55 protein-coding genes, 1 tRNA gene and 2 pseudogenes (1 of these 58 cut by a window edge) are annotated in these 55,821 nt (G+C 60.3%); 27 read left to right on the top strand and 31 right to left on the bottom strand.

Going from position 1 to position 55,821, the window contains the following annotated elements; genetic code table 11:
- Positions 1-59, top strand: partial view of a class D beta-lactamase gene (blaOXA, locus tag QD461_RS22850; RefSeq protein WP_414089791.1) — the 3' portion only. It extends 745 nt beyond the left edge of the window; the window shows 59 of its 804 coding nt (coding positions 746-804); its start codon lies off the left edge, out of view; its stop codon occupies positions 57-59.
- Positions 60-173: 114 nt separating this feature from the next.
- Here blaOXA and QD461_RS22845 read toward each other — a convergent pair whose 3' ends face one another.
- The 9 genes from QD461_RS22845 to QD461_RS22805 all read right to left on the bottom strand — a co-directional run bounded on the left by QD461_RS22845 (position 174) and on the right by QD461_RS22805 (position 11,454).
- On the bottom strand, positions 174-446 hold the full coding sequence (locus QD461_RS22845; RefSeq protein WP_414089790.1) for a hypothetical protein: 273 nt from the start codon (positions 444-446) through the stop codon (positions 174-176).
- A complete protein-coding gene (locus QD461_RS22840) occupies positions 443-3,571 on the bottom strand; it encodes an efflux RND transporter permease subunit (RefSeq protein WP_414089789.1) in 3,129 nt (1,042 codons plus the stop codon). The genes QD461_RS22845 and QD461_RS22840 overlap by 4 nt, the downstream gene beginning before the upstream one ends.
- 9 nt (positions 3,572-3,580) lie before the next feature.
- Positions 3,581-4,708 (bottom strand): efflux RND transporter periplasmic adaptor subunit, encoded by a 1,128-nt coding sequence (locus QD461_RS22835; protein WP_414089788.1) that lies wholly within the window; start codon positions 4,706-4,708, stop codon positions 3,581-3,583.
- A gap of 252 nt (positions 4,709-4,960) precedes the next feature.
- Entirely contained in the window at positions 4,961-5,587 is a 627-nt protein-coding gene (locus QD461_RS22830; protein WP_414089787.1) for an outer membrane protein, read from the bottom strand.
- A 265-nt stretch (positions 5,588-5,852) separates the two neighbouring features.
- The gene (locus QD461_RS22825) at positions 5,853-7,190 is read right to left on the bottom strand and encodes a sensor histidine kinase (RefSeq protein WP_414089786.1); all 1,338 of its coding nucleotides are present in this window, start codon (positions 7,188-7,190) and stop codon (positions 5,853-5,855) included.
- Entirely contained in the window at positions 7,187-7,861 is a 675-nt protein-coding gene (locus QD461_RS22820) for a response regulator transcription factor (protein ID WP_414089785.1), read from the bottom strand. Before QD461_RS22820 ends, QD461_RS22825 begins: the two co-directional genes overlap by 4 nt.
- A gap of 117 nt (positions 7,862-7,978) precedes the next feature.
- Complete coding sequence (locus QD461_RS22815; protein WP_414089784.1) at positions 7,979-9,181, bottom strand: hypothetical protein; 1,203 nt, start codon at positions 9,179-9,181, stop codon at positions 7,979-7,981.
- A gap of 222 nt (positions 9,182-9,403) precedes the next feature.
- Positions 9,404-10,783 (bottom strand): sensor histidine kinase, encoded by a 1,380-nt coding sequence (locus QD461_RS22810; protein WP_414089783.1) that lies wholly within the window; start codon positions 10,781-10,783, stop codon positions 9,404-9,406.
- Positions 10,780-11,454: a response regulator transcription factor gene (locus QD461_RS22805; RefSeq protein WP_414089782.1), complete on the bottom strand. Its 675-nt coding sequence runs from the start codon at positions 11,452-11,454 to the stop codon at positions 10,780-10,782. Before QD461_RS22805 ends, QD461_RS22810 begins: the two co-directional genes overlap by 4 nt.
- A gap of 145 nt (positions 11,455-11,599) precedes the next feature.
- On the opposite strand from QD461_RS22805, the gene QD461_RS22800 reads away from it, so the two are divergent.
- Positions 11,600-12,238, top strand: a complete 639-nt coding sequence (locus QD461_RS22800) for a class I SAM-dependent methyltransferase (RefSeq protein WP_414089781.1) — start codon at positions 11,600-11,602, stop codon at positions 12,236-12,238.
- Positions 12,239-12,265: 27 nt separating this feature from the next.
- On the opposite strand, the gene QD461_RS22795 is transcribed toward QD461_RS22800, so the two are convergent.
- From QD461_RS22795 to QD461_RS22770, 6 genes are all read right to left on the bottom strand, one after another.
- Positions 12,266-13,330, bottom strand: coding sequence for an ABC transporter ATP-binding protein (locus QD461_RS22795; RefSeq protein ID WP_414089780.1), 1,065 nt, complete (start codon positions 13,328-13,330; stop codon positions 12,266-12,268).
- Positions 13,330-14,256: a PfkB family carbohydrate kinase gene (locus QD461_RS22790; protein ID WP_414089779.1), complete on the bottom strand. Its 927-nt coding sequence runs from the start codon at positions 14,254-14,256 to the stop codon at positions 13,330-13,332. Before QD461_RS22790 ends, QD461_RS22795 begins: the two co-directional genes overlap by 1 nt.
- Positions 14,257-15,279 carry an SIS domain-containing protein gene (locus tag QD461_RS22785; protein ID WP_414089778.1) on the bottom strand — a complete coding sequence of 341 codons (1,023 nt, stop codon included), beginning with the start codon at positions 15,277-15,279 and terminating at the stop codon, positions 14,257-14,259. It lies immediately after the preceding gene.
- The gene (locus QD461_RS22780; RefSeq protein WP_414089777.1) at positions 15,276-16,121 is read right to left on the bottom strand and encodes a carbohydrate ABC transporter permease; all 846 of its coding nucleotides are present in this window, start codon (positions 16,119-16,121) and stop codon (positions 15,276-15,278) included. The genes QD461_RS22785 and QD461_RS22780 overlap by 4 nt, the downstream gene beginning before the upstream one ends.
- On the bottom strand, positions 16,121-17,005 hold the full coding sequence (locus QD461_RS22775; RefSeq protein ID WP_414089776.1) for a carbohydrate ABC transporter permease: 885 nt from the start codon (positions 17,003-17,005) through the stop codon (positions 16,121-16,123). Before QD461_RS22775 ends, QD461_RS22780 begins: the two co-directional genes overlap by 1 nt.
- 132 nt (positions 17,006-17,137) lie before the next feature.
- On the bottom strand, positions 17,138-18,376 hold the full coding sequence (locus QD461_RS22770; RefSeq protein ID WP_414089775.1) for an extracellular solute-binding protein: 1,239 nt from the start codon (positions 18,374-18,376) through the stop codon (positions 17,138-17,140).
- 226 nt (positions 18,377-18,602) lie between these two features.
- Between QD461_RS22770 and QD461_RS22765 the strand changes: the two genes are divergently transcribed.
- The gene (locus QD461_RS22765) at positions 18,603-19,802 is read left to right on the top strand and encodes an ROK family transcriptional regulator (RefSeq protein ID WP_414089774.1); all 1,200 of its coding nucleotides are present in this window, start codon (positions 18,603-18,605) and stop codon (positions 19,800-19,802) included.
- Positions 19,803-19,818: 16 nt separating this feature from the next.
- Here QD461_RS22765 and QD461_RS22760 read toward each other — a convergent pair whose 3' ends face one another.
- Entirely contained in the window at positions 19,819-20,154 is a 336-nt protein-coding gene (locus QD461_RS22760) for a DUF6665 family protein (RefSeq protein WP_414089773.1), read from the bottom strand.
- Positions 20,155-20,404: 250 nt separating this feature from the next.
- Between QD461_RS22760 and QD461_RS22755 the strand changes: the two genes are divergently transcribed.
- Positions 20,405-20,938: a methylated-DNA--[protein]-cysteine S-methyltransferase gene (locus QD461_RS22755; RefSeq protein WP_414089772.1), complete on the top strand. Its 534-nt coding sequence runs from the start codon at positions 20,405-20,407 to the stop codon at positions 20,936-20,938.
- A 106-nt stretch (positions 20,939-21,044) separates the two neighbouring features.
- Here the strand turns inward: QD461_RS22755 and QD461_RS22750 are convergent, their stop codons facing one another.
- The 5 genes from QD461_RS22750 to QD461_RS22730 form a co-directional block, all read right to left on the bottom strand.
- Positions 21,045-23,048 carry an aldo/keto reductase gene (locus tag QD461_RS22750; RefSeq protein ID WP_414089771.1) on the bottom strand — a complete coding sequence of 668 codons (2,004 nt, stop codon included), beginning with the start codon at positions 23,046-23,048 and terminating at the stop codon, positions 21,045-21,047.
- Between the two features lie 169 nt (positions 23,049-23,217).
- Positions 23,218-24,306 carry an ABC transporter ATP-binding protein gene (locus QD461_RS22745; RefSeq protein WP_414089770.1) on the bottom strand — a complete coding sequence of 363 codons (1,089 nt, stop codon included), beginning with the start codon at positions 24,304-24,306 and terminating at the stop codon, positions 23,218-23,220.
- A 14-nt stretch (positions 24,307-24,320) separates the two neighbouring features.
- A complete protein-coding gene (locus QD461_RS22740) occupies positions 24,321-25,157 on the bottom strand; it encodes a carbohydrate ABC transporter permease (protein ID WP_400677387.1) in 837 nt (278 codons plus the stop codon).
- Complete coding sequence (locus QD461_RS22735; RefSeq protein ID WP_184709640.1) at positions 25,154-26,014, bottom strand: carbohydrate ABC transporter permease; 861 nt, start codon at positions 26,012-26,014, stop codon at positions 25,154-25,156. Before QD461_RS22735 ends, QD461_RS22740 begins: the two co-directional genes overlap by 4 nt.
- Before the next feature lie 112 nt (positions 26,015-26,126).
- Complete coding sequence (locus tag QD461_RS22730; RefSeq protein ID WP_414089769.1) at positions 26,127-27,401, bottom strand: ABC transporter substrate-binding protein; 1,275 nt, start codon at positions 27,399-27,401, stop codon at positions 26,127-26,129.
- A gap of 86 nt (positions 27,402-27,487) precedes the next feature.
- On the opposite strand from QD461_RS22730, the gene QD461_RS22725 reads away from it, so the two are divergent.
- Both QD461_RS22725 and QD461_RS22720 read left to right on the top strand, forming a co-directional pair.
- Positions 27,488-28,435, top strand: coding sequence for a helix-turn-helix domain-containing protein (locus QD461_RS22725; protein ID WP_414089798.1), 948 nt, complete (start codon positions 27,488-27,490; stop codon positions 28,433-28,435).
- A 61-nt stretch (positions 28,436-28,496) separates the two neighbouring features.
- Positions 28,497-29,267 carry a TIM barrel protein gene (locus QD461_RS22720; RefSeq protein ID WP_414089768.1) on the top strand — a complete coding sequence of 257 codons (771 nt, stop codon included), beginning with the start codon at positions 28,497-28,499 and terminating at the stop codon, positions 29,265-29,267.
- Positions 29,268-29,289: 22 nt separating this feature from the next.
- On the opposite strand, the gene copD is transcribed toward QD461_RS22720, so the two are convergent.
- Positions 29,290-30,174 carry a copper homeostasis membrane protein CopD gene (gene copD / locus QD461_RS22715; protein WP_414089767.1) on the bottom strand — a complete coding sequence of 295 codons (885 nt, stop codon included), beginning with the start codon at positions 30,172-30,174 and terminating at the stop codon, positions 29,290-29,292.
- Between the two features lie 392 nt (positions 30,175-30,566).
- Between copD and QD461_RS22710 the strand changes: the two genes are divergently transcribed.
- Positions 30,567-31,340, top strand: coding sequence for a metallophosphoesterase (locus QD461_RS22710; RefSeq protein ID WP_414089766.1), 774 nt, complete (start codon positions 30,567-30,569; stop codon positions 31,338-31,340).
- Positions 31,341-31,448: 108 nt separating this feature from the next.
- Here the strand turns inward: QD461_RS22710 and QD461_RS22705 are convergent, their stop codons facing one another.
- Positions 31,449-32,930 carry an NAD-dependent succinate-semialdehyde dehydrogenase gene (locus tag QD461_RS22705; RefSeq protein ID WP_414089765.1) on the bottom strand — a complete coding sequence of 494 codons (1,482 nt, stop codon included), beginning with the start codon at positions 32,928-32,930 and terminating at the stop codon, positions 31,449-31,451.
- Between the two features lie 76 nt (positions 32,931-33,006).
- Complete coding sequence (locus tag QD461_RS22700; RefSeq protein ID WP_414089764.1) at positions 33,007-34,278, bottom strand: 4-aminobutyrate--2-oxoglutarate transaminase; 1,272 nt, start codon at positions 34,276-34,278, stop codon at positions 33,007-33,009.
- A 389-nt stretch (positions 34,279-34,667) separates the two neighbouring features.
- Between QD461_RS22700 and QD461_RS22695 the strand changes: the two genes are divergently transcribed.
- From QD461_RS22695 to QD461_RS22685, 3 genes are all read left to right on the top strand, one after another.
- Positions 34,668-35,498 carry a MerR family transcriptional regulator gene (locus QD461_RS22695; protein WP_414089763.1) on the top strand — a complete coding sequence of 277 codons (831 nt, stop codon included), beginning with the start codon at positions 34,668-34,670 and terminating at the stop codon, positions 35,496-35,498.
- Between the two features lie 147 nt (positions 35,499-35,645).
- Positions 35,646-36,272, top strand: a complete 627-nt coding sequence (locus tag QD461_RS22690; RefSeq protein WP_414089762.1) for a ribonuclease D — start codon at positions 35,646-35,648, stop codon at positions 36,270-36,272.
- Positions 36,273-36,508: 236 nt separating this feature from the next.
- Positions 36,509-38,161, top strand: a complete 1,653-nt coding sequence (locus QD461_RS22685) for a hypothetical protein (RefSeq protein ID WP_414089761.1) — start codon at positions 36,509-36,511, stop codon at positions 38,159-38,161.
- A 108-nt stretch (positions 38,162-38,269) separates the two neighbouring features.
- Here QD461_RS22685 and rpsA read toward each other — a convergent pair whose 3' ends face one another.
- From rpsA to QD461_RS22670, 3 genes are all read right to left on the bottom strand, one after another.
- Entirely contained in the window at positions 38,270-39,973 is a 1,704-nt protein-coding gene (gene rpsA / locus QD461_RS22680; protein WP_092854221.1) for a 30S ribosomal protein S1, read from the bottom strand.
- A gap of 183 nt (positions 39,974-40,156) precedes the next feature.
- A complete protein-coding gene (cmk, locus tag QD461_RS22675; protein WP_414089760.1) occupies positions 40,157-40,789 on the bottom strand; it encodes a (d)CMP kinase in 633 nt (210 codons plus the stop codon).
- A gap of 29 nt (positions 40,790-40,818) precedes the next feature.
- The gene (locus QD461_RS22670) at positions 40,819-41,454 is read right to left on the bottom strand and encodes an FMN-binding negative transcriptional regulator (RefSeq protein WP_414089759.1); all 636 of its coding nucleotides are present in this window, start codon (positions 41,452-41,454) and stop codon (positions 40,819-40,821) included.
- A 403-nt stretch (positions 41,455-41,857) separates the two neighbouring features.
- Here QD461_RS22670 and QD461_RS22665 point away from each other — a divergent pair, with 403 nt between their 5' ends.
- The 7 genes and pseudogenes from QD461_RS22665 to QD461_RS22635 all read left to right on the top strand — a co-directional run.
- Positions 41,858-42,238: a TIGR02300 family protein gene (locus QD461_RS22665; RefSeq protein WP_414089758.1), complete on the top strand. Its 381-nt coding sequence runs from the start codon at positions 41,858-41,860 to the stop codon at positions 42,236-42,238.
- Positions 42,239-42,389: 151 nt separating this feature from the next.
- A tRNA-Ala gene (locus QD461_RS22660) sits at positions 42,390-42,465 on the top strand.
- Positions 42,466-42,746: 281 nt separating this feature from the next.
- Entirely contained in the window at positions 42,747-42,881 is a 135-nt protein-coding gene (locus QD461_RS22655) for a hypothetical protein (protein ID WP_414089797.1), read from the top strand.
- Entirely contained in the window at positions 42,865-42,969 is a 105-nt protein-coding gene (locus tag QD461_RS22650; RefSeq protein WP_414089757.1) for a recombinase family protein, read from the top strand. The genes QD461_RS22655 and QD461_RS22650 overlap by 17 nt, the downstream gene beginning before the upstream one ends.
- A gap of 308 nt (positions 42,970-43,277) precedes the next feature.
- Positions 43,278-43,553 carry a DUF1778 domain-containing protein gene (locus tag QD461_RS22645; RefSeq protein WP_414089756.1) on the top strand — a complete coding sequence of 92 codons (276 nt, stop codon included), beginning with the start codon at positions 43,278-43,280 and terminating at the stop codon, positions 43,551-43,553.
- 75 nt (positions 43,554-43,628) lie between these two features.
- Positions 43,629-44,069, top strand: a complete 441-nt coding sequence (locus QD461_RS22640) for a GNAT family N-acetyltransferase (RefSeq protein ID WP_414089755.1) — start codon at positions 43,629-43,631, stop codon at positions 44,067-44,069.
- Between the two features lie 296 nt (positions 44,070-44,365).
- Positions 44,366-44,536 (top strand): annotated as a pseudogene (locus QD461_RS22635) (helix-turn-helix domain-containing protein); the annotation flags it as partial.
- 1,073 nt (positions 44,537-45,609) lie between these two features.
- Here QD461_RS22635 and QD461_RS22630 read toward each other — a convergent pair.
- Positions 45,610-45,849, bottom strand: coding sequence for a hypothetical protein (locus tag QD461_RS22630; protein WP_414089754.1), 240 nt, complete (start codon positions 45,847-45,849; stop codon positions 45,610-45,612).
- A gap of 579 nt (positions 45,850-46,428) precedes the next feature.
- Here QD461_RS22630 and QD461_RS22625 point away from each other — a divergent pair.
- The 4 genes and pseudogenes from QD461_RS22625 to QD461_RS22610 all read left to right on the top strand — a co-directional run bounded on the left by QD461_RS22625 (position 46,429) and on the right by QD461_RS22610 (position 49,130).
- Positions 46,429-46,992 carry a recombinase family protein gene (locus tag QD461_RS22625; RefSeq protein WP_414089753.1) on the top strand — a complete coding sequence of 188 codons (564 nt, stop codon included), beginning with the start codon at positions 46,429-46,431 and terminating at the stop codon, positions 46,990-46,992.
- Between the two features lie 299 nt (positions 46,993-47,291).
- A pseudogene (locus tag QD461_RS22620) lies at positions 47,292-47,441 on the top strand (GIY-YIG nuclease family protein); the annotation flags it as partial.
- Positions 47,442-47,542: 101 nt separating this feature from the next.
- Positions 47,543-48,265, top strand: a complete 723-nt coding sequence (locus QD461_RS22615; RefSeq protein ID WP_414089752.1) for a YoaK family protein — start codon at positions 47,543-47,545, stop codon at positions 48,263-48,265.
- Between the two features lie 73 nt (positions 48,266-48,338).
- Entirely contained in the window at positions 48,339-49,130 is a 792-nt protein-coding gene (locus tag QD461_RS22610) for a YdcF family protein (RefSeq protein ID WP_414089751.1), read from the top strand.
- Between the two features lie 81 nt (positions 49,131-49,211).
- On the opposite strand, the gene QD461_RS22605 is transcribed toward QD461_RS22610, so the two are convergent.
- Positions 49,212-49,691, bottom strand: a complete 480-nt coding sequence (locus QD461_RS22605; protein WP_414089750.1) for a hypothetical protein — start codon at positions 49,689-49,691, stop codon at positions 49,212-49,214.
- 174 nt (positions 49,692-49,865) lie between these two features.
- On the opposite strand from QD461_RS22605, the gene QD461_RS22600 reads away from it, so the two are divergent.
- Entirely contained in the window at positions 49,866-50,501 is a 636-nt protein-coding gene (locus tag QD461_RS22600) for a trimeric intracellular cation channel family protein (RefSeq protein ID WP_184709606.1), read from the top strand.
- A 38-nt stretch (positions 50,502-50,539) separates the two neighbouring features.
- Here the strand turns inward: QD461_RS22600 and irrA are convergent, their stop codons facing one another.
- Positions 50,540-50,962, bottom strand: a complete 423-nt coding sequence (gene irrA / locus QD461_RS22595; protein WP_414089749.1) for an iron response transcriptional regulator IrrA — start codon at positions 50,960-50,962, stop codon at positions 50,540-50,542.
- Positions 50,963-51,258: 296 nt separating this feature from the next.
- On the opposite strand from irrA, the gene fabA reads away from it, so the two are divergent.
- From fabA to QD461_RS22570, 5 genes are read left to right on the top strand one after another with little or no spacing between them, the layout of a single operon-like run.
- Positions 51,259-51,774 carry a 3-hydroxyacyl-[acyl-carrier-protein] dehydratase FabA gene (gene fabA, locus QD461_RS22590; protein ID WP_004127724.1) on the top strand — a complete coding sequence of 172 codons (516 nt, stop codon included), beginning with the start codon at positions 51,259-51,261 and terminating at the stop codon, positions 51,772-51,774.
- Between the two features lie 55 nt (positions 51,775-51,829).
- Positions 51,830-53,053, top strand: coding sequence for a beta-ketoacyl-ACP synthase I (fabB, locus tag QD461_RS22585; protein ID WP_414089748.1), 1,224 nt, complete (start codon positions 51,830-51,832; stop codon positions 53,051-53,053).
- Between the two features lie 4 nt (positions 53,054-53,057).
- Positions 53,058-53,864, top strand: a complete 807-nt coding sequence (gene fabI / locus QD461_RS22580) for an enoyl-ACP reductase FabI (RefSeq protein WP_184709600.1) — start codon at positions 53,058-53,060, stop codon at positions 53,862-53,864.
- 54 nt (positions 53,865-53,918) lie between these two features.
- Complete coding sequence (locus QD461_RS22575) at positions 53,919-54,416, top strand: HIT family protein (protein WP_414089747.1); 498 nt, start codon at positions 53,919-53,921, stop codon at positions 54,414-54,416.
- Between the two features lie 33 nt (positions 54,417-54,449).
- Positions 54,450-55,028 (top strand): GNAT family N-acetyltransferase, encoded by a 579-nt coding sequence (locus tag QD461_RS22570; protein WP_414089746.1) that lies wholly within the window; start codon positions 54,450-54,452, stop codon positions 55,026-55,028.
- Between the two features lie 54 nt (positions 55,029-55,082).
- Here the strand turns inward: QD461_RS22570 and QD461_RS22565 are convergent, their stop codons facing one another.
- Positions 55,083-55,709, bottom strand: coding sequence for a DUF1287 domain-containing protein (locus tag QD461_RS22565; protein ID WP_414089745.1), 627 nt, complete (start codon positions 55,707-55,709; stop codon positions 55,083-55,085).
- Positions 55,710-55,821: the final 112 nt, after the last annotated feature.

Below are 55,821 nucleotides of genomic sequence, written 5' to 3'. Positions count from 1 at the left end.
GAAAACGGGCGCGCGATGCGATCCTGGCGGACCTCTTCTCAAAGCCCGACGGTATATAGGTGCTTCTCTTTAATCATTGTGATTCCAAGCATCCGGGCAGGAAACGACCCGATGCTTTTTTGTAGGCGTTCGAGACGACACGGGCGGTTGCCCGCGAGCCTAAGGCGTTGGCCTCAACGATTGCCATCGTCTTTGGCTTCACCCCAGCGCCACCGCCATGGGGCATCGCTCTTCCACCAACTTATCAGCAGCACCAGCGCCGTCGGAATGAAGATTGCGACTGCATAGTGGATCGGATGGCTAACCGAATAAGGCCCCGCGAAAACGGCCACCATGACGATGGCCACGAGATAGATCGCGAGCACCGCCCAGCCCTGCCAGCGGCAAGGCAGGCCAGCACCGAAACCATAGGCTTTGACGCGGAACCAGGGGTCGTTTCTCGTCATGTTGTTGCATCCTTCAACCGTTCGGTTTCCGGACGTTCACGTTTCTTCAGCAGCATTGTCCTGCAGCTTTCGATCAAGGACAAGGCGACCGGCACGAATACGAGCGTCAGTGCCGTTGAGGAGACCAGGCCGCCGATGACCGCATGAGCCATCGATGCACGCTCCTGTCCGCCCTCGCCGAAACCCAACGCCAGCGGCATCATGCCGATGATCATGGCCGAGGTGGTCATGACGATCGGACGGAACCGGACCGTGCCGGCCTCGATCAGACTTTGCCGCCTGCTGGCGCCCTCCAGCCGGCGCTTATTGGCATGATCTACCAGCAGGATGGCGTTCTTCGTCACCAGACCCATCAGCATGATGAAGCCGATCACCGAGAAGATGTTGATGGTCGAGCCGGTTACAAGAAGACCGAGCAGTACGCCGCTGATCGAAAGAGGCAGGCTCGTCATGATCGCGATGGGTTGGATGAAGGAGCCGAATTGCGAGGCAAGGATGAGGTAGATGAAGACGATGGCCAGGACCAGCGCTTGCACCGCATAGCCGAAGCTCTCCATCATGTCGTCGGCCTCGCCGCCGATAGTGATGCGGTAGCCCGCCGGCAGGCTCGTCGAGGCGATGACCATCTGGATATTGCTGACGACGGTACCGAGCGGCTGCCCGCTCAGATTTGCGGAGAGACGAACCTCGCGGTCGCCGTCGCGGCGGACGATCGTTTGTGGTGCCATGGTTTCCGTGACATCCGCGACCTGGGACAATGGCACGGTTGTCGCCGGGCCGGTCGCGCCCGCCCGTTCTACAGGGATGGGAATCTGTTTGAGATCGTCAATGGTTCGGCGACCGGCTTCCGGCAGCCGAATCGCGACATAGCGGGATTCGGCGCCGCCATGCGCCCAGCTCGTCAGCTTTTCCCCTGCCACTAGCGGCCGGAGGTTGCGCTCGATGGTCGCCGTGGAAATTGCGAGATCGGCCGCCTCAACCGTGCGAAGCCGGATCATGAGCATCGGGCGCTTCTTATCAGCGGAGGATTCAAGGTCTATCAACCCTTTGATCTTGGCAAGCTTGGCCTTCATATCCCGCGACAGGCGCTCAAGTACGTCGAGGTCGCCGCCCTGGACGGATATTTGGATCGTTTTTGACCCCGAGCCGGTGCCATCTCCCGGCTGCCCGACCTCAATGGTGACACCAGCAACGGGGCTCAACGCATCGCGCAGCTTCGGTGCGATGGTGACTGACGTCATCGTTCTTTTGTCCGAGGGCACCAGCGAAGCGGCAATTCTCGCCTCATTGGTATTGGCGCCATCGCCGCTATTCACCGTGGAATAGAGATCCTGAATGTCCGGAAACGTCCGCAGGATGGCTTCGGTTTGCCTGATCTTCGCGGCGGTATATTCGACCGACGAACCCTCAGGCAAGGTAAGGCCGACCGTAACCATGCCCTGATCCGATTTCGGCACGAATTCCGTACCGATCTTCATGACGAGGCAGAGCCCTCCAACGAACAATGCCGCGACGCAGATCGAGGTTATGCCACGATGCCCGAGGCACCAGCCGACAACCCTGCCGTAACGCTGCGCAACGCGTTCGAAGCCATGGTCGAAGCGGTCGAGGATCGCCTGAAGGCGCCCTCTCTTTCCCGATGAGGAATTGTCGACCCAGACGCTGGACAGCATGGGATCGAGCGTGAAGGACACGAAGAGCGAGATCAGAACCGCGACGGAAACGGTGATGCCGAACTGGAGGAAGAACCGGCCGATAATGCCGCCCATAAAGGCGACGGGAAGAAAAACGGCAACGATGGAGAGTGTCGTGGCGAGCACCGCAAGGCCAATCTCCGATGTGCCGTCCAGCGCTGCCCGCTTGCTATCCTTGCCCATGGCCGCATGACGGCTGATATTCTCTCGCACGACGATGGCGTCGTCTATCAGGATGCCGATGCAGATCGACAGAGCCAGCATGGTCATCAGGTTGAGGCTGAAGCCCATAACGGCCATAGCGGCGAAGGTGCCGATGACCGCAACAGGCAAGGTGAGCGCGGTGATGATGGTCGAGCGCCAGGAATTGAGAAACAGCAAGACGATGACGATCGTCAGCGCGCCACCCTCGATGATCGTTCTCTGCACATCGCCGATTTGCCCGACGATCGTTCGGGAGCTGTCCTGCGACACGACGATGCCGATATCCCGCAGAGCGTCATCTTTTCTCAGGCGGGCCAGTTCCCGCTCGATACCCTGCGCGACCTCGACGGTGTTTGCACCTTCCAGCTTGTTGATATCGAGGCCGAGCGCCGGCTTGCCGTTGAACCAGGCGCGGCTCTTCGGATCGGCGCCGGCCTCCATCACGTCGGCGACTTCCGAGAGGCGGATGGCACGGCCGGCGCTGTCCTGCGTGACGACGATGTCGGCGAAGTCCCTGACGCTGCCCGGTTGAACGCTGACGGTGATGCTGCGCTCGCGCGTCGAGGAGACGATGGAGCCAATGGCGCTGTCGCGTGTTGCGCGCTGTACAGCTTCAATGACGGTCGGGATCGGAATGCCGAAAGACTGCAGCTTTGCCGGATCGGGCTGGATGCGCACTTGATCTTCACTGCCGCCGACAATGGTCACCTGGCCGACGCCCGGTACGCGACGCAAGCGCGGCACGATCGTCGTGTCGGCGATCTTCGTCATTCGGCTGAGCGACGTTTCCGACGAAAAGGCTGCGAGCGACATGATCGGCGCATCCTGCGGATTGAAGCGCGTCACGATCGGCCGATCCGCGCCGTCGGGAAGCGCGTCCTGCAGGCGCGATATGCGATCTCGCACCTCGTCTGCTGCTGCTCGCGACGGCGTCTCGAGCGTAAATTCCGCAATGACTAGCGAATTGCCGGTCGAGGAGCGTGACGTGACCTTCTTGACGCCGGCGATGGCGCCGATGCTCTCTTCGATAGGCCGGCTGACCTGCTGCTCGATAGCCAGCGCCGATGCCCCATCGAAATTGGTGGAGACCACCACGGTCGGCAGGTCGATCGAAGGCAGCAGGTCCACGGGTAGGCGCGACCAGGCTGTCACGCCAAGCACGACGATGGCAACCATGACCATCGTCGCGAAAACGGGCTGCTGAATGGAAATACGGGCTAGAAGCATTGATGGCCCTCAGCGTTCCGCGATTTTCACGGAGGTGCCGTTGGAGGCGTCTTTGAGCGGGACGGCTATGATGACATCGCCTTCACTCAATCCCGAGCGAATCTCGACCAGATCCTCACCAACCTTGGTCGAGCCGAGAGTGACGGCTTGCCGGCGTATCGCGCCGTCGACGATGGTTCGGATGAAGGCTTCTCCGCCGTCCTTGATGACCGCGGCGACAGGGACTGCGAGAATATTCGTGTGTTTCTCAATCTGCAGCATGCCGTGGCCGAACATACCACCGCGAAGGCCGGGCATGGCGTGATCGAGCCTGAGATAGGCCTGTAGCGAGCGCGAATTGTCTATCGTTGCTGGGCTTATCCTGTCGAGCCGGGCCGATAGCAACTTTTCTGGCAGCCCTTCGATCTCGATGGATGCCGTTTGCCCGATGGAAAGCTCGGCGCTCTCCTGCGGTGGAATGAGCGCCACCAGATCCAGTTGCGCGATATCGACGATCTCGAACAGCTCGGTATTGACCGACACGGCTTGGCCCGGATTGACCTTGCGGGCGTTGACGATGCCATCGAAAGGTGCGGCGACAACCGCGTCGTCCAGCGCCCGCCGTGCCTCGGCCTCTTCGGCCTGAAGGGCGCGCAGTTCGGCTCTCAGCACCGCGAGATTGGTCTCGACTTCGGTCAATTTCGCCTGTGCGACACCGCCGGTGGCGGCAAGGCTGCGAGTGCGTTCGAGATCCTTCTGCGCGCGCAGGATCGTCGCCGCCTTGGCTTCCGTGGTTGCGACCAGCTTGTTCAGCGAAAGCGTCAGCGTTTCGGTATCGAAGCGCGCTATGACGTCGCCTGCATGAACAGCCGTCCCGACGTCGGCATCGACTGAGGCCAGAGTGCCGGACAATCTCGCGGTCAGCGTCACGCGGCGGGCAGGCTGGATGAAACCGTTGATACGAATATCCTGCGTATAGCTTTGCCGGCGAACTTTCGTCACCTCCATCGGAGCGAGTTCGATCGTCTTCGCCGGAGGCGTCAGTTCTGCCTGGGCCGAGCCGCGAACGTCACGGCTCGCCGGTGCAATCACGGCACTCGTGATCCCCAACGCTATGAACGTGAGGGTGATCGTTATTTTCGCGACACGGCTCGTCATGGAACCCAACATTGTACAGGCGTCTCGAAAGCGAGAGCGGCGAGTCGGCCGACTCGGGGTTTGATCGGTCGACTGTCGCCGCTCTCCGTCAGGCGCGCCCCGCGTGAAAGGTGCACCGACCTCTACGGACCTTGTCCGGTTAGAGCATGGTGCCGAAAAGTGTGTACGGCTTTCGGACGACATCATGCTCTACTTCTTTGATTCTAGAGCGGATTCAGATTTTAGATCTAGCGGACCTAAAATCATCCGGCTCTAGAAGCGGTAGTTCAGGCCGGCCTTGATGACATGGTCATGCAGATCGGTCTTTGATTTGCCGCTGGCCGAATAAGTCGTCACATCGTTGGTCGTGACATAGTTGTATTCGAGCTTGGCGGAGAGGCCGCCGGCGAAGCCCTGTTCGACGCCGGCGCCGAGCAGGTAACCCTGCTTCCAGCCGCTCGGGCCGGAAATGCCCTTGCCGCCTTCGTATTTGGTCATCGTCAGGCCCGCCGTCCCGTAAACGAAGGTGCGGTCGAAGGTCAGACCGGCCTTGGCCTTGGCGGCGCCGCGGAAACGTTCTTCCAGACGGCCGTTCGGCACACGCACCTCGGCATTTCCGAGATAGGAGCCTTCCAGTTCCGCACCGATGATGCCGGGGCCGACCTGGAAATTGTAGCCGGCCTGCACGCCGGCGGCGAAGCCCTTGCCACCGGAGAACGGGTTGAGCTTCGGTGAGGCGATACCCCCATGCGCGCCGAAGTAGGCGCCGCTCCATTGGAAGGACGGCGGGCGTTCGTAGCTGTTATCCGGTGCCGGATAATTGTAATCGGCGGCGGATGCATTGGTCGCTGCCGTAATGGTCAGAGCTGCGAACAGAATCGATTTTGCGCTGAGCGACATTGGTAAACTCCATACGAAACCCATTTGCCATCCCTTGGCGCTCGAAGGGTCTCAGTTTGTGTTGGAGAACCGGAAACCGGTCCCTGCTGCTCTCCGGTGCCATCCGTCTTGGGAACGGACTGGTCCAAGGAGATGCATGTCATTTTGCTCACGAGAATTGCGGCTACATTGCAGGATTTGAAAATATTGAAAAATTATTTAGTATTTTTATGGAGTTGGACGGAAATATTTAACTTATTTTTAAGGAAGGCTCGAGCGTTCGGCCCTAGAGTGGAAAGGTAAGATGAAAGCATGCACCGCCGCGCGGATTGTCCGAGGCGACAACCTGGCCACCGTGACGCTGCATGATTTCCCGCACCAGATTGAGCCCGAGACCGGCCCCGTGCTCATGCGCATGCAGACGATGGAAGGGTTCGAAGATCCGCTCCCGTTCGCCTGCCGGTATGCCCGGACCTTCGTCCGTGATTTCGATGTTCGCGGGTTGCACGATCCTGATCGTGATGGTTCCCTTGCCGCCGCCATGCTCGATGGCATTCTGGACGATATTGAAGACGACACGCTGCAGCGCGCCGGCGTCCCCCTGGATGACCAGATGCTCGAGTCTCGTTTCCAGCGAAAGGTCATAGCCCTGGGCGATGGCCAGGGGCGCCATGTCGGCGGCAACGTTGCGGCATATGTCCACCAGATCGACGGGCGTGAATCGTTCGCGCATGACATCGAGACGTTGCAGGTCGAGCAACTGCTCGGCAAGCGCCGCGATGCGGCTTGCATCCGACAGAAGCCGGTTGCGGATCGGCCCTTCTGCTATCGTCTCCACCCGCGTCTGCAGAATGGCGACCGGCGTGCGCAGCTCATGCGCCGCATCGAGAATGAACCGCTGATGACGCTCATGGCCCTCATCGAGCCGCTGCAGGGCACCGTTGATGGCGTTGACGAGCGGTACGACCTCATTGGGAATTCCAGTCTCCGGCAGCCTGTAGCCGCGCCGGTCGATATCGATAGCTTCCGCTTCCTTCGCGATGGTGGAAAGCCGCGAGAAGGCCCGGCTCACGATCCATGGAATGGCGATGACCGTGATGATGACCAGGAGGACAAGGATTGGCACCATCAGCAGGTTGGAGAGAAGGAGGATGGCATAGGTCATGCTCAGCACATCGCCTTTGCCAAGCACGATGAAATCGCCGGCAGGCCCAGAAGAGCGGCGAATGACCGCAAGATACGTGAATGGCGCCTGAGTATCCCTGATGTCGGCAAAGGTGATGCTGTCCAGATGCTGCGCCATGACGGCATAGACCGGCGGCACATCGCCCGTCTGGATGATCTCGCCCTTCTCGCTGCGGGCGACGAACCAGAAGTTGGTGGAATGCTGCCGGAGCTTGGTGAGCTCCTCCGTTTCGTTGAGAACGAGATGGCCGTCGGCCTTGCGTTCGATGGCGTTTGCAGCGGCATCGGCAAATGCGGGATCGGAAAGAACGATACCCTCACCGACCTGCAGCAGGTAGGCGACAAAGGCGACGCTGAACAGAAAGAGAATGCCGACCTGGAAAAGCAGAAGCTGAGCGATCAGACGGCGCTTCAGCGATTTCGACGTGAGAAGCTTCATATAACCGGCCTCAAGAGGTAACCGACCCCTCGAATGCCGTGAATTTCGACACCGGCCTGCGCGTCCGCCAGCTTCTTGCGAAGCCTCGATACATGCGAATCAAGCGCGTTCGACTGGATCTCGTCGTCGAAGGCATAGACTGCCTCTTCAAGGGCGGCCCGTAGAACCGTCCTACCTTGCCGACGGATCAATGTTTCCAGAACGAGAAGCTCGCGCCTCGGCAGGTCGAGCACCTTGCCGGCGATTCTGGCCTCCCTGTTGTCGAGGCTGAATTCCAGCCGGCCGAGCCTGGCGACCATCGGCGCGACATTTGCAGGCCGGCGCATCAGGGCGCGGATGCGTGCGAGCAGCTCTTCCAGAGCGAAAGGCTTGGCAAGATAGTCGTCGGCTCCAAGATCCAGCCCGTTCACTCGGTCCGCAAGCGAGCCGCGCGCGGTCAACACGATAACCGGCACCGTTGCGCCGATCGATCGCAGATGCTGGATCAGTTCCAGGCCATCGCCATCGGGCAGCTGCCTGTCGAGCACGATCATGTCATGCACATGTTCGGCGACGGCGCTTCTGGCGAAATCCAAGGTCAGCGCATGGTCGACGATGATGTCATATTGATGCAAGGCAGTTGCGAGCGCATCCGCCATTTGCGGCTCATCTTCCACGAGCAAGAGGCGCATTCTTTCCCTCATCCAAACCGACCAATGTCGTTCAAGACATAGCGATGAACATTACGATATCATTGCGCGCAATGGGATTTTATTGCCTCGCACGACTCAACGCTGAATGTTTCCCGGCTAATCGTTTTCCATGGATTCCAGCCAGGCAGCGCTGACCGCCGCCGCCATTGTCAGCAGGAGCACCAGAAGAGTGCAGGTCGTGCGAAACGAGGTGAGGCCGATTGCCGTGCCCGTCAGCAGATATTCGAGCGGCAGAAATAGCAGGACCACCGAATAGGAAAACCCCATCACATAGGGCCGGCGACCGCGTGGCGCCTTGACCTGCAGGATCGTGACGAATGCGGGCGAGAGCCAGCCGTTCGCCAGTCCGGCAACCAAGCCCGCCAGCATCATCGTCAAGGGAGAAATCTCGACCCACATCAGGCCCGCCGCGAATGCCAGCCCGAGGAGCGCTCGCGAAACGATGGATGCCGCCGGGGGCGCGCTTTGACGGGAAGCCAGATGCAGGTTCATCATGATCGTACCGGTTGCCGATGCTGCGATGAAGATGCCGAGCCAGGCGATCGAAGCACCCTGCAGGCGCAAGGCGGCCGGCACGAGGAAGATCTGCAGCGTCATGAAGAAGCCGAGCGCCGCGCTTGCGCACAAGGCAAGCGGCAGCGAGACGGCGAGGCCGCGAAACTGCCGCCCCGCCGCGATGATATCCCGCAGACGTGGGGCTGGCCGCAACCGAAAATTCGGCAGGCTGAGGGACAGCAGTGCCATGGCGGCGAAGTTGCAGATCGCGATCCACCAGGCGGCGTCCTTGGCACCGATGACGGCGATGATGAAGGCGCTTGCAGCCGAAGCGGTGAGGAGCACCAGGCCATCGATCATGTCGTCGATGGAATTGGCATTGGTCGGCGAAAGGCCCGAAAGCCGCGCAATTTCAGGCACCTTCGCTTCCGTGGCGACCGTTGCCGGACCGTCGAGGATCGCGCTCAGAAGGCCGAGGAGAATGAGCACGCCAGGGCTCAGAAGGTCGGCCGTGTAGAGAGCGGCGACCAGCAGCGACGTCAACGCGCCGATCTTGGCGGAGATGAGCGCGGTATAGCGTATGCCGAGCCACTCGGCCACGTAGCCGCCGAAAGCCATCCCCACCAGAAGCACGACCCCGTTCATGCACACCATCAGGGCCATGTAGACGACGCTGCCAGTCAGGTCGTACATGATCCAGGGGTAGAGGACGGTCGCAAAAGCGTGGCTGAAATTCAGGGCCACATTGCTGAGCTGCAGCCCGATGAAGGGCCATCGCGCATTGCGCTGAAGTCGTTGAAGCACGGTATCACCCCGATGATCTCTAAAATATTTCCAGCGGAACAACGCATCGGTTCTCGAGCTGGAATGCGAAAAGCAGCAAGATTACGCATGTCCGCGATTCAAACAGGGGCGGAAATGCTTGAGGTCTTCAGGTTGGGGGCGCTGCCTTGCGGTAACATTACGGGCGTCTAAGTTTCTTTGGAGAGCTCGGTCGTGGTCAATTTAGGCCCGGAATAGGCCTGACTAGCCCATTTTCACCGAAGAGATCGTTCGCTCGGACGAAGTTAAATTGATCGTCAATCGCGCGCCGCCGGTCCTGCTGGCCCCGGCCTTGACGCTGCCGCCGTGCAGCTCGGCGATCTGCCGGACGAGATGAAGTCCGAGGCCGGTCCCGCGCGAGCGTGGCTTCAACCGATAAAATGGTTCGAAGATGCGATCACGTTCGGCAGGCGGGATACCGGGACCGTCGTCGCACACCTCCATGATGCCGGGGGCGATGTGGACGTTGATCGTTCCGCGCCCGCCGCCATGATCGATGGCATTCTGAATGAGGCTTGCCAACGCTCGTCCGAGCGCCGCTTCGTCGCCCTGGATTGGATGGTCGGAGCCGTGGTGGATCAGATCGAGCTCGTAGCCTGCTGGAAAGGCAAGCGGCGCCATGTCGCTCACCACCCGTTTGCCGAGATCCAGCAGCGACACGGGCTTGAACTCGGCAATATCCCGTCCGAGCCGCTCGATATCCAGCAGCTGTTCGGTCAGCGTCGTCAGCCGCGCCACGTCAGCAACCAGCTGCAGGCGCTCAGGCGTCGGCGGCAGCGCGGTGATCCGGATGCCGAGAATAGCGATGGGCGTCCTCAGTTCGTGCGCGGCGTCGGCAAGGAAGCGCTGATGCCGCTCATAGCCTTCGTCCAGCCGACTGAGGGCGTCGTTGACGGCGCGAATGAGTGATGCGATCTCGGGAGGCGTGCCTGCCGTCTCCAGCCGCACGCCACGCTGGCTGATATCGATGAGGGCGGCCTGTTCTTCGGCTTTCGCAATGCCGGCCACCGCGCTGCGCACGACAAGCGGCGTCGCCAGCAGAATGCCGAGGACGATGACGATCATGATCGGCAACCCGATCTTGATAAACACGAGCACGAGCCCAAGCGCAACGATCAACGGCGGAGCCTTACCCTCGGTTCCCGTCAGGATTTGTATCTCGCCGGCCGGGGAATAAACCGTTCGCATGCGCGCCTCCGGCCGGTTCATGGCGGCACCGTCGGTCGTAGACCCGAAGCGGGCTTGGCCGATGCCGGGCAGCACGGTGCTGATGCGCTTGAAGATCGGGGGGACGGGGCCCTCCGAGATTTCCGCTCCCTGGGTGTCGGTGATGATGAGCCATAGGGCCGGCTCGGCTGCTCTCAAAGTGGTCAGCTCCGGCGTGTCGCGGAGCTGCAACGCGCCGGCTGCATCGCGCTGAACGGAATGGCGAACTGCCTCTATCGTTCCATCCATCGAACGGAATGCGAAGAGATCGCCTCTGAAGAACATGATGCCGAGAACGAGAAAGAGGATCAGACTCTGGAGGATAAGCAGTCGCCGGATAAGTTGCCACTTGAGGGAGCGGCTGGTAGTCCCCTTCATATCTGCTCCATCAGCATGTAACCGACGCCGCGCACGCCGTTGATGGTGACGCCGGCATCGGCGTCCGTAAGCTTGCGCCGGAGCCGCGATATATGGCTGTCGAGCGTGTTGGACTGTACCTCGTCGCTCATGCCGAAGACCGCTTCCATGAGGATCTCGCGCGGCACCATCCGGCCCGCGCGCCGCATCAGCGCCTCAAGCACAAGAAGCTCGCGCCGCGGCAGGTCGAAGCGCATGTCTTCCACCCTCGCTTCGCGATGGTCGAGGTCGAGCGTGAGGCGGCCGAGCTTGACGGCCATGGGCCTGAGGTGATCGGGCCGGCGCATCACGGCGCGCAGCCGCGCTAGCAGTTCCTCGAAGGCGAAGGGCTTGGCCAGATAGTCGTCGGCGCCGCTGTCGAGACCGGTGACGCGCTCGGCAAGACGTCCACGCGCCGTCAACACGATCACCGGAATGCTCGCCCTGTGTTGCCTTATCTTCGGGATCAGCGACAGGCCGTCGCCATCGGGAAGCCCGCGGTCGAGGATGATCGCATCGTAAGACCCGGCGAGGATCATCTCCATGGCAACCGCCAGCCCGTCGGCATGGTCGGCGATCATATCGTGCCTGCGCAAAGCCGACTGCAGGGCAGTCGCCATCTCCGGCTCGTCTTCGACCACAAGGAGCCGCATCGGTCTATCCCTTCGCCATTTTTCAAACGCGCTTCCTGCCTGCGCCACATTGCGACAACATGACGTTTCGAAGCAATGCACGCATCAGGTGTTCCGTCCAAACCCTTGTGGGAAACAATCAGCAGACAAGGGATGAACCGAGACTATGAAGGACAGCCTGTTTTTCTTGCGCCAATGGGCCATGGCTCCACTTCGCACGGCGGCCGTCGCGCCGTCCGGCCGCGCGCTCGCAAGGCTCATGACGAGTGAGATCACGCCGGCGACAGGCCGCGTGATCGAGCTCGGCCCCGGCACCGGCGTTTTTACCAACGCATTGCGCAATCGCGGTGTGGCCGAGCATGACATCACCCTGGTCGAGCTCAATCCGGATTTTGCGGCGTTGTTGAAGCAGCGGTTTCCGACAGCACGCGTATTGCAGATGAACGCCGCCGATGTCTCCGATTCCGCCGAGATGGTGGAGGACAGCGCCGGAGCTGTATTGAGCGGCCTCGGCGTGCTGTCCATGCCGACAGGCGTCGTCGTCAGGATCATGCAAGGCGCATTTCGCTGCCTGGGGCCAACGGGCGCTTTCTACCAATTTACCTACGGCCCCCGCTGTCCCGTGTCGAACGGGGTTCTGAACTTTCTTGGCCTGCGGTCGGAGAGAATAGGGGGAACTTTCTTCAATCTGCCGCCGGCTTCGGTCTATCGGATCACGCGCGCACCGAGCTGGCCTAGCGGGACGCTCTATCGCCGCGTGGCAAATGGCGCACCGCGCCCGGAACTCGGTGCTCCTAGCAACTGACGGCGCGAGGCGCGAAGGCTGGCGCGCTCATTCGCAGCGCCGGCCGGTAGCGCGATCGAAGAGATGCAGGGCGCTGGCATCGAAGCCGAGCTTCAATTGCTGTCCTTCGGCAATGGCGGCGCGCGGTGGCAGGCAGGCCATCAGCCGCTGTGAGCCGGCCTGCGCCGTCACGATCAGTTCCGGTCCTGTCAGCTCCGCCACCTCACAAACCGCCTCGAGCGGACCCTCTTCGTCAAGGTGCAGCGTTTCAGGCCTGATACCGATCACCAGCCCCTGCCCTTGTTTGATCTCAGCCTTCGTTGTCGGCATGGGCAGGGTGATCGAGGTTCCGTCGATGCGGAGTGAACCTCGATCGGCGGTCGCGTTCAGGAGGTTCATCGGCGGCGCCCCAACGAAGGTCGCGACATAGAGCGTTGCCGGGTGATTGTAGATCTCGTCCGGCGTGCCGAGTTGCTCGATGCGACCGTCCCGCATCACGGCGATGCGGGTTGCAAGCGTCATCGCCTCGATCTGATCGTGCGTCACGTAGACGACGGTGGTCTTCAGCATCTGGTGGAGGCGCTTCAGCTCGGTGCGCATCTCCATGCGCAGCTTGGCATCGAGGTTGGAGAGCGGCTCGTCGAACAGGAAGACTTCCGGCTTGCGCACCAAGGCACGGCCGATTGCGACGCGCTGGCGCTGGCCGCCTGAAAGCTGGCTCGGCCTGCGCTCCAGCAAAGCCTCGATCTGCAAGAGCTTTGCCGCCTCTTGCACCGCCTTGTCGCGCTCGGCGGCTGGCACTTTGCGCATTTCCAGGCCGAAACCGATGTTGCGATGGACCGAAAGGTTCGGATAGAGCGCGTAGGATTGGAACACCATGGCGATATCCCGGTCCTTTGGATGGACGCCGAGTACGGAGCGATCGCCGATGCGGATATCGCCGCTGGTCGCCTCGGCAAGCCCGGCGATGATGTTCAAAAGCGTGGATTTGCCGCAGCCCGAGGAGCCGAGCAGCACCAGGAACTCGCCGCTCTCAAGCGAAATATCGATGCCCTTCAACGTCTCAAGCGCGCCATAGCTCTTGCGGATATTCTGGATTTCGAGCGCGCTCATCAAACGTCCTCCTCGGATGCGTTGGCCGGGCTGTAGCTGCGCGGCAGTGTGGAAATGGCGCGGGAAGCGACCGCGGTCCCCGCCGAAAGGCAGGCTGCAATCGGCGCGCTGCGGGCAAGGGCCGCCAGGAAGCCGGCATTGAAGACATCGCCTGCGCCGATCGTGTCGACGACCGTGACCTGCGGCGCTGAAGCCGAAACGAGATCACCGCCGGCATCGATGGCAAGCGCGCCGTCCGGACCGCGCTTGACGACGAAGGCGGCGCCTTCCGGCATCAGCGCGTGAAGCGCCCGTGCCGCTTCGGACGGGTCATTCATGCCGGCAAGCGTTGTCGTTTCGACCTCGTTCAGGAGCGCGATGCCGCAACGCGATAGCCAGCGGCGGGTGGCATCGCAATTTGCCGGGGTCCAGCCATCGAGCGGCCAGCCTGTGTCGAGCGCTATCGTGATCCGGTGCTCGTCGGCCCAATCGAACAGGGCGTCGTAGTCGCGTGCGAGGTCGTCCGTGAGGAAGGCGCCGCAGACAAGCGCATAGCCGTCGGAGAGCCTGTCGCCATCGAGAGCGGCCAGGACATCGGCAAAGCTCAATCGCGGCAGGTGGCCGCGCGTGGTGAAAAAGGTGCGCTCGCCATCGGGGTGAGTGATGCCGACGGAGAGCGTCGTGCCCTCCGGCCTGACAGGCCATTTGCTGCTGCGTGCGCCGAAGGCCTCGCTGAGCCAGCGCCCGAACTGGTCGCTGCCGACATTGGCCGAGATCTCGTAGTCGACGCCGAGGCCTTCCCAGGCAAGCGCTGTGTTGCCCGCCTGGCCGCCGACGCGCAGCTCGTCATGATCGACGATGATCTCGGTGCCGGCCTTCGGCCAGGGCGCGGCCGGTCCGAGGATCAGGTCGATATTGACGTTGCCGATGACTGCAAGCGGCTTCATTCACTCGCTCCGGGTGATCTTGGTGGAGCGCACCGGCGTGCCGGCATTCTCCACCCGCTCGTCGGCAAAGGCGATCATCAGCAGCTGGGCGACGGGCAGCATCTGGAAGATCGCGGCAATACCCGTTTCCGGCTTGAAGCGCAGGGTGACGCAGCCGGGCACGGGCTCGTCCTCAGAACTGTCAAAGACAATGACGGGCGCACCCGCTTCGACAGCGGAGACGGCCATGGCCGTCACGAGGCTCGCCGTCGCATCATTGCCGCGAAACAGCACGACGCCAACCGAGGGGCCGAGCATTTCCATCGGACCGTGGCGCAGCTGGCCGCCTTCGAGCGAGAAGCAGGGACGGCGGGATAATTCGGTTAAACCAAGCGCCAGAGCCTCTGCAACACCCTGTAGACGTCGACCGGAGGTGACGACCGTCACGACATTGGCGAGAGCGGAAAGTGCCGGCTTGATGTCGGTCGCTTCAGGCGCTTGAAGCACGGCGAGCGCAGGCGCCGGATCCAGCCCGAGAGCTGCGAAGATCGCCAGATGCAGCGCGAAGCTCACGGTGAGGCTGCGGGTTGCAGCGAAGGCAAGTTCGGTGCCGCCGGCGCCGACGAGAGAAGGCGCGGTTTTCGCGAGGAAGGAGCTGCCCTCCAGTGTCAGCCCGAAGGTCTCGGCAGTGCCGCCCGTTTCGTTGAACCAACGCCCGACCTCGGCGCTCTCGCCGGATTGGGAGGTCATGAAGATCGTTCGGCCATCCAGCGACAGCGGCTGACCGAGTTGCTCGGAGAGCGGCAGCGCGATCGCATCGATGTCGGCGGCGCGATAGAGCGGTTCGACGGCGCGGTTGACGGCATGCGAGCCACCCATGCCGAGCAGCAGCAGCTTGCCGGTGCGCTTCAGCGAGGCGGCGGCCCTGGCTGCCATATTGGCGGATGCTTCGAAGGAGGCAAGCGCATCGGCATGCTGGCGGGCCATTTCGCGGTCGATGGCGGCTAGGCCGGCGGGGCGTGTTTTCTCTTGATTCATGGTCATCCCTTGACGCCGCCATTGGTCAGGCCCGAGATCAGGGCGCGTTGCATCACAAGGCCGATCAGCACCGGGGGCAGGGCGGCGAGCACGCCGGCAGTGGCGATCAGTCCGTAATCTGAGACACGGCCGCCGGCGAGATCCGCTATGGCGACGGTGAGGGTTTTTGCGCGTTGGTCCGACGTGAACAGCAGCGCATAGAAGAATTCATCCCAGGCAAGAAGGAAGGCGAAGAGCGCCGAGGTCGCCATCACGGGCATGGCTAGCGGCAGCGTGATGATCCTCAGCGTCTGGAACAGACCGGCGCCGTCGATCATCGCTGCCGCCTCGATCTCCTTCGGAATGGAATCGAAGCCGGATTTCATCAGCCAGGTCGTGAATGGCGCGAGGATCGTCAGATAGACGAGCGCCAGCCCGAAGACATTGTTCAGCATGCCGAGATGGGCAAGGCCCATATAAAGCGGTACGGCAAGCGCCACCGGCGGCAGCATGTAGGTGGCGATGACCATCGAAAGCGACCATCCCACGGATGGCGTTCGCGATACAGCCCAGCCGGCGGGAATGGCGAGCGCTATTGCCGCTATGGTCGCCATGCCGGCGACTTCAATGCTGTTGCGCAGCGACGAGGTGAAGGCCGCGCCCTCGCTGTTTGCAAGTGTGGACAGCAGTACCTTGTAGCGCGAGAAATCAGCCGCCTGCGGCCACCAGTGCAGCGGCTTGGCAGCAAGATCGGCAGCCGGCGAAATGCTCATGATGAAGAGCCAGGCGATCGGCGCCAGGATGACAACGGCAAGCAGCACGGCGCAGATATAGATGAAGCAGGTGAAGAGCGGGCTCTGGCGTTCCATCAGGTGGCACTCCCTGCGGTTTTGCGGACGAGCGCGGCATAGGCGGCGGCAAGCACCGTGACCAGCAGCGTGACGATGAGGGCTAGCGACGCGCCGGACCCCGCTCGCTGGAAGGAAAAGGCTTCCTGATAGACAAGGATCGACAGCGTGCGCGTGCTGTTTGCCGGGCCGCCGCGCGTCATGACCCAGATGATGTCGAAGACTTTGAAAGCCTCGATGGTGCGCAGCACCAGCGCCACCATCAGCGGCCCCACAAGATAGGGAAGAATGACGAAGCGGAAGCGCTTGAAGGGTCCGGCGCCATCCACGAGCGAGGCGGCCGTGATGTCTCGCGGCACGGCCTGCAGGGCGGCGAGCGCAATCAGCGCGACCAGCGGAAAATTCTTCCAGCAGTCGGCAACGATGAGTGCCGTCAGCGCCGTGCCGGGTTCGCCGAGCCAGGAGCGATAGGCGTCTAGCAGGCCGAGCTGGGTAAGGGCGGCGTTCAGCGCGCCATATTCGGGATTGTAGATCAGCCGCCACAGCGTCGCGTTGACGACCGTCGGCAGCGCCCAAGGCAGGATCATCAGCGCGCGCAGCACGCCGCGGCCCTTGAAATCCTGGTTGAGCAGCAACGCAGCCAGCACGCCGAGCACCATTTCGGCGGCGACGGAGACGATCGCGAACCATGCCGTGGTGATCAGCGTCCGTTGGAAATTGGAGTTTGCCAGCATCTTCGCATAATTGTCGATGCCGACGAAATTGCCGCCGGTTCCCACAAGCTTCGCATCGGTGAAAGAAAGGCCGACGGTATCGACGAGCGGCCAGCCGATGACGGCAACCATCACCACGAGCAGCGGCAGCATCAAAAACCAGGCGCGAGTTGTCATCCAGGTGCCGGACATGGCGGGCCCCTTCTTTCATTCGTCATGGAGGGTAAGAGGCGGGCGGCGACTAGAGCATGATGCCGAAGAGTGTGATCGGCTTTCGGTCGAACAGACCAAAATCATCTGCGCTAGCACCGCCCGATAAGACTATCAGAGACCGCTGTTGGAGGCAGCCGACTTCAGCGCGTCTTCCGGAGAAGACTGGCCGAGCAGCGATTCCTGGATCGCCTGCTGAAGCGCTGTCGATAGTTCCTGATATTTCGGCGTCGTCGGACGCGGATACATCACTGCGAGGCCGACCTTTGCGGCCGCGATCAGTTCTTCCTGGCCCTTGGTCACGGTCGGATCGCTATAGGACGATGCCCAGATCGGCAGGCTAAGCTTGGCATACTGGTTCTGCGTCGCCTGCGAAGTCATGTAGCTGATGTATTTCCATGCTTCGTCCGGATGCTTGCTGGCGGAGGTCACGCCGAGGCCCATCGAGCCATTGACCGCGGAAGCCTCGCTCTTGCCGGCAACGCCCGGCGCCGGCACGACGCCCACTTTGCCCGCGACCTTGCTGTCCTTCGGGTCGTTGGCCATGTTGTACATGTAGGTCCAGTTCAGCGCGAAGGCGGCATCGCCGTTTTCGAAGACCTTGCGGACATCCTCTTCGAGGAATTCCTTGGAGTTCGGGTTGGTGAGGCCGGACTTGTAGCTGGTGACCATGTATTTCAGCGCATCGAGGCCACCGCCGGTCTGGAAGTCCGGCTTGCCGTCCTTGATGAAGTCGCCCTTATAGGCGCTGACGAGTGTGGCATAGTCGCAGATCGCGGCTTCGGCCTGTGACCAGCTCCAGGCGATCGGGGTGGCGGCAAGACCCTTGTCCTTGATGGTCTTCGCCTGTTCGTTCAGTTCGTCCCAGGTCTTCGGCGGCGTCTTGATGCCGGCCTTTTCCAGGATTTCCTTGTTGTAGAACAGGTACTTGGTATCGAGGATCCAGGGCATGCCATAATATTTGCCGTCGTACTGGACCGTCGTCCAGGCGCCCGGCAGCACGCTCTTCTTCGTGTCGTCCGAGATACGCGAGGACACGTCGACCAGAACCTTGTTGGTTGCGTATTCGGCCGGCCAGATCACGTCGAAGAGCACCACGTCGTAGCCGCCGCCGGAGCCTTGCGCCAGTACGGTCTTGTCGTGCAGGCCTTCGTAGGGAACGAATTCGAGATTGACCTTGATGTCCGGATTGGCCTTGGAGAAGGCGTCCGTCATGGCGCGGACATCGGCTTCGCTGTAGGCGGCCTGCGCCATGAAGAGGGCATTGATTGTCGTTTCGGCAAAGGCATGCGAGGCGAAGGAAGCGCTGATCAGCGCCGCGCCGAGCAATGTCTTGTTCAATGATTTCAACATTCCATCCTCCAGTTTTTGACACTCACGCGATTTTTCCACTGGCGGCCAAGCGTCGCCATGGGTCGTCGGGCAGGCAATTGGCCGGGCCGGTCGCCGAACATAGGTCGGCGCGTGTTGGAGACTGTGGCTCCCTATGTTCCCCGATGAAACTCTGCGGTTTCTTTAAGTCAATTGTCTTGACTAATTTGTTCTTCAATAATCTAGTGGTGTCAAGAGGCAAATAAAGATGAACGATAAACGCCCGATCAGGGCCACGAGCGGAACAAACCACGAGGGCACCAGCGCCCATAACCGGCGAGTGATCATCGATGCTTTGCGGCTGAACGGTGCGCTCTCCCGCGCCGATCTTGCGCGCGCCACCCGCCTGACGAAGCAGACAGTCTCCAACATCATGGAGGAGCTGGAGGGTGACGGGCTCGTGACGTCGCGGGAAAGCGTGCGCCATGGTCGCGGGCAGCCGTCCACGCCCTATGGCCTCGTGCCGGAAGGCGCCTTCGCCATCGGCCTGCAGATCGACCGTCACATTACCCGCGCCATTGCCGTCGATCTCGTCGGCAATGTCCTCATCCGCAAGGAAGCAAACCTGCCCACCAGCGGCCCGACGACGGGCACGCCTGTCGTTCTGCAGCTGGTGCAGGACGTGCGCACGGAGCTGAAACAGCGCGTCGCCCAGGCGGAGAAGCGCCTTGTCGGCCTCGGTGCTGCAATGCCCGGACCTTTCGGGCTCGAGCGTGATGATGCCGACAATCCCTGGATGATGGGTCCTTGGCAGCGCTTTCCGCTGCTGGAAACGCTTGCCGCCGGCACCGGCCTCAATGTCACCTTGCAAAACGACGCGGCCGCCTGCGCGACGGCCGAGCGGATGGTCGGTGCAGCACACGGTCTTGACCACGCTGTCTGTCTCTACGTCGGCTACGGTATCGGTGCCGGGCTCATTCTCGGCGGTGAGCTCTATAGCGGCGCGCGCGGCAACGCCGGAGAAATCGGCATGGCGCTCTTGTCGTCCGGCGGCCGCAGGACTGTAGAACACAACGCATCCCTGGCGTCGCTCTACGAGCATCTCGGTGTCGATCCGACGGCGCCCGACATCTACTCGCTGATAGACGAGCGGGCCGCCGCTGATGATCCGGATATTCTGGCCTGGGTCGAAAAGGCGGCCGTCGACCTGCGCTGGAGCGTGCACCTGATCGAAACCGTCTTCGATCCGCAGACGGTGATCCTGTGCGGCGGCGCACCGGCGGCTCTTGCCGTTCGGCTGATGGCCGCCATGCAGCCGCTGTTGCCTTCCAACGCCGATCACCCCAACCGGTCGCTGCCACGACTGCAGCTTGGCATGACCGACCCTTGGGCGGTGGCGCGCGGGGCGGCAGTGGAGCCGATCGGCCACGCCTTCGACCCGCGCTTCTCGGCGATCCTGAAGTCCTGAACGTCAGGCCGGAAATTCAGGGATGACGGGGGCTGGCGCCTAGGCGCACGAGCACCTTGTTCGGGATCTCGTAGCGCTGAATGACGTCGCGGCTATTGCGCAGGCCACAGATCTCGCGGTGAATGAACATTGCCCAGACGGCTTCGGCGGCGCTATCGACCAGCCGCTCGTGGTCTACGCCTTGTCTGCCCTTCGCCTCGCCGTCGCGCAGCGCCGCAAGCGCCGTCTCTACCTTCACGCCGTGCTGGCCGAGCGTGCTGGCGCGCTCCGACATCATTTCATATTCAAGAATCCCGAGACCGGTGTCGTTGATCCGGGATGGATTGAAGCTGCTTGGCGGGCGAACGGTCATCTCTGGCTCCGCTTGCTGGTGAAATGTCCTGTCTCGGTTCTACACAATGTCGGCCCCTTTCCCAAGAGCGAGTATGTTGCCTCCGCTCGTTGCGACAGTGCCGCACGGATCCGAAATCGCTGGATTTCGCGGCCAACGTCTCTTTTCGGGTGGCTGGAGACGGGCATTTCGGGTCCTATGGGGTAACAAGCGCTTCAAGAAGGTAATTCTGCCGGAGACAGTAAGCGCAATTCAAGGAAAGGATATCGGCATGACCAAAGCTGCGGGATATGACGGAAAGCACTATGTCTATCGGATCATGAATTCGCCCGTTGGCGCGCTCAAGCTTGTCGGCAGCGATGATGGTCTTGCCGCGATTCTGTGGGACAACGACCGGCCGAAGCGCGTGCCGCTGTCGATCGTCGCCGAAGACGGGAATCATCCAGTTCTGCTGGAAGCCGAACGGCAGCTGCTGGAATATTTTGCCGGCAAACGGCGTAGCTTCGAGCTGCCGCTCGATTTCGCGGGAACGGAGTTTCAGCGTAAGGTCTGGCACGCATTGCTGACTATCCCCTTCGGCGAGACGCGTACCTATCGGCAGATCGCGGCTGAGATCGGCGCTCTGAAGGCGGTGCGGGCGGTCGGCGCTGCCAACGGCCGCAACCCGATCTCGATCATCGCCCCCTGCCACCGGATCATCGGATCGACGGGCGAGCTTCGCGGATTTGCGGGAGGTCTGGAGCGCAAGGCCTATCTGCTGCGCCTGGAAGGCGCGGAGACAAAGGTCTTCGATTTCGCTGCCTGAGCATAGCGGAACGATTGTCGGCATGGCCGTATGGAAAACAGCCCATCCGGATGCCGGATGGGCTGTTCTTGTCTCATGCGCTTAGCTCAGCGAAAGCCGCTTCGCATCAGCCCTCAAGCCACTTCACCTGTTCCGGCGTCAGCTTGATGTCGAGCGCCGAAAGGCTGTCTTCGAGCTCAGCGACCGTGCGCGGGCCAATCAGCGGGACGACGGGGAAGGGCTGGGCAACGACATAGGCAAGCGCGATGTGGATCGGGCTGCGGCCGAGCTTCTGCGCCAGTTCGATCGCCCTGTCGCGGCGACCGAAATTGCGGTCGGAATACCAGACGCGAACCAACTCCTCGTCGTCGCGCTTGTCGCGGCCGGCGCGGTCGGTGAAGAAGCCGCGGCCCTGGCTCGACCAGGCGAAGTTCGGGATTTGCTTGGCATTGAGCCAGGCCTTCCATTCGTCGTCGGAAGCCGCAACGCAGCCGGCCCAGATCGGGTCGAGCATTTCCGCCAGCGAAAAGTTGTTGGAAAGTGCTGCCGGCGCCGTCTTGCCGTTCTTCTCTGCATAGGCGATCGCCTCGTCGAAGCGGGCGCGCGTCCAGTTCGAGCCGCCAAAGATGCCGCGAATGCGGCCGGCCTTCACCTCGGCATCCATGGCATCGACGAACTCGCCGACGGGAACGTCGGTATTGTCACGGTGCATGAAGTAGATGTCGACATAGTCGGTCTTCAGGCGGTTGAGGGACTGGTCGAGCTGCTTGGCGATCACGTCCGGATAGCAAAGCGGCGAATGCGCCCCCTTTCCGATCAGCACGATCTCCTCGCGCGGCACGTTGCGGCTGGTATGCCAGTCGCCGAAGATGCTCTCGGTCTTGCCGCCGCCATAAACATAGGCCGTGTCGAAGGCATTGCCGCCGGCTTCATAGAAGGCGTCGAGCGTCAGCGAGGCGGCCGCGAAATTCGGGAAGAACTCGAAGCCGAGCGTGACGAGCGATGCTGGCTTGGAGATGCCCGGAATGCTGCGCTTCGGGATGCTGTTGCCCTTGGTGACGGTCGCCCCGGCGATGTTCTTCGTCCGATGCGTTGCCTTCTCGACCACATATTCGAGGCCGATCGAAGCGCGCCATTGGTCGAGAACCCTGAGATTGCCGATCGAATCCGCCCAACCGATGCCGGGATAGGCGAATTCCTTTTGTCCGGCGCGAATGGCATCGCCTGCAGCGTCGACCTCGAAGGAGTACAGCCAGCGCTCTTCCTTGACTTCGATCGTCTGGGTCTCGCCGCCCTTGATTACGTCGATCTTGCCGATGCCGCCCTTGTGGCCGGAGGCGAACCAGAAGTCGGCAACCTCGATGCGGCCTTCCGAGCCGATGATGCGTAGCGTGTTGTCCTGGTTTGCCATGATCGAGCAGGACACTTCGGCGATGACTTCGTTCGGGAACTTCAGGACGGCGGAGGCCCATTCGTCGACGCCGGTCTGGCCGAGATGGCCGACGCCCGACACCTTGTCGGGATCGAGGAACGGCTTACCGCTCGCTGCACCGGCGATCAGGCGGGCCATGGATACCGGATAGCCGCCGACATCGAGGATGCCGCCGCCGGCCATGTCATTGGCGAACAGCCGGTGTTCCGGGCTTACCTTGCCCATGTTGAAACCAAAGGAGGAGCGGATGATGCGCAGATCGCCGATGACGCCGCTCTTCACCAGCTCGATCAGCTTCGCCGTCTGCGGGTGAACGCGATACATGAAGGCTTCGCCGGCGAAAACGCCAGCCTTCTTCGCTTCGTAGTAGATGGCTTCGGCATCGAAGGCAGAGAGAGCGATCGGCTTTTCGACGAGCACATGCTTGCCGGCGCGGATCGCCTTGATCGCCCACTCGGCATGGCCGGTATGCGGGGTCGCGATATAGATCGCGTCGACTTCCTTGTCGGCCAGCAGAGCCTCATAGCCGTCGACGATGCGTGCGCCGGGGAAGCCGTCTCCGAGACCCGGTTTGCCGGGGTTGCGGCTGGCGATGGCCACCAGCTTGCCGCTACGGGAATGGGCGACGCCATCGGCAAAAGTCTGTGCGATCCGGCCGGGGCCGATGATGCCCCAGCGGATGGATGTATCGGTCGTCATGAAATGGTCCTTTCCTAAATCTGCATGCTGTCTTGGGAGGGGATAGAGCGTGATGTCGAAAAGTGTAGGCGGTTTTCGGACGACATCACGCTCTACGTCTTTGATTCTAGAGCGGATTCAGACTTCAGGTCGAACAGACCTAGAGCCATCCGGCTCCATGGGGCAGCGCCTACCGCAATCGGTTGCCCGCGCTGTCGAACAGGAATGCCTTGGCCGCCGATAGTGCCACGGTGAGCTTGTCGCTGTTGCCTGTAGTGCGGGACTCCTCGCGTTCGATCACGATCTGCTCGTCGGCAGCGATATTGGCGTAAATGTAGCTGGTATTGCCGAGATGCTCCGCAACGTCGACATCGACGGTCAGATCCGCATCGCCGCGCCCGGCGTCGAGGAAATGTTCCGGACGCACGCCGATCGTTACTTGTTGGCCGACCTCCGCCTTTGCCGCGGCAACGGGAAGCGTGAGGCGAACATTGCGCTGGCTCTTCAGCACGATGACGACGCTGCCGGGCTGGCTGTCGACCACCTCGGCGCGCAGGAAGTTCATCTTCGGCGAGCCGACGAATCCGGCTACGAACTGGTTGGCCGGGTCGTCATAGAGATCGAGCGGAGCGCCAACCTGTTCGATATTGCCGCTGCGCAGCACGACGATTTTGTCGGCGAGCGTCATGGCCTCGGTCTGGTCGTGCGTGACATAGATCATCGTCGTGCCGAGCTTCTTGTGAAGGCGCGAGATTTCGACGCGCATCTGCACGCGCAACTCGGCATCGAGGTTTGACAGAGGCTCGTCGAACAGGAAGATCTGCGGCTCGCGCACGATGGCCCGGCCGATGGCGACGCGTTGGCGCTGGCCGCCAGAGAGCTGCTTCGGCCGGCGTTGCATCAGCTCCGATATCTGCAGGATCTCGGCGGCTTGCTTGACGCGGCGATCGGTGTCGGCCTTCGGATTGCCGTTCATGCGCAGGCCGAAGTTGAGGTTCTGCTCGACTGTCAGATGCGGATAAAGCGCATAGGACTGGAAGACCATGGCGATGCCGCGATCGGCGGGCTCCACATCATTGACGAGGCGGCCGCCGATCTTCAGTTCGCCGCCGGAAATATCCTCCAGACCGGCGATCATGCGCAGCAACGTGGACTTGCCGCATCCCGACGGACCGACGAAAACGACGAACTCGCCGTCCTTCACCTCGAGATTGGCGCCGTGAATGATTTCCAGCGCACCGTAGCGTTTGACGACATTGGTAAGAGACAGTTCAGCCATACGGGTCCCCGGAATTATTTGATTGCGCCGGCGGCGATGCCGGCGATGAAGTGGCGCTGCAGGAGAACGAAGATGATAAGGATCGGCGCCGTCAGCATCACGGCGCCGGCCATGATACCGCCCCAGGATACCCTGGTGAGGCCGATGAGCGTCCCGAGCGCCACGGGCGCGGTCATCATTCCCGGCCGGGAATTGATGAGCAGCGGCCAGAGGTAGTTGTTCCAGGAAGCGAGGAACAGGATGATGGCGAGCGCCGCCATCGTCGGCCTTGCGAGCGGCAGGGCGATGCGCAGGAAGATCTGCCATTCCTTGACACCCTCGACGCGCGCTGCATCGAAAAGTTCGCCCGGCATCATCGAGAAGGCCTGGCGCATGAACAGCACTCCGAGCGAATTGAAGAGCGGCGGCACGATCAGCGCGACCCATGAATTGGCCAGCCCGAAATCGCGCGCCACCATGATGAACTGCGGGATGACGACGACGGAGTAGGGCAAGGTGATTGTGCCGAGGATGATGCCGATGACGCCTGAACGGCCGGCGAACTGGTAGCGCGCCAGAGCCCATCCGGCCATCGAGGTCAGCAGCACAGACAGTACGGTATAGATGACCGCAACGACGATGGAGATCGTCATGGCGCCGATGAAGTTGGTATCTGCCTGCAGGTTGCGGACGTTGTCCATGAAACCTGTCGACGGTGTCAGGATGATACCTGGGCTGAAAATGCCGTAGTCGGGCATTGTGGAGAAGACGAACATCATCCAGAGCGGAAACAGCCAGATGATGGCGAGCGGCGCCAGCAGGCCGTGCAAGGCGAGCGAGCGGATCAGAGTGGATTTGGACTTTGATTTCATTTCGCTTCGCGCCCCACCCAGAGATTGAGAAGAGAGATGACCACCGCGAGTGCCGCCATCGTGTAGGCGATCGCCGAGGCATAGCCGAAGTTGGTCGACTGGAAGGCCTGGCGATAAAGCAACAGGCCGAGCGTCTCCGTCCCGCCGCCGGGGCCACCCCTGTTGGTGATCAGATATGGTTCGGTGAAGAGCTGCATGGTGCCGATGACGGACAGGACCACGCAGAACAGAATGATCGGCTTTAAGAGCGGCAGGGTGATATGGATGAACTGCTGGAAGCGGTTGACACGGTCGAGCGTCGCGGCCTCGTAGACATCCTCGGGGATCGATTGCAGCCCGGAGAGAATGATAATGGCGTTGTATCCGGCCCAGCGCCAGGTGACGGCTATGATGATAAGAACCATGGCGGCATGAGAGTCTGCAAACCACGACACCGGCGAAATGCCGACACCGCCGAGCAGCTTATTGATGATGCCGAAATCGACATTGAACATCAGGCGGAAGACAGCCGCATAGGCAACTTCGCCGACCACGACGGGTGCGAAGAAGGCGAAGCGGAAAATGCCGCGCGCCTTGAGCAGTGGTGAATTCAGCAGCACCGCCATGACCGTGGCGAGCGTGATCATGACGGGTACCTGGACGATCAGGATTATAAGCGTGTTTTGAAGCGCGTTATAGAAGGCTGGGTCGCCGAACAGGCGCCCCCAATTGAGCGGCAGGTTGAAGGTCCAAGGATTGACGCGGGTGTTCTGGAACGAAATCAGGAACGAATCGATGATCGGCCACACCCAGAAGGCCGTAAACACCAGAAGATAGGGCGCAAGAAACGCATAGGCGCTCCGGTTCTGCAGCCGCATGAAAGCCTCCTCCTTTATGCGCAGTGAAGTGACACGTGACGTCGCATCCCCGCCGCCGAAGGGGCGGCGGGGATGCCGGGCGCGGCTTGGGATGCGCGCCCGGCAGTGTCACTCATTTCGCGAGCGGCAGACCTGTCGCCGAGGCGATCTGCTGGGCTGCATCGTCGAGCGCCGCCTTGCCGTTCGGATAGCCGCCGGCAAGGTATTTCGTCTGGACGGCCTTTATGATCTCGTCGGCGTCGCTGAAGTACGGCGTGCCGGGGTTCGGGCGGATCTTCGGCAGGGTGGCGAGGATGTCAGTCCAGATTTTCTGGCCGCCCCAATAGGGCTGCGGCTGGTTGACGAAGGGATCCTGAACCGCGGTCAGCAGCGACGGCACGAGGCCGAAGGATTTCAGCATCGTCACCTGGCCCTCATTGGTGCCGAGCGTGTATTCCAGGTACTTCCAAGCGGCTTCCTTGTTCTTCGAGCCGTTGGCAATCGCCAGCGAAGAACCGCCGAGATTGGCAGCATGAGGGCCGTCAGCCGTCATGCTCGGCATCGGATAGACGCCCCATTTGCCGGCGAGATCCGGCGAGGTGGAGCGGACGGTGCCTTCATACCAGCCGCCATAGAGCTGCGATGCCACCTTGCTGGCAGTGTTCGCCTGGATTTTCTCGTTCCAGTTCGCAGCGCTCAGTAGGCCCGCGTCCTTGATTGCCTTCACCTTTTCCAGGGCCTTGACGCAGGCCGGCTGGTTGACAGTGATGCTCTGGCTGTCGTCCGAGAAATAGCCGCAGCCCTGTTCGTTGGCGAGCATACGGAACCATTCGGTGTCACCGTTGAGATCGGCCTGCGCCATGATCACACCGGGATTTGCGGCGGAGATCTTCTTGCCGGCCGCGATGAAATCGTCCCAGGTCTTGACCGTTGCCGGATCGACGCCGGCTTTTTCATACATGTCGCGACGGTAGAACATCGTGACCGGGCCGGAATCCCACGGCATCGCATAGGCGGCGGCGCCGACCTCAAGCTCTGCGCGCTTGAAATCCGGGAACTGCTTCTTAAGGCTGTCGTTGTAGCCGAGCTTCGTCAGGTCGGTCAGGCAGTCCGGGAAGCGATTCCAGAAGATCGAAGCCTTGTGGTTTTCGATCGACATGACATCGGGCAGGCCGTCGCCGCCAGCGGCGCAGGCAGCCAGCATCTTGTCGAAGACTTGGGGGTTGCCGATGTCCTGCACATCGACCTTGATATCCGGATATTTCTTATTGAACCCCTCGACCGTGGACTTCAGCGCCGACGCGGCGATGTTCCAGCTCCAGACTGTAATGGTCGTCTGTTCTGCATAGGCAGAACCGGAAGCGAGCAAAGCGGCAAGCGCAGTCGCTCCAGCAAGTTTTAAACGCATTGAAAATCCTCCCTTTTCAATTGCTGTCCGCTAGCGAACGCGCTTAAATTAGCTTCAGGTACGCTTCTGTCTCCTAAAAAGGGAACATCGACTTGGCGAAAAGTAAGGTGGGTCAAAGAGCGGTCTATCAGCCGGGCGCAAGCAGCGTCGAAGGGCTTCCGACATTCCTGCAGATGTTCCACAACCATCCGCTGCCGATGGCAAAGCCGCATTGGCATGCGCAGGTGGAGGTGAACTACATCGTGCGCGGCACCGTGCACTACCGCATAGGCGATCACGAGCTTACTCTGAAGGCAGGGGAGATCTGCCTTTTCTGGGGTGGCCAGCCGCACCAGCTTGATGAACTGTCCGAAGACGCGATCTATGCGGGCGCGCATCTGCCGCTCGTCCATTTCTTCCGGCTGCGTCTGCCGCTCGACATCTCCGGCCGCCTCATTCGCGGACAGACGCTGATAAGTTCGGCAACCGATGCCGCCGATGACGAGAATTTCGCGCGCTGGTACCGCTATGTCATGTCGGATGACGGGGCCAAGGCCGAGCATGCCGTTGCCGAACTGCTCCTGCGGTTGGAGCGCATCGCTTTCGAGCCTTATCGCATGATGCCGGAGAAGGAAGAGGGCCTGACGAACGAACAGGCCCATCCGCAATCCTCTCGCAGCCTGGCCAGAATGTGCGACTTCATCGCCGAGAATTTCCTGGACGACATCGATACCGTCGATATCGCCAAGGCTGCGCGCCTTCATCCGAAATATGCCATGAACCTCTTCAAGAAATCGACAGGCATGACGCTCGCGAAGTATGTGAACCTGCTGCGCCTTTCTCGTGCCCAGGCGATGCTGATGCGCGACGGCGCCAATGTGTTGCAAGTCGCCATGGACAGCGGCTTCGGCTCGATCAGCGCCTTCAATAAGTCTTTCCGCCACATTGCCGGTATGACGCCTTCCGATTTTCGCCGCGACATGCGCGTGCTTTCCGCGATGAATGTGGAAGCCCTCGAATCTTCCATTAGACGCCCTCCGCAGGTTCAGCGTTGAGACCCCTTGCGGTCGCTGCCGATCCCGAGCATTGCTGGTGACAATGTGGGAGGAGATTTCAATGCGGCAGTTTTCGGCTTGTATCGAGTGGTTGTTCGCGCGCGACGGCGATGCGTTTGCGGATCGTATTCGGCGAGCGCATGAGGCGGGTGTGGCCGCGATCGAATTCTGGCACTGGCGGAACAAGGATCTAGGTGCAATCGCAACCGCCGTTGCCGAGACGGGTATCGCGGTGTCCGGCATGGTTGCCGAGCCGATGATCGCACTTACGAATCCGGCAAACAAAGAAGCCTGGCTGGAAGGTCTGCACCAGTCCGTCGCCGTGGCGCAGCGCCTCGGAGCGTCCGTCTTGATTGCGCAGGCCGGCGATGATTTGCCTGAGTTTTCACGCGCAGAGCAGCGGGCGTCATTGATCGAGACTCTTACCGCCGGCGCGGATATTCTGAAGGGATCCGGCGTTCGGCTCGGCCTTGAGCCGCTGAACACCAAGATCGACCATGTCGGCTACTATCTCTCTTCGACCGCTGAAGGTCTGGATATCGTCGACGAAGTCGGCCGTCCTGAAATAGGCATCGTCTATGATCTCTATCATTCGGCCGTTATGGGTGAAAACACGCAGGAAGTCGTTGCCGATCGGATCGAGCGGATCGTGCATCTCCATGTTGCCGACCACCCCGGCCGCAGCGACCCCGGCACTGGCCGGATTGACCTTCGGGAGCGGCTCGATTGGTTGTTTGCCCAAGGCTATCGCGGCAGGGTGGGGCTGGAATACAGGCCGGCGACCAGTAATGCCTCTGCCGTTCGTGCGGTGATCAAGTCGCTTGGCGGCTAGGCCTTCCGGAAAGCGTCAGGTTCTACACCGGCTCCATCATACCGAAGACGGCAACAAGACCGATCACGGCAACCCCAATGACGATCTCGGCGATGCTGCCAAGCCGGAGTGCCCGCAAGGCGCGGCGCGGATTTCTACCAATCCAGGGGACGAAGACATAACGATTGACGATGGCCAGAAGCGCCATGCCTGCGACCAGTGCGATCTTGACGGCAAGCAGCCTCTGGTAGGGCGAGGACCAGTCGGTCGGCAGCCGCTTCAGGATCAGCATGGTGTTGGCGATGCCCGACAGGATGACGAGGGCAACGGCCCAGTGTCCGACGGTGGAGAACCGACGCAACGCACGCTGCGAATCCGCCTTGCATTCCGGCCTGCCGAGAAGCCGCAAAATCGAGATCAGCGGCACCAGTGCTCCCAGCCAGCCGCCGCCCATCAGCACATGGAAAACGTCGTTGCCGCGATGGACTTGGCGTAGCCAGCCTTCCAGCATAGAAGCATGACCGGTGAGGGAAAGTGCCGCCAGCCCAAAGCCGGACGCACATGCCAAACCAAGGCGGCGCCGGTTTTCCGGCAGCAGGAAGGCGGAAAGCATCAGCACGGCTGCAATCGCCTGCGCCCGCCAGGCTTGGCCAACCGTCGTATCGAGAAGGACGTCGCGGACGATGCCGATATCAAGCCCGTCGCTCCAGCCACTTCCGATAAGGGCCGTTGCCGCCGGCAGAGAGATCAGTGTCGTCAGGGCAGCGATCACGGCGATCAGGAAAAACGGCCTCGCCAACAATCGCCAGACAGTGTCGGCGAGCGTGCTTGGCACCAAAAGGCAGAGATAGGCGCAGGCACCCCACAGCAGCATCAGCGATGCACCGTGAAAGAAGCGGCAGAGTTCCAGCACAACAGTAGGGTTCATCAAGACTTCACGATAAAGTTACAGCCTACATCGAAGATCGACGCTCCGGGCTAGGGGTTGATCCATTCCTGCGGAATGCCGGTGCAAGGCCGCGCCGCCGATGCCGGAATAGCGTGAATATATACCGGGGTCTGCAATCCGGGCGATCGGCCTTTCTCCCGTTAGGATCTCAAGCGCGATAGAATTGCGGATACTCCCTGTCAACTTTCTCCATGCATAAAGGCGTCGTTCGAGGCGCTTTGCCGCAAGGCAACCCGGTACCGCAGGCCCCAATCGGTCGCGATACCGCCTGTGGGCGTCGATTCCTGCTTTTTGGCACAGAATCGTCGCTTTTGAGTTCTCTTACAGAGATTGCCAAGGCGTCTCGGGGTGTATGCTCGAAAGGGAGTTCTATGTCGGCAGCTAGGATACGCGAAAGGATGGCTCATGGTTTCGGCCATCGCCGGTCTCGCGAACGGCTCGAAAATCTCGATATGCCTACCTATGTCATTGGCGACGTTCATGGCCGATACGACCTCCTGAGCGCACTGGAACGCAAAATCGTTACCGACGCTGCCGGACTTCCTGGTCGCAAGCTTATCGTCATGCTGGGAGACTATATCGATCGCGGCCCTGCCTCGGCCCAGGTCGTCGGTCGACTGATGGCGCCGCCGCCCAAGGGCTTCGATCGCATCTGCCTGACCGGCAATCATGAAATGGAGATGCTTGCCTATATCGATGGTGAGATATCTCTGGATGACTGGATGGCGCTTGGGGGCGATGCCACTCTTGCATCCTATGGTGCGGATATCCCGACATTGCGGCAGCAATATCCGAGCCAGAAGAAACTCGACACCTTCCTGCGAACCTGGCTACCCGACGATCACATCAATTTCCTGCGGCGTTTGCCGATCATGCTGGATACGCGGCAAGCCCTGTTCGTCCATGCCGGCATTGATCCGGATCGTTCGATTGCGGATCAGCAGGACCACGATCTCGTCTTCATCCGCTCTCGTTTCTTTGATACTGCGCAACCGCTGCCCAAGCTTATCGTGCACGGCCATACGCCGATCGCCCAGGTCGATGCCCACGGCCTCCGGCTCAATCTCGACACCGGTGCTTTTCGCACGGGTAAGTTGACTGCGGCGCGGTTATGGCAGGGCCGTATCAGCATTACTTCAACCTAGAGAGTTTCCGCTTTCCTTGAATTGCGGAAACCCTCCATCCTCCTGCTTTCTTACGCATTTCAGATGCAAAGCCGTTGCGCCTCCTTGCCGGAGGCGCTGATTTGCCGGCTATACGTTGCCCATGCAGAGATACTTCATTTCCAGGTAGTCATCGGCGCCATGGCGCGAGCCTTCGCGGCCAAGGCCGGATTGCTTGATGCCGCCGAACGGCGCGGTCTCCGACGACATGATGCCGGTATTGATGCCGACCATGCCATATTCCAGTGCTTCCGCCACCCGCCAGACCTTTTTCAGGTCGCCGGCGAAGAAATAGGCGGCAAGGCCGAATTCCGTATCGTTCGCCTGCGCGATGACATCCTCGACCGTTTCGAAGCGGAAGAGCGGTGCGACCGGGCCGAAGGTTTCTTCGCGGGCGACCTTCATCGTCCGGTCGATACCGGTCAGAATGGTCGGCGCGAAGAAGGTACCGGCACCTTCAATACGCTTGCCGCCGAGCAGGATCCGCGCGCCCTTCGATACCGCATCGCGAACATGATCTTCCGCCTTGGCAACGCCTTGCTCATCAATCAGCGGCCCGATGGTGACGCCCGGCTTGAAGCCGTCTCCGACGGCAAGCGCCGAGACCTTGGCCGCGAGCTTGGCAGCGAAGGCATCATAGACATTGGACTGAACATAGATGCGGTTGGCGCAGACGCAGGTCTGGCCGGCATTACGATATTTCGAAGCCAACGCTCCTTCGACGGCGGCGTCGAGATCGGCATCGTCGAAGACGATGAAGGGCGCATTGCCGCCGAGCTCGAGGCTGACCTTCTTGATCTGGTCGGCGCACTGGCGCATCAGGATGCGGCCGACTTCGGTCGAGCCGGTGAAGCTGATCTTGCGCACCTTCGGATTACCGCAAAGCTCGCGGCCGATCGCCGGGCCATCCGTGCCGACGATGACGTTGAAGACGCCGGCTGGAATGCCTGCTTCTTCTGCGAGGACAGCAAGCGCAATCGCCGTCAATGGCGTCTGTTCGGCCGGCTTCGAGACGATCGTGCAGCCGACGGCCAGCGCCGGAGCAATCTTGCGGGCGATCATCGCGGCGGGGAAGTTCCAGGGCGTGATCGTGCCGACGACGCCGACCGGTTGTTTGATGACGATCATGCGCTTGTCGTTGGACGGCGCCGGGATGGTTTCGCCATAGATGCGCTTGGCTTCTTCCGCATACCATTCGACATAGGACGCGGCGTAGAGGATTTCGCCTCTCGCTTCCGGTAGCGGCTTGCCCATTTCGGCCGTCAGGATGTTGGCCAACTCATCGGCATTGGCAACCATGAGATCGAACCACTTGCGCAGGATGACGGAGCGTTCCTTGGCCGGGCGTCCGGCCCAGGCCGCCTGTGCCGCATAGGCGGCGTCAATCGCGGCCGTTGTCTCGGCAACACCCATTTCGGGGAGGCTGGCGAGCACTTCGCCGGTGGCGGGATTGATGACATCGAAGGTCTTCGTCGCACTACCCGCCGTCCAGGCGCCGTTGATATAGCCGGCGGCCCGCAGGAAGCGCGAGGAGAATGGCACATGCTTGGTCATTGCGGTCGTAAAGGACATTTCATGCACTCCGACAGTTTTCGCCCGGCATGCCGCACGGGCTGATCGTAAAAATGGATCACAGGATCTGGCGCGGTCAGCGACCGGCGCTGGCTTCCAGCAGAGATACCTCGAGAATATCGAGCGCCTCGCTGAACACGTTGTCCTGAATGGTGATCGGCGACAGAAAGCGGATCACATTGCCATGGACGCCACAGGTCAGCAGAATGAGCCCCTTGTCGAGCGCGATCAGCCGCACCTTGTTGGCGAAATCGGCGCTCGGCAGCTTCGTCGTCGCATCGTTGAATTCCACGGCATTCATGAATCCGGGGCCGCGGATATCCGCGATCTCGGGCACCTTGTCGCGCAGCGATTCCAATCGTTGCTTCAGGCGCGAGCCGAGCTGGTTGGCGCGGTCGCACAGGCCCTCGTCGGCGATGACGTCGAGTACGGCGTGGGCAGCGGCGATACCAAGCGGATTGCCGCCGTATGTGCCGCCTAGGCCGCCCGGACCGGGTGCATCCATGATTTCGGCGCGGCCGGTTACGGCGGCGAGCGGGAAGCCGCCGGCAAGGCTTTTCGCCATGGTGACGAGATCCGCGGCCACTTCATGATGATCCATCGCAAACATCTTGCCGGTGCGCGCAAAGCCGGTCTGCACTTCATCGGCGATCAAGAGAATGCCGTGCTGGTCGCAGATTTCGCGCAGCGCCTTCATGAAGGCTGAGGGCGCCGGATAGAAGCCGCCTTCGCCCTGGACGGGCTCGAGGATGATCGCGGCCACGCGCTGCGGATCGACATCGGCCGCAAAGAGCTTCTTCAGTGTCACCAGCGATTGTTCGACGCTAACGCCATGCAGCGGCACGGGGAAGGGCGCATGGAAGACGTCGCCCGGCATCGGGCCGAAGCCGATCTTGTAGGGCGCGACCTTGCCGGTCAGCGCCATGCCCATGAAGGTACGGCCATGGAAGCCGCCGCCAAAGGCGATGATGGCGGAGCGGCCCGTGGCGGCGCGGGCGATCTTGATGGCGTTTTCGACCGCTTCTGCACCCGTCGTCACGAAGATCGTCTTCTTGGCGAAGTTACCGGGGACGATCGCGTTCAGCCGTTCGGCCAGATGGACATAGCTCTCATAGGGCACGACCTGATGGCACGTATGCGTGAAACGATCGAGCTGCTCCTTGACGGCGGCGATGACGCGGGGATGGCGATGGCCGGTGTTCACCACCGCGATGCCGGACGCAAAATCGATGTAGCGGCGCCCTTCCTTATCCCAGATCTCGGAATTTTCGGCACGATCGGCATAAATCTGCGTCATCATGCCGACACCGCGAGAAATGGCGGTATTTTTGCGCTCGGTCAGGGTCATCGCTGCGGCTCCCAGAAAGCAGTTCTGAATTATCTTGCAGAAGTTCTGCAAATTATTTAGAAAACTCCTACATTTTTCCTGCAAGATTTCAAGCGGGATTTTGTGTGGGTGACAAGAATGCGCTGGAGGCTCCGATTCCGTGCCGCGCGGGTCATGCGAAGCGTTCCAGGCGGGCCCCGGCGCATTGAAAAGCTACCTCGTTTCTTAAATCGATTTAGGGAGTTGTGCAGTTGGCGTTTCATTCGTGCTAAGCAGATCGAAAGACCAGAGCATCGTCGGGAGGTCAGCAGCGGCTGTCTGTCCGGAATGTGCTGGGAAATAAGAAAATTGAGCATTCTCGCGATTCGCAGAAAACCGAAAATGCTTGAGAGATCAGGGATCATTGGCAAATGAGCAGCATCGAGCCCGAGCGCTATTTAGTGCGCTACAAGGTGGCGGAAGCGGCGCGTCTGGCCGGCGTGTCGGCTTCCACCTTGCGCCTATGGGAAAGCCAGGGGCTGGTGGTGCCTTCCCGCTCTGAAACGGGACACCGTCAATATAGCGCCGAGGATGTGGCGCGGTTGAAGCGTATTTCCTGGTTCCGGGCCGAGCGCGGTCTCAACCCCGCAGCGATCCGTGAAGCGCTCGAGACGGAGGAGGGCGGCGCCTCCGGTTTGGAGAATGGCGAGCAATCGGCATCCTCCGATATCGGCCGCCGCTTTCGCTCGCTGCGCCACGCCGCCAGCAAGACATTAGAGCAGGTTGCGGCCGACATGGGCATGACGTCCTCGACATTGTCGACGCTGGAGCGCACGTCGCAGGGCGTCAGCTTCAAAACCCTGCATGATCTTGCGGATTATTACGGCACCACCGTTTCGCGCCTGTCAGGCGAGGAGCGTGAGGATGTGCCGGCCTTGATCCGATCGGGCGAATGGCGGGCCTGGCCGGCGACCACGCCCGGAGTGACGGTGCAGCTGCTGGCCGAAGGGCGGACGATGATGGATTGCCATCGCTTCGTGCTGGCGCCCGGTGCTGCGAGCGAAGGCGCCTATCGCCACGAGGGTGAGGAGTTCATTCATGTGCTGGCCGGACGCCTGGAACTGGTGCTCGACAGCGACCAGTTCTTCGACCTGCTGCCCGGCGATTCGCTTTACTTCGAGAGCCGCCGTTATCACTCCTGGCGTAACCGGCACGACGGCGAGACTGTGCTGCTCTGGATCAACACGCCGCCGACATTCTAGAGGCTCGCAAGAAAAATGCGCAGCGGATTTTCGCCTTGAATACGCGAAGAAACAACAAGCGCCAGATGTGACGGTATCGTTATCTACCCGTCTGTTCTATAGAACGGACGAAAAACGAACTCAGAAAAACAGAGCCGGGAGAATCTCATGGCTGCCACCATCCGCTATCATGAAGGCGATATTTCCGCCGCCGATGCCGCCCGCTACACCGGCGCCATCGCAATCGATACCGAGACCCTCGGCCTCATCCCGCGTCGCGACCGGCTTTGCGTCGTGCAGCTGTCGCCGGGCGACGGCACGGCCGATATCATCCGCATCGCAGCCGGACAGAAGCAGGCGCCCAATCTCGTCGCCATGCTTGCCGACCCCGCGCGCCAAAAGATCTTTCACTATGGCCGCTTCGACATCGCCGTCCTGTTCCACACCTTCGGCGTCACCACCACACCTGTCTTCTGCACCAAGATCGCATCGCGCCTCTGCCGCACCTACACCGATCGCCATGGCCTCAAGGATAATCTCAAGGAAATGCTTGAGGTCGATATCTCCAAGGCGCAGCAGTCGTCCGACTGGGGAGCGGAAACGCTTTCGCCCGCACAGCTCGAATATGCGGCCTCGGATGTGCTTTATCTTCATGCCCTGCGCGAAAAGCTGACGCAGCGTCTGCTGCGCGACGGCCGCATGGATTACGCCGACGATTGCTTTGCCTTCCTGCCAACCCGTGCCAAGCTCGATCTTCTCGGCTGGGAAGAGGCGGATATCTTCGCGCATAGCTGACGGCTGCGCTCATCAGGCAAAATTCGAGGGCCGGTGCCGCGAAAGTGGTGCCGGTTCTCTCATTTAGGAATCCATTAACGATTCGACTGCTATTTTGCGGATGGTTTCCAGCTCATCGCGTTTGCGTATCGCCACCCGGGTTATCTGGCGCTAGGAAATCCACCGGCCGCATGAGCGGCCTTGATTGAACCTGCCCCCCGCTTCCATCGTCGCCTTGCCAGACAAAGGAGCATGTCATGTTGCTTCCCGCCGTTGGTGCCGTGTCCGCTGTAAGCGCGTCCATCGAAAAACCTGTCGTCGTAACGGCGGAAACGTCGGGGCTGCAGACCACGGCAACGCCGATGGCGGTCTTGTCGAGCGCGGTCAGTGCCAGCGTCGAAGGCAAGCTGAACATGCTGCTGGTCGCAGCGCGCGAGCGCATGTTCGACAGCCTCCTTTCCGCTATCGATACCGCCGCGCGCGCATTGAATCTCGCGCGCGAGCCCGGCGAGAGCAATGCCGTCTATGCGCAGCGTGTGGCTGCCGCCATCAGCAATCTTTCGCCGCAGCAGCTTGCCGCGGCCCAGCAGCGCATGGATGCGCAAATGAGCACGCCCGTGCCGCTGCCGCTACTTGCTGCGGCCCTGGCGGATCCTGAAAGCCCGCAAACCGTCCAGCTGGCACTCGGCCTGGAACAGGCATCGACAGTTGAGCCTGACGCCGTGTTGAAGGCGGTCGTCAATTCCTACGGGCAGAATGCCGGCGAAGCGAAGGCTGCAGCAACCCAGTCGCTCGCGCCTGCGATACTGCAGAAAGTCGCCGATATTGCTGCCCAGGCGGCAAGCCTGGCATCCCCCGTGAAAGAGCCGACGTCCGCTGGCGCCACTGCACAGCCCATGCAGACGGCACCTGCACTCCAGGAAGCGGCTCAGTCAGGCGCGACAAGCCCCTCTCCAGCGACCACAACTCAGGCCGCTTCCGGGCAAGCGCTGCCGCAAACTGGAACAGTTACAGCACCGCAAGCTGCTCCCACTGCTTCCGCCGGCCTTGGCATCAACGCCGCAACGACTTCACCCTCGCAGCCGGTACCTCCTCCGGGCAATCCGGTAGCGGGGCCGCTTTTGGCGGCGATCGTCGCCGAAGCCAAGCTTCCGATCGAAATCGAGTTGATCAGATCGCCGCTTGCGCCGCCGCCTGTGCCACGGGATATCCAGCAAATCCAGGCCGATCTCAAACAGGGGCTGCAGGTTGTCATCAACCCGCCCGCCATGGCCATCAATTCCGATCTGCTGCAGATCATCAACAATCCGGCGGCCTCCGTCGAAAAGATCATAGCGCAGGCGCTGATGGCCAATGCCGCGGGACAGACGCAGCAGCAGCCCGTCGATGAAAGCGGCAGGAGCCATCCCATCCCGCCCATCTCGGCGCCGGTCGCACTGGCGAGCGAAGAGGAAATATCAGTCCCTCTCGCAGCGCTTTCCGGTAGGCCGCAAGCTCCGGCGTCTGCTGCGGCTGCGATTGCGATGTACAATACGGCCGAGCAGGCCGGAATGCCGGTGTCCCTGCCGATTGGCGTGCCCTTTGCTGTCGCCAACTACCTGCCGGCTGCTGCGCCCTCCAAGGCGAGCGAACAGAAGCGGATCGATCGTGTCGATCCCGTCGGTGATGAGGAAAGTGAGCATCCCGACGAAGAGGAGACGGCGCAGCACGAGGATGAGGACGAGCCGCGCGCGGAAGAGCCACCGGCTCAGATGACGGAAGAGACGTCCGGCGATGCCGAGACGCAAACCGACTCACGGCAGTCCTCTAGCAGTTCGCCGGAGCTGGCTGCCCTGCCGCGGCCTTCGCCGAGCGATCGCCAGCAAGACCACGCCTTTGATTTCTATCGGCGCATGGTCACCTGGGAGTAGGGCTTCCCGCAACGGGCGGATCAGCCGACCCGAATTCTCCACAACGGACAAGGAAAAACCCGCCGGATCGCTCCGGCGGGTCTTTTGTTTTCAGGCTTCTACCGAAGATTATTCGGCGTTGCGGTTCTTCAGAGCCGCACCCAGGATGTCGCCGAGCGAAGCGCCCGAGTCGGACGAACCGAACTGAGCAACAGCTTCCTTCTCTTCTGCGATTTCCAGAGCCTTGATCGACAGCATGATCTTGCGGTCCTTCTTGGAGAAGTTGGTGACGCGAGCGTCAACAACCTGACCAACCGAGAAACGCTCAGGGCGCTGCTCGTCACGGTCACGCGACAGATCGGCGCGGCGGATGAACGAGGTGATGTCTTCGTGGTTGACGAGCTTCACTTCGATGCCGCCTTCGTTGACTGCGATAACTTCGCAGGAAACGACTGCATTCTTGCGCAGGTCGCCGGAAGCGGCGGCTTCGCCGACTGCATCCTTGCCGAGCTGCTTGATGCCGAGCGAGATGCGCTCCTTCTCAACGTCGACGTCGAGAACGACAGCCTTGACGACGTCACCCTTGTTGAACTCTTCGATGACCTGTTCGCCCGGACGGTTCCAGTCGAGGTCGGAGAGGTGCACCATGCCGTCCACATCGCCGTCGAGGCCGATGAACAGGCCGAATTCGGTCTTGTTCTTGACTTCGCCTTCGACTTCGGTGCCAGCCGGATGGTTGCGGGCGAATGCTGCCCACGGGTTTTCGAGCGTCTGCTTCAGGCCAAGCGAGATACGGCGCTTGGTCGGATCGACTTCGAGAACGACCACTTCGACTTCCTGGCTCGTGGACAGGATCTTGCCGGGGTGAACGTTCTTCTTGGTCCAGGACATTTCCGAGATGTGGATCAGGCCTTCGATGCCCGGCTCCAGCTCGACGAACGCACCGTAGTCGGTGATGTTCGTGACGGTACCGGAAATCTTCTTGCCTTCCGGATACTTGGCCTGGATGCCATCCCACGGATCGCTCTCGAGCTGCTTCATGCCGAGCGAGATACGGTGGGTTTCCTGGTTGATGCGGATGATCTGTACCTTGACCTGCTGGCCGATGGACAGGATTTCCGACGGATGGTTCACACGGCGCCATGCCATGTCGGTGACGTGCAGCAGGCCGTCGATGCCGCCGAGGTCAACGAACGCACCGTAATCGGTGATGTTCTTGACGACGCCGTCAACAACCTGGCCTTCTTCGAGGTTCTGAACGATTTCAGAACGCTGCTCGGCACGGGACTCTTCCAGAACCGTACGACGCGAAACGACGATGTTGCCGCGGCGCTTGTCCATCTTGAGGATTTCGAAGGGCTGCGGGTTGTGCATCAGCGGGGTAACGTCGCGGATCGGACGGATGTCGACCTGCGAACGCGGCAGGAAGGCGATAGCGCCGTCGAGATCGACGGTGAAGCCGCCCTTGACCTGGTTGAAGATGACGCCTTCAACGCGCTCGCCAGCTTCGAACTTGGCTTCGAGCTTGATCCAGCTTTCTTCGCGGCGAGCCTTTTCGCGCGACAGAACAGCTTCGCCAAGTGCGTTTTCGATACGCTCGACGTAAACTTCGACTTCATCGCCAACCTTGAGCGTGCCGTCCTTGGCGCGTGCACCGAATTCCTTCAGCGCGATGCGGCCTTCGACCTTGAGGCCGACGTCTACAACGGCGACATCCTTTTCGATGGCGGTGATGATGCCCTTGGTGACATAGCCTTCAGCCAGGTCGTTCTTGGCAAAGGATTCTTCGAGAAGGGCTGCGAAATCTTCGCGAGAGGGGGAAGTTACAGACATAAAATCTCCTGGCGTGTCCTGATCATGCAATCTGGACACTGACGCGCCGGTGGTTCGCGTTAAACGGGCCTGACCCCAGTCCGCCTTCCTTTGAAGGGAAAGCTATCCGGCGCTTGGACGGAATGTCAGGCTATTTTGAAATCGGCGGTCCCGGCGCGAAGCGCACGAAAGCCGCTCATATTTTCAGGCATTTCGGCTCAGAGCGGCATCGACGAGCGATTTAGCCTTCTGAAACGCCGCTTCTATACTCATTTCTGAGGTATCTAGCAAGTACGCGTCTTCAGCTGGTTTCAAAGGGCTGTCGGTGCGGCCCATGTCGCGTTCGTCGCGTCGTTTCACATCCTCGAAAATGGCAACGTAATCTGCGCTGCCGCCGGCGTCGATGATCTCCTCGTAGCGCCGCTTCGCCCGAACTTCGGCCGAAGCAGTCACATAGAGTTTTACCGGTGCGCCCGGGCAGACGACGGTGCCGATGTCACGACCGTCGAGCACCGCACCCGGTGTTTTTGCGGCAAAGCGGCGCTGCGCTTCGACCAAAGCCCGGCGGACGGCCGGCATGACGGCGATCTTCGAGGCTGCCTCGCCGATCTCGTGCTGGGAGAGGATAGTCCGGTCGAGCCCGGCCAGATCGACCCTGCGCGCCATGCCCTCGGCAATCATTTCGTCGTCGAGCGGCAGCCCGGCATCGAGGAGCGCCTTGGCTGTGGCGCGGTAGGTAAGGCCGGTATCGAGATGATGATAGCCGTAGGTTTCGGCGATCCGGCGTGCCAGAGTTCCTTTGCCGGCGGCCGCAGGCCCGTCGATGGCGATGATCATGTCTTCCTTCGTCCCTACATCGTCTCTCGCTATTTGCTGTAGCGACGCACCAGTTCGGCCATTTCCGTTGCCTCTGCGCGATCGATCGCCGAAAGGCCTTCGGCGACGCCCTGTCGGTCAGCCAGCGGCCGGTTCTGGCTCACCTTCCATTTGCCGTCAATCGTCTCGATGTCGATTTCGATGCCGACGATGCCTTTCATCTGGGCGGCGATGAATTCCGGCGGCGCATCCTCTACCGCCCAGGGCTCAGCGCGATCGTTTTCGTTTTCGCCGGTCAGCGCGCCGATCTGCGCGCGCAGCCAGGCGGGATCCTCGATCGTCCGCGCGGCTCCGCGTACCTGCACGATCGCATAATTCCAGGTCGGCACCACCTTGCCGGTCTCCCGCTTCGTCGCATACCAGGAGGGCGTGATGTAGGTATCGGCGCCCTGGAAGACGACGAGAAGGGGTGCGCCCGCCGCAATCTCCTTCCATTGGCCGTTTGCCCTGGCAATATGGGCTTGCAGCGTCCCCTTGGACGAAAGCTCCGCATTCAGGTGAAACGGCACGGCATTGGCGATCAGTCCAGCGCCACCCGCCGTGATCAGCAATCCCAGCGGATGGGCACGGATCAGTTGGTGTTGCGTGCCGAGATCGTCTTCGCGATGATGTGGAGGCTGATACATGGCTGCGGTCCGTTTGTGGCGCCATTCTGAGGAAAGCCAGCAAGCAAGGCTTCGAATGGCCAATGGCGCGGTCTATCAGCCCTTAGCTTCAATCGTCGCGCCCAATCTTGTCATCATAGCAAAAAATCGGGAAAACATCGTGGCTATGTCGCTCAGGCAGGGGGCCGTCGCGGCCGGCTGCAATGCTCTTGCGCCGGAGGTTCGAGGGTTCGCATCGACTTGCTGGTACAGGCCCGTTGACCCCTCATCGCGTAATGCACGAAAACCGCGTGCAAAGCGGCATGAAGTTTAGCTTTGACAGAAACGGCCGCAACGATTAAGGGGACCGGCTGATATTTCCCTTAAAACGCCGGCTTCCCCGGCATTGCCGAATTTTCATTCGGCCATTCATGAGGCTTTGACAGTGGCGAAAGCGGAACTTGGAACAAAACGTACCGACCCGGATACCGGCAAGAAGTTCTATGACTTGAACCGGGATCCGGTGATCTCGCCCTATACCGGCAAGTCCTGGCCCTTGTCCTTCTTTGAGGAAACCTCCGCAGCGAAGGAAGTTCCGGAAGAAGAGGAAGTGGCCGAAGTCGATACCGAAAACACGGAAGTCGAACTGGTATCGCTCGAGGACGCCGATGAGGCTGCAACCGGCGACGATATCCCGGATATGGGCGATGACGATGTCGAAATCGGCGACGATGACGACGACACCTTCCTCGAAGCTGACGAAGACGAAGATGACGACGACATGAGCGACATCATCGGCGTCACCGGCGACGACGACGACGTTTGATCTGACGACAATCGGCTCGGGAACAAAGAAAAATTTCCCGGGCCGAATTTTTCGGCTTGCTATCTGTGAAAACCACAAGTAATAAGCCGCCACCCCGACGGGCGAAGCGCTCGGAAGGGACCCAGGGCCGGTAAAACGGCACCATCTTGATGGGGCTATAGCTCAGCTGGGAGAGCGCTTGCATGGCATGCAAGAGGTCAGCGGTTCGATCCCGCTTAGCTCCACCAAAATCTTTTCCATTGAAAACTCCGTAAGAAAACCAAATGGCTAGGCTGAGCAGCACTCCGTGCTGAGTACCCACGAAAGAACCCATTGCGAGTACCCAAGCGTTTCTGTGGATGAGACCAAGCAAAAGCGAGAATCACCAAGCGGGAAATCTCTTGCTCTTCCACATGTGATCCTGGGCCGAGGATATGGGCCGAAGGCCAAAAGAAAACGGTGGGCGACCCTCGTAGCTTATATCCGCGTGTCTTCCACTGGACAGAGCCTAGAAGTGCAGCGAGACAAGATGCTGGCTTTGGGTGTCGAACCAGACCACATCTTTGAAGAGAAGCGTTCCGGCGTGGACAGCGATAGGCCGGCCCTGAAAGAAGCGCTCCGCTTTGCCCGCAAGGGGGGACACCTTTGTGGTGACCAAGATTGACCGCTTGGCCCGCTCAGCTACAGACCTCTTGAACACCATCAACGAACTAAAGGCCAAGGGTGTATCCTTGAGCGCCGATCGCCTCTAGCTCTCCGGAATTTTATGGACAAAATAGCGCTCAATGCGAAGCTTCTGAATTTCGCCCGAACGTTAGCTCCGCGATGCCCATTTCTAAGCATTTATGGGCAACGCGGGCGGATCCATGCGACATTTGGTGGAACACGATTTTATGACTAAAAAATCCTGAAATGGTTTCAGAGCATTAACCGAGATCGAACCTTTTCATTAATTGAAATTTATTCTGGTGTATTTACATTGCCAACACACGGCCGTATTCGATCGCTAGTAAAAGTACGTCGCACAAATCATCTAACGTGCGATTGAATGGAGAATGAGATGTCCGCCCTTAAGAAAACCAAAACCGTCAATCTACGGATTGAGCCGGAAACGCACGAACTCATTGCGCGAGCTGCCGAAGTTTGCGGAAAGAGCATTACTGCGTTTATGACTGAGGCATCTGTCTACTCCGCTCAAGAAGAGTTGCTGGACCAGCGATTCATAGGGGTATCTGCAGATGTTTTTGAGGCTGTAAGCGATCAACTTGCAGCACCGGGTGTCGCTAGGGATAACCTTGTCAAACTATTCCAGACCAAAGTGGAATGGATGGATTGACTTTTGTCCTACAGAAAGCCTTGCCCAATTAGTAGTCAGCACATCCTCGAGGGTTTTTCGTCAGGGAAGCCCTCGTTGGATGACTGGCTCAAAGATATGGCGCTTTATAACCAAGAACAGGGATATACCCGAACGTTTGTTATTGCAGACGAGGCTTATCACGTCGTTGGCTATCATTCTGTTTGCGCTGGTATGATACATCGAAACGATGTTTCCCGTTCGGTCAAAGGCACCCAAGCCCCTACTGAAATTCCAGTAGCAGTTTTGGCTCGGCTGGCCGTTGCTACTGAACATCAGGGGAGCGGGCTGGGCAAAGCGCTCTTAAGAAACGCTTTAATGAGCATAGTGTCGGCTGCCCAATTAGTAGCTTTCCGTGGCGTTGTCGTAAACGCGCTCGACGACGATGCCATGTCCTTTTACAAAAAATTTCATTTTCAAGAAACCAAGAATACGGAACGGCGTCTAATTCTACCCGCCAAGGATATTATTGAATCACTGAATCAGGCTACTTCCTAAGCCGTAGCATAGTCCATCTACGTGCTTTGGGCTCTGTAGCTAAGCATCAAAGCGGATATTCGCTTTTCACAGCGGCGAACTCCTGGTTACTGGACCAGGAGGCCTCCGTTCCAGGCCTGCGGTCTTTCGAGTGCCCTGAGTTGTTCCCGCGCTTGTCCGAATTCTTTAATACTATACCAAAGACATGTTCATACTATCGGCAGACGTTAACATACTGCCAGCCCGATCTAAGAGATAGGTGACGTATTGTACCGGAGACATGGGTAACACTTTCCGTTTTGAAGCGGGAGGTGCTGATGCCGTGGAGAGAGGCTTCGATGATGGAGGAACGTCTACGATTTGTCGCCCGGCTGCTTGAGGGCGAAGGCATGAGCGAAGTGTGCCGGGAGTTCGGCATTTCGCGCAAGACCGGCTACAAGATCTTCAACCGCCACAAGGACGAAGGCCTGGAGGCGCTCACGTATCGCGTAATAGGCTCGGCTAAGCCGTTCCTCATATTTTTCCGTAAAGCCTGGATGGATCGCTTCCAGCTCCTGCACAAGACAGGTCACCAAGATAGACATTCCATACTTGGCATCGTGGATCTGCTCTTCGATCGTGCCGCGGTCTGACACATGCTCTCCTAAAGTCATCGGGAACATTATATTAGCCGATCATACTATATCCACCAGTGCGAGAAATGTAGGGATTATCGACCGCGTCAGACTCACCTTCGATCATTCTTGCCTAATGCCGCCATCCGACGCATTCTCCCTTCGTCCATGGGAGGAGCAATGGAAAGACTGGCTATCGTTCTGGCTGCAGCGCTCTTGTTGGCGCCGACATCCTCGTGGGCGCAGAATACACCCTGCAGCGGTCATAAAGGCGGCATCAACCATTGTCAGGGCAACACCTTCGTCTGCAACGACGGATCAGTCAGCGGGAGTAAGAAATCTTGTCCGGCATATACTGGCGGCATCGGTATGGCGGCAGGTCTCATGGAATCAGGGTCGACGGAAATGGCACCGACGGAAACCGGCGACTGTTCATGCGACAGCGGCAAATATTGCACCGGCCCTCGCGGTGGCCGCTATTGCATGACCCACGAAGGCACAAAGAGCTATATGCGACACGACTAAACGGTGGTTCGAGGGTGCGAACGAACGTCGTCTGAGCTATGCCGACGAAAAGCAAAGGTGAATATGAAGCCTTGGATTGGCTTCGCCGGCTATATCCACACAGGAATACCGGCTGCTTCGAGCAAAGTGGCGCCCTAGTACTTCCGCTCGTTGGTCTTGTCGAGGATAACCAGAATCTCAACGCCTCTGCCGGCAGCTCGCTGGAGCACGTGGATGACCGGGAGGGATGTAAAGCCGTTAGCCTGCACCCGGATGGAGAATTCTGCTCGGCCTATAGCGCTAACAATTCGTCCCTCACATTGCTCGGCTGGGGTAAAGCAAACGGAAACTCCAGCCGCAACAGGCTGAGCGGCATACGCGTAGGGCGTGGCAAACAGCAAGGGAGCATGGCTGCATTGAATCTCATGCGCGATAGACAGAGCCTATGCGTTAAGATCGAGCTGTACGGCAGCAGCCTCAGGCCTGGCCTTGAGCTTCCTTTGCGAGCGAGTCTTGGAGGTTTTGAGAGCGGGAGCGGAAACCTCTGGAAGCTCAGCAAGCAGCATTCCATTTGCGGTAGCCACCTTGACCCCATCGGTTTCCTTCGGGGTGTCCACACTGGGCTTCGGCGTGGAGATCGTGGGCGGCATGGCAGAGGCCGTAGCGGGTGCAAATCGAATCATGCTTGTTACTCCTTTATGTTCCCTTTATGTTCTTTAGATGATGGGAGTCAATGAGCCAAGACGTAGGCTAGTATGAGACACCGAAAAGGGATCACGCTTCTACCAATGGGACACAGTGACTACGAGCAGACACTTGGAGGTCTACCGCAGTGGTACGAACTTAGTGCCGCCTGCTCGGTTTGCGGAAGGACTGCCTCGGTGGATCGTCACGAGATGCGGAGGCGCTTCGGGGGTAGCAAGAAGGTCGGCTCGTTGGCGGGCAAGCTTGCGTGCAGGAGGTGCGGCAATAAGGTGGGCAATAAGTTGCTCGTTGGGATGATGCCGAGGGACTGACGTGTGGACGTGGGTAATTGCAGTCGCCTCGGCCTTCTGACGAAATTTTGGGGTCACGTATTCGAGAGGCCACCTCCTGGTAGTGTCCACACGAATTTCCCCCACCAGGGTGCGGGCTCGATTGGATCAAGCCCCAGTGAGTCTCTTCAATATGCTGTAAAACAGTCTCACACGAGTGCCGCTGACATTTTGAGACTAATAGCATCTCCTAGTCTGGGAATTATGTGAGACTACGAGGAGGCCGCAATGGCAACCGTGCAGATTGGCTATTCCCGTACATCCACCACCGACCAGAAGGCCGGGCTCGATGCTCAACTCCGAGACTTGCAAGCTGCCGGCTGCACCAAGGTTTTCAAAGAGCAGCTATCCTCGGTTGCAAACGAGAGGCCCGAGCTTGAGCGCGCCCTTGAGTTTGTCCGAGAGGGCGATGTGCTGGTGGTCACGAAGCTTGACCGCCTTGCCCGCTCAGTGGCCGACCTCGTGGCAATCACCGAGACCTTGAAGGCAAAGGGCGTCGAGCTTCGCATTCTGGCCCTCAATCTGGATACCTCTACGCCCACCGGAAAGCTCATGCTAAACCTACTGGGATCTATTGCGGAGTTTGAGCGAGAGCTGATGCTGGAGAGGCAGCGTGAAGGCATCGCCAAGGCCAAGGCAGACGGCAAGTATAAGGGGCGAGCGCCTACGGCCCGCAGTAAGGTAGACGAGGTGCTGGCCATGAAGGCGGCGGGCAAGAAGATCGCGGACATTCAGGCGGCCTTGAAGATCAGCAGGGCGAGTGTTTTCAGGATACTCAAGGAGGCGGCTTGAGAGCCGAGTTGCCGGGTCACTGCTTACGATCCTTGGGCTGCCAACGAGACATCTCATTTGCTAAGAGCGCCTGGTATCCCTCATCGCCTGACGGTGGCTCCACATTGACCGCCACAGCAACCATTTCCTTTAAGTCGGGATCGATGGGTGAAACTGCTTTGACGTACACGCGGGCTCTGCATCCGTTTCCGAAAGAAGAGTAGGCGAATAGTGCGCAGTTATTTTCGAGTCGGCTGGCTTGTGTCGGCCCAAACCCATCAAGATCAAGCACCCGGACATCATCCGGCTGGCCAATCGATAACGCCGGTAAGTCGGCCCATACCGCGAAATTCGCGCCGTGGGTTCTTCTGTGGTATTCGGCATTCCCGGACAAATAGCGAGCGCTAGAATTTGAGACCTATCTGAAATCCCATTCCGGTAGAGTATTTGCAAAGAAAAGGCTTCTCTAGAAGTCGGCCTGCTATCGCTAGTCAACATTATCGATGACATTCCGCATCTCCCCAACTTCATGCTAGCCTCCGATCTCCCGCAACTCACCTCGATTCGCCTCATGACCAGACAGCGCCGCCGTCGCCTCATTAAGACCCGCCGTACGGTGACGGGGTTGGTACTCGTTGCCTCGATTGCATTTCTGGCTGGTATGACCGATGCCGTCGGCCTGATGCTGACGGGGAACTTCGTATCCTTCATGACGGGCAACACGACGCGGGCGGCGATTGCGCTCGGGACGGGGGATTTCGGTCATGCCTTGGTGCTGTTTTCCGCCATCCTGACCTTCATAGGCGGCAATGCGCTGGGTATCGTTATCGCTCATATGGCCGATCGGCGGGCCTTCGTCGTGCTGGCCTGCGTCAGCATTCTTCTGGCAGCTGCGGCCGGCTTTGCGGAGCCGGCGTTGGTTCTGGTGCAGTTCTTTCTCGTGGTGCTCGCCATGGGCCTGGTCAACGCCACGGTCGAGCATATTGAAGGCCTGCCGATCGGGCTTACCTATGTCACGGGCGCACTCTCGCGATTCGGCCGCGGCATCGGCCGTTTCCTGCTGGGCGAGCGGGATTTTGCCTGGACGGTGCAGATCGTGCCCTGGAGCGGCATGATATCGGGCGCCGTCATCGGCGCGCTTCTTGCCCGTAACTTTGGGGCACATGCGCTCTGGCTGGTGTCGATGGTCGCCCTTGCGCTGGCGCTATCGACGCTCTTCATCCCCCGCCCGCTGCAGCGCCGCTTCAATCAGCGCTTTGTGGCGGCGGCTCCGCTGGCGCGACGATCGAAATAGCCACATTGCGGTGCACAAAAATCTGCTAGGGAGAAACCGAATCGTTTTCTGCCGACAAGCGTAAGGATGTGCCGTGTTTGTTTTTTCGAAACTTGTCTGGATTTTCGGTCAGCCGCTGTCGCTGGCATTCCTCCTCGGCCTTTTGGCCTTCATCGCCGGACTCCTGCGCTGGCGGGCTACGATGCTCACTACCTCGCTGCTGTCCGCTGTCGTCCTGTTCGTCACGCTTTATACGACGGCGGGCGCCTATGTGGTGCAAGGGCTAGAGGAGCGCTTTCCGAAGCCTGCCGCCGACCCTGCTGATCTCAAATGCATGATCGTGCTCGGCGGCGCCACGCAGAACGAAGTGACGACGGTGCGGGGCGGCTACGAGCTTGATTCGGCCGGCGACCGCCTCATCGAGGCGCTGCGTCTCGCGCAGAAATACCCGCAGGCCCGCATCGTCATTTCGGGCGGCGACGGGTCGATCGGCGGCTCCTATGAGGGCGATGCCGTCATCTCCGAGCGCTTCTTCACCGCCCTCGGCATTTCGACGAGCCGCATGATCGAGGACAAGACCTCGCGCACCACCTTCGAGAATGCCGTCAACACCAAGGAGCTGCTGGCACAGAACGGGCTTTCGGATTGCCTGCTGATCACCTCGGGCTTCCACATGCCGCGCTCCATGGGCATTTTCCGCAAGCAGGGCATTTCCGTCGTGCCGTGGCCGGTCGATTATCGCAGCACCGGCAAGGAAACGCCCGGCTTCGATTTCACCCAGCCTTCGCGTAATGCGCAGCTGCTGGCGACCGGCCTGCGCGAATGGGCCGGCCTGGTCGGCTACTACGCCGTCGGCCGCACCTCTGCGCTCTACCCCGCGCCATAACGCGCGCTCCGGATCGTAGCCACGTGAGTCCCGACCGCAATGGCGTTTCGGGACCGCGCCTACGTATCCGCGCCGTAAAGCCTACTTCTGGGATATGGTGACGAATTTGGTGCCTCGCACTCGGACGGTGATTTCGCAGACTGCCTCGCCATCCTTCCGGTCGCAGAAGCGCGGATGCATCTTCATGACCAGAACCATGTTGCCGAAGCGCTGGATGAAATCGTAGCCGTAGATCTTCGCCGTGGCTATCATAAGGTAGCCGCCTTCGGCGACCTGGACATAGAAATTATAGGGGCAGCCTTCGTCGGTGCAGTAGGGTCCTTTTTCGCCCTTGCAGGTGATCTCGCCCTCATTGATGACGATATCCATCAGCTTGTCGTTGTTGATGTCCTGCTGCGTTGCGAAGTGTTCGCCGAAGCTCACCTGCCCGTCGCAACTCTTGGTGAAGTGATCCTTCTCGAAAGCCACCGGATCCTGAAGGATCGACTGTTGCGCCTGCGCTGCAGCCGGCATGATCACGAATGCGATGAGGTTGATGATGACGATCAGCAGGGATTTCACGGGGGATTCCTCTTCGAAGCGCCGTCACGGCCAAATCGACCGCCGTAACCGCTGCGACATCTTTGCACGCACCTGCTTGCGTGGCCCTTGCGGTCATGATTCATTTCATGAAAATTGCCGTTGGAGCATGATGCCGAAAAATCATCCGGCTCCAGCGCCCCGTTGGAGTTCTCGATGTCGCTTCTCTCGTTCCTTGACTACGCCGGCGTCGCCCTCTTTGCCGCCACCGGCGCACTCGCGGCGTCGCGCAAACAGCTCGATCTGATCGGCTTTCTGTTCTTTGCCGCAGTGACCGGCATAGGCGGCGGCACGCTTCGGGATATCATCCTCGGCCGCGTTCCGGTCTTCTGGGTGCTGAACCCGACCTATATCATCATCTGCGCCATCGTCGGCGTGCTGTTTTTCTTCACCGCGCATCTGTTCGAATCACGCTACCGGCTGCTGATCTGGCTCGACGCGGTGGGCTTGTCGGCCTATTGCGTGATGGGGGCCGCCAAGGGCATGGCGGCGACGGGATCGCCGACGGTCGCCATCGTCACCGGTGCGCTGACGGCCACTTTCGGCGGCATCCTGCGCGATCTGCTGGCGAATGAGCCCTCGGTGCTGCTGCGGCCGGAGATTTACGTGACGGCGTCCATCGTCGGCGCCGGTGTCTTCACCGCGGCCAATGCGACGGCGTTGCCTCTCTTCGTATCGGCAGGGCTCGGCGTTGCAGCGGCCTTCGCGGTGCGGGGAGGGGCGCTCTGGTTCGGTTGGACCTTCCCGACCTATCATCATAGGCCCGGCCGGCATCCGGATGACGTGATGTAAAAGAGGCTTTTGGCTGCGGGCGCCCGAGCGAAGGCGCCTTAACGCTGCTGCTTGCGGCGCAGGCGGATCACTACGTCGACATGGGCGATTTCCATGCCCTGCGGCGGCTCTGGCAGATTCCCGATCGTCAGATTGCTGATCGGGATATCCAGCACTTCGTTGTGACCTTCCACGAAAAAGTGATGGTGGTCGGAAACGTTGGTGTCGAAATAGGTCCTGGCGCTCTCGACGGCAAGCACGCGGATCAGGCCGGCTTCGGTGAACTGATGCAGCGTGTTGTAGACGGTGGCGAGCGAAACCGGAACGCCCGCGGCAACCGCTTCCTCGTGAAGCTCTTCCACGGTCAGGTGGCGATTTCCCTTGGCAAAAAGAAGATCTCCCAGCGCGATCCGCTGCCTGGTCGGCCTTAGGCCTACATTGCGCAGCCTGCTCTCGATCGCGATTTCGGCTTCTTCCGCCATTCAGGGACTCCGGATTCCTGATCTCTATAAATCTTTACTAAGCCATATAACTTTTGCCTTGATTGCTTTCAATAGTTTCAATGGGGTGGGAAGGTGCTCAAAAGCCGCAAAAAACGGGCTTTTGCCGCATTTGGCTCTGGTAGCGGCTCTGGCGTTCCTGTATGCGACCACCACATAAGGGCTAGTGCGTTTAATCGGAAGGATGAATGAAGCTGCAATGCTTTCGCTTCATTTTCCCTCCATCTTGCACTAAAGCTTCAAATCCATCGGCATTCCTGCGGGGGAAACGAAATTTTATGACGACGAGACAATCCAGCTTCAACTACGAGGAAATCCTGGCCTGCGGCCGCGGCGAGCTGTTCGGCCCCGGCAATGCACAGCTTCCCCTGCCACCGATGCTGATGGTCCATCGCATTACCGAAATTTCCGAGACCGGTGGCGCCTTTGACAAGGGCTTCATCCGCGCCGAATACGATGTGCGCCCGGATGACTGGTACTTCCCTTGCCATTTTGCCGGCAATCCGATCATGCCCGGCTGCCTCGGCCTCGACGGCATGTGGCAGCTCACCGGTTTCTTCCTCGGCTGGCTCGGCGAGCCCGGCCGCGGTATGGCGCTTTCGACTGGCGAAGTGAAGTTCAAGGGCATGGTTCGCCCGGACACCAAGCTTCTCGAATACGGCATCGACTTCAAGCGCGTCATGCGCGGCCGCCTCGTCCTCGGCACGGCCGATGGCTGGTTGAAGGCCGACGGCGAGACCATTTATCAGGCGACGGACCTGCGTGTAGGCCTGTCCAAGGACAAGGTTGCCTGATTTTGCGGCTTCGCCGCCTCCACCAAGACAGACTGTTTAAGAAAAGGTCATCGATATGAGACGGGTTGTTGTTACGGGTCTGGGTATTGTCTCTTCGATCGGAAATGATGCTCAGGAAGTGGCTGCCTCGCTGCGCGAAGCCAAGTCCGGTATTTCTTTCTCTCCCGATTTCGCCGAGCATGGCTTCAAGTGCCAGGTCTGGGGCGCCCCGAAGATCGATACGGCCGAGCTGGTGGACCGCCGCGCCATGCGCTTCCTGTCGCAGGGTGGCGCCTGGAATCACGTCGCCATGAAGCAGGCCATTGCTGACAGCGGCCTTGAGGAAAGCGACATCACCAACGAGCGCACCGGCATCATCATGGGCTCTGGTGGCCCGTCGACGCGCACGCTGATCGAAGCTGCTGACATTACCCGCAAGAACAACAGCCCGAAGCGTATCGGCCCCTTCGCCGTGCCGAAGTCGATGTCGTCGACCGCTTCGGCGACGCTTGCGACCTGGTTCAAGATCCACGGCGTCAACTACTCGATCTCCTCCGCATGCTCGACCTCGGCGCACTGCATCGGTAACGCCGCTGAAATGATCCAGTGGGGCAAGCAGGACGTGATGTTCGCCGGCGGCCACGAAGATCTTGACTGGACCATGTCGAATCTCTTCGACGCCATGGGTGCGATGTCTTCCGACTTCAACGAGAATCACCCGGAAACCGCCTCGCGGGCTTATGACGCCAAGCGTGACGGCTTCGTCATCGCCGGCGGCGCCGGCGTACTGGTTCTGGAAGAGCTGGAACATGCCAAGGCCCGCGGTGCCAAGATCTATGCCGAAATCGTCGGCTACGGCGCCACTTCGGACGGTTATGACATGGTCGCTCCGTCTGGTGAGGGCGCCGTGCGCTGCATGCGCCAGGCGCTGGCCACCGTGAAGGGCGATATCGACTACATCAACACCCACGGCACCTCGACGCCAGTGGGCGACAGCAAGGAAATCGGTGCGATTCGCGAAGTCTTTGGCGACAAGATCCCGCCGATCCAGTCGACCAAGTCGCTGACGGGCCATTCGCTCGGCGCAGCAGGCGTTCAGGAATCGATCTATTCGATCCTAATGATGCAGGAGCGCTTCATCGGCGAAAGCGCCCATATCACCGAACTCGATCCGGAATTCGCAGGCGTGCCGATCGTGCGCAAGCGCATCGACGATGCCAAGATCGACATCGCTCTTTCGAATTCCTTCGGTTTCGGCGGCACCAACGCCACGCTCGTATTCCAGCGCTACAACGGATAAGGCAATGACGGGAATCATGCAGGGTAAGCGCGGCCTCATCATGGGCGTCGCAAACAATCACTCGATTGCCTGGGGCATTGCAAAGGCGCTCGCCGCCGAAGGTGCGGAGCTGGCTTTCACTTTTCAGGGCGAGGCGCTCGGCAAGCGCGTCAAGCCGCTCGCAGCCGAACTGGGCTCGGATTTCATCCTGCCGTGCGATGTCGAGGATCTTGCTTCCGTCGATGCCACCTTCTCGGCGATCAAGGAACGCTGGGGCAAGCTGGATTTCATCGTTCACGCCATCGGCTTTTCCGACAAGAACGAGTTGAAGGGGCTTTATGCCGACACCACGCGGGACAATTTCACCCGCACCATGGTGATTTCCTGCTTCTCGTTCACCGAGGTCGCCAAGCGCGCCGCCGAACTGATGACGGAAGGCGGCAGCATGCTGACGCTGACCTATAACGGCTCGACGCGCGTGATCCCGAACTACAACGTCATGGGCGTCGCCAAGGCGGCGCTTGAGGCTTCCGTTCGCTATCTCGCCGCCGACTACGGCCCGCGGGGCATCCGCGTTAACGCCGTTTCCGCCGGCCCGATCCGCACGCTGGCCGGTGCCGGCATTTCCGATGCCCGCGCCATCCTGTCTTGGAACCAGCGCAACGCGCCGCTGCGCAAGTCTGTTACCATCGATCAAGTCGGTTCGTCGTCGCTATACCTGCTGTCGGATCTGTCGGCAGGCGTTACCGGCGAAATTCATTTCGTCGATGCAGGCTACAACATCACCTCGATGCCGACGCTGGAAGCGCTGTCGAGCGCGGATGCGGAATGATCCTCGGCGCTACAGCATCGGCTCGAAAATCGGAATCGATTTTCGGAAAGCCTGATGCGTAGATTCGAAGAGTTGGAGCGTCCGTTGTGCTTCCTAAAGGAAGCACGGGGCGCTCTAGGGGTTGAAACGACCTCGTCGAGTGCAAATTTGTATTGGGTTGGGCCGCCGCGTGCGGCCCTAAGCTTTTGTGGAGGTCGGCTATTGGATCAGAACTGCATCTTCTGCCGCACAGAGGAATTGACCATCCTTGCCGAAAATCCCTTGGCCTTTGCGATCAGGGATAAATTCCCGGTCCGGCCATTGCATACGCTGATTATTCCGAAACGCCATGTGACGGATATTTTCGCGAGTGATGCCGATGAGCGGGAAGCCATTCACGAACTCGCCCTGCAGTGCCGGCAGGTCATCGGCAACGAAGACCCATCCGTCAGCGGATTCAATTTCGGCTCGAATATTGGTCACGCGGCCGGCCAGAAAATCTTCCATGCCCATGTCCACCTGATCCCGCGTCGGCTGGATGAGGCGGAGTTGCCGACGGCGCGGCCGGATTGAGTGGCGACAGCGGCGAAATATTTAGGATGTGTCATGACAACTGCCGATAACGAAAGCCTTGCCTCTACGGACCGCCTCATCCTGCGCAAATTCGCTCCGGAGGATTTCGCAGCCTACAGCTCCTATCGCTCGCAGCCCGAAATCTATCGTTTCCTCTATCGCGATCCTCCTTCGCCAGAGGCGATGAGGGAACGTTTCGACGCTCGCTTGACGTCCTCATTCAGCGAAGACGGGGATACGCTGTTATGTGCTGTCATCCGGCGGGAGGATAATGCTTTGGTGGGTGACGTCGGCCTGACATTCACCAACAAGGCCGCCCAGCAGGCTGAACTCGGCTACATCTTCAACCCCGTCTATGCCGGCAAGGGCTACGCTACTGAAGCCGCTGCGGCCATTATCAGCCTCGGTTTCGAAAAATTCGGCTTCCACCGGATCTTCGCGCGGCTGGATGCGAAGAATGCCGGATCGGTTGGCGTTGTCGAGCGGCTGGGCATGCGTCGCGAGGCGCTCCTGATCGAAAGCGATCGCTTCAATGGCATCTGGGGCGATGAATGCGTCTATGCGGTTCTTTGCCGGGAGTGGTCCGAAAAGAATCGGGCCAGATCGCGATAGCTGTCAGCCCATCGGTTTCGCCGGTGTCGTGATATGGTCCGCAACAGGCCTGGATCAGGCGCTAGGCGAGAATCGATAATGCCCCGTCCGCTGATAGGCAAACAGCGTGTCGTCCTCGCTCGCCCCGGCGCCAATGTTCTGGATCACCAGCGGCCGCCCCGGCACCTCCGCTGACGTTTTCGATGAGACGATGACGATATGGGTGAGATTGCCCGGAAGCATCTGTGTGACGAGGTCGCCGGCACGATAGCTCGCGAAATCCTCGGACAAGGACAGGGCCGTTTTCCGTCTGGTGAAATAGGCGGCAAGATTAGGGACGCGGCGGTGGTCGATATTGGGATCGGGCGCCTTCATGCCCCACGCCTTGGGGTAGGCGGCAAAATTGGCCTTCATGTCTTCGTGCAGCAGCTTTTGCAGATCGAGCCCGAAGGCATGGCGATAGGCACGGATGACGACGTCGGTGCAAACGCCGCGATCCGGAGGCACATCGCCGCCTGGATAGGCCAGTCTGACATAGGTGGGGTCATAGCGCGTGGTGACGCCAATCTGAGCCCTTGCTGCCTGTACCAGAGACGATGGCCAGGTTGGCGCAATCGTTGCGGCCCGGCTCATTGCTGGTACTGCCGAAGCGACGGCCAGAAGGCCAGTTTGCAGCACCATGCGGCGCGTGACTTCAATCATCGGCTTCCCCCTCTCCTGGCCACAGCGGCATGAACATCTCAGGCGGCAATACGAACCTTCCTTCAAATAGAGGCGAATCTATGGGTGGTTCACGCAAGGGTGGAGTGCTGCT

It is taken from the genome of Rhizobium sp. BR 314 (genome assembly GCF_047445805.1).
GTDB classification, from domain to species: Bacteria; Pseudomonadota; Alphaproteobacteria; order Rhizobiales; family Rhizobiaceae; genus Rhizobium; species Rhizobium lusitanum_B.
The sequence above is the reverse complement of the archived record's forward strand: the minus strand, read 5'-3'. Positions and strand labels throughout refer to the sequence as shown.

Excerpts from the sequence above, each read along its gene's own strand:
- QD461_RS22845 (WP_414089790.1), bottom strand. The coding sequence starts at position 446 with ATGACGAGAAACGACCCCTGGTTCCGCGTCAAAGCCTATGGTTTCGGT.
- QD461_RS22840 (WP_414089789.1), bottom strand. The coding sequence starts at position 3,571 with ATGCTTCTAGCCCGTATTTCCATTCAGCAGCCCGTTTTCGCGACGATG.
- QD461_RS22835 (WP_414089788.1), bottom strand. The coding sequence starts at position 4,708 with ATGACGAGCCGTGTCGCGAAAATAACGATCACCCTCACGTTCATAGCG.
- QD461_RS22830 (WP_414089787.1), bottom strand. The coding sequence starts at position 5,587 with ATGTCGCTCAGCGCAAAATCGATTCTGTTCGCAGCTCTGACCATTACG.
- QD461_RS22825 (WP_414089786.1), bottom strand. The coding sequence starts at position 7,190 with ATGAAGCTTCTCACGTCGAAATCGCTGAAGCGCCGTCTGATCGCTCAG.
- QD461_RS22820 (WP_414089785.1), bottom strand. The coding sequence starts at position 7,861 with ATGCGCCTCTTGCTCGTGGAAGATGAGCCGCAAATGGCGGATGCGCTC.
- QD461_RS22810 (WP_414089783.1), bottom strand. The coding sequence starts at position 10,783 with ATGAAGGGGACTACCAGCCGCTCCCTCAAGTGGCAACTTATCCGGCGA.
- QD461_RS22805 (WP_414089782.1), bottom strand. The coding sequence starts at position 11,454 with ATGCGGCTCCTTGTGGTCGAAGACGAGCCGGAGATGGCGACTGCCCTG.
- QD461_RS22800 (WP_414089781.1), top strand. The coding sequence starts at position 11,600 with ATGAAGGACAGCCTGTTTTTCTTGCGCCAATGGGCCATGGCTCCACTT.
- QD461_RS22795 (WP_414089780.1), bottom strand. The coding sequence starts at position 13,330 with ATGAGCGCGCTCGAAATCCAGAATATCCGCAAGAGCTATGGCGCGCTT.
- QD461_RS22790 (WP_414089779.1), bottom strand. The coding sequence starts at position 14,256 with ATGAAGCCGCTTGCAGTCATCGGCAACGTCAATATCGACCTGATCCTC.
- QD461_RS22785 (WP_414089778.1), bottom strand. The coding sequence starts at position 15,279 with ATGACCATGAATCAAGAGAAAACACGCCCCGCCGGCCTAGCCGCCATC.
- QD461_RS22780 (WP_414089777.1), bottom strand. The coding sequence starts at position 16,121 with ATGGAACGCCAGAGCCCGCTCTTCACCTGCTTCATCTATATCTGCGCC.
- QD461_RS22775 (WP_414089776.1), bottom strand. The coding sequence starts at position 17,005 with ATGTCCGGCACCTGGATGACAACTCGCGCCTGGTTTTTGATGCTGCCG.
- QD461_RS22770 (WP_414089775.1), bottom strand. The coding sequence starts at position 18,376 with ATGTTGAAATCATTGAACAAGACATTGCTCGGCGCGGCGCTGATCAGC.
- QD461_RS22765 (WP_414089774.1), top strand. The coding sequence starts at position 18,603 with ATGAACGATAAACGCCCGATCAGGGCCACGAGCGGAACAAACCACGAG.
- QD461_RS22760 (WP_414089773.1), bottom strand. The coding sequence starts at position 20,154 with ATGACCGTTCGCCCGCCAAGCAGCTTCAATCCATCCCGGATCAACGAC.
- QD461_RS22755 (WP_414089772.1), top strand. The coding sequence starts at position 20,405 with ATGACCAAAGCTGCGGGATATGACGGAAAGCACTATGTCTATCGGATC.
- QD461_RS22750 (WP_414089771.1), bottom strand. The coding sequence starts at position 23,048 with ATGACGACCGATACATCCATCCGCTGGGGCATCATCGGCCCCGGCCGG.
- QD461_RS22745 (WP_414089770.1), bottom strand. The coding sequence starts at position 24,306 with ATGGCTGAACTGTCTCTTACCAATGTCGTCAAACGCTACGGTGCGCTG.
- QD461_RS22740 (WP_400677387.1), bottom strand. The coding sequence starts at position 25,157 with ATGAAATCAAAGTCCAAATCCACTCTGATCCGCTCGCTCGCCTTGCAC.
- QD461_RS22735 (WP_184709640.1), bottom strand. The coding sequence starts at position 26,014 with ATGCGGCTGCAGAACCGGAGCGCCTATGCGTTTCTTGCGCCCTATCTT.
- QD461_RS22730 (WP_414089769.1), bottom strand. The coding sequence starts at position 27,401 with ATGCGTTTAAAACTTGCTGGAGCGACTGCGCTTGCCGCTTTGCTCGCT.
- QD461_RS22720 (WP_414089768.1), top strand. The coding sequence starts at position 28,497 with ATGCGGCAGTTTTCGGCTTGTATCGAGTGGTTGTTCGCGCGCGACGGC.
- copD (WP_414089767.1), bottom strand. The coding sequence starts at position 30,174 with ATGAACCCTACTGTTGTGCTGGAACTCTGCCGCTTCTTTCACGGTGCA.
- QD461_RS22710 (WP_414089766.1), top strand. The coding sequence starts at position 30,567 with ATGTCGGCAGCTAGGATACGCGAAAGGATGGCTCATGGTTTCGGCCAT.
- QD461_RS22705 (WP_414089765.1), bottom strand. The coding sequence starts at position 32,930 with ATGTCCTTTACGACCGCAATGACCAAGCATGTGCCATTCTCCTCGCGC.
- QD461_RS22700 (WP_414089764.1), bottom strand. The coding sequence starts at position 34,278 with ATGACCCTGACCGAGCGCAAAAATACCGCCATTTCTCGCGGTGTCGGC.
- QD461_RS22695 (WP_414089763.1), top strand. The coding sequence starts at position 34,668 with ATGAGCAGCATCGAGCCCGAGCGCTATTTAGTGCGCTACAAGGTGGCG.
- QD461_RS22690 (WP_414089762.1), top strand. The coding sequence starts at position 35,646 with ATGGCTGCCACCATCCGCTATCATGAAGGCGATATTTCCGCCGCCGAT.
- QD461_RS22685 (WP_414089761.1), top strand. The coding sequence starts at position 36,509 with ATGTTGCTTCCCGCCGTTGGTGCCGTGTCCGCTGTAAGCGCGTCCATC.
- rpsA (WP_092854221.1), bottom strand. The coding sequence starts at position 39,973 with ATGTCTGTAACTTCCCCCTCTCGCGAAGATTTCGCAGCCCTTCTCGAA.
- cmk (WP_414089760.1), bottom strand. The coding sequence starts at position 40,789 with ATGATCATCGCCATCGACGGGCCTGCGGCCGCCGGCAAAGGAACTCTG.
- QD461_RS22670 (WP_414089759.1), bottom strand. The coding sequence starts at position 41,454 with ATGTATCAGCCTCCACATCATCGCGAAGACGATCTCGGCACGCAACAC.
- QD461_RS22655 (WP_414089797.1), top strand. The coding sequence starts at position 42,747 with ATGCTGGCTTTGGGTGTCGAACCAGACCACATCTTTGAAGAGAAGCGT.
- QD461_RS22645 (WP_414089756.1), top strand. The coding sequence starts at position 43,278 with ATGTCCGCCCTTAAGAAAACCAAAACCGTCAATCTACGGATTGAGCCG.
- QD461_RS22630 (WP_414089754.1), bottom strand. The coding sequence starts at position 45,849 with ATGATTCGATTTGCACCCGCTACGGCCTCTGCCATGCCGCCCACGATC.
- QD461_RS22625 (WP_414089753.1), top strand. The coding sequence starts at position 46,429 with ATGGCAACCGTGCAGATTGGCTATTCCCGTACATCCACCACCGACCAG.
- QD461_RS22615 (WP_414089752.1), top strand. The coding sequence starts at position 47,543 with ATGACCAGACAGCGCCGCCGTCGCCTCATTAAGACCCGCCGTACGGTG.
- QD461_RS22600 (WP_184709606.1), top strand. The coding sequence starts at position 49,866 with ATGTCGCTTCTCTCGTTCCTTGACTACGCCGGCGTCGCCCTCTTTGCC.
- irrA (WP_414089749.1), bottom strand. The coding sequence starts at position 50,962 with ATGGCGGAAGAAGCCGAAATCGCGATCGAGAGCAGGCTGCGCAATGTA.
- fabA (WP_004127724.1), top strand. The coding sequence starts at position 51,259 with ATGACGACGAGACAATCCAGCTTCAACTACGAGGAAATCCTGGCCTGC.
- fabB (WP_414089748.1), top strand. The coding sequence starts at position 51,830 with ATGAGACGGGTTGTTGTTACGGGTCTGGGTATTGTCTCTTCGATCGGA.
- fabI (WP_184709600.1), top strand. The coding sequence starts at position 53,058 with ATGACGGGAATCATGCAGGGTAAGCGCGGCCTCATCATGGGCGTCGCA.
- QD461_RS22575 (WP_414089747.1), top strand. The coding sequence starts at position 53,919 with ATGCGTAGATTCGAAGAGTTGGAGCGTCCGTTGTGCTTCCTAAAGGAA.
- QD461_RS22570 (WP_414089746.1), top strand. The coding sequence starts at position 54,450 with ATGACAACTGCCGATAACGAAAGCCTTGCCTCTACGGACCGCCTCATC.
- QD461_RS22565 (WP_414089745.1), bottom strand. The coding sequence starts at position 55,709 with ATGATTGAAGTCACGCGCCGCATGGTGCTGCAAACTGGCCTTCTGGCC.